General features: G+C 65.1%; 47 protein-coding genes (2 of these 47 running past the window's edge). 24 read left to right on the top strand and 23 right to left on the bottom strand.

Annotated features, from left to right (window positions below; translation table 11 throughout):
* From PSQ39_RS05045 to rpmH, 6 genes are all read right to left on the bottom strand, one after another.
* A protein-coding gene (locus tag PSQ39_RS05045; RefSeq protein ID WP_273925578.1) for a Crp/Fnr family transcriptional regulator crosses the window boundary here: on the bottom strand, positions 1-344 show its 5' portion. The gene continues 148 nt to the left of window position 1, outside the view; the window shows 344 of its 492 coding nt (coding positions 1-344); its start codon is at positions 342-344; the stop codon falls past the left edge of the window.
* Between the two features lie 80 nt (positions 345-424).
* On the bottom strand, positions 425-1,837 hold the full coding sequence (gene mnmE / locus PSQ39_RS05040) for a tRNA uridine-5-carboxymethylaminomethyl(34) synthesis GTPase MnmE (protein WP_273925577.1): 1,413 nt from the start codon (positions 1,835-1,837) through the stop codon (positions 425-427).
* Between the two features lie 73 nt (positions 1,838-1,910).
* Positions 1,911-3,554 carry a membrane protein insertase YidC gene (gene yidC / locus PSQ39_RS05035; RefSeq protein WP_273925576.1) on the bottom strand — a complete coding sequence of 548 codons (1,644 nt, stop codon included), beginning with the start codon at positions 3,552-3,554 and terminating at the stop codon, positions 1,911-1,913.
* On the bottom strand, positions 3,551-3,835 hold the full coding sequence (gene yidD, locus PSQ39_RS05030) for a membrane protein insertion efficiency factor YidD (protein WP_273925575.1): 285 nt from the start codon (positions 3,833-3,835) through the stop codon (positions 3,551-3,553). Before yidD ends, yidC begins: the two co-directional genes overlap by 4 nt.
* Positions 3,832-4,380, bottom strand: a complete 549-nt coding sequence (locus tag PSQ39_RS05025) for a ribonuclease P protein component (protein WP_273925574.1) — start codon at positions 4,378-4,380, stop codon at positions 3,832-3,834. Before PSQ39_RS05025 ends, yidD begins: the two co-directional genes overlap by 4 nt.
* A gap of 35 nt (positions 4,381-4,415) precedes the next feature.
* Positions 4,416-4,550 (bottom strand): 50S ribosomal protein L34, encoded by a 135-nt coding sequence (gene rpmH, locus PSQ39_RS05020; RefSeq protein WP_006299042.1) that lies wholly within the window; start codon positions 4,548-4,550, stop codon positions 4,416-4,418.
* A 340-nt stretch (positions 4,551-4,890) separates the two neighbouring features.
* Between rpmH and dnaA the strand changes: the two genes are divergently transcribed.
* From dnaA to PSQ39_RS05000, 4 genes are all read left to right on the top strand, one after another.
* Positions 4,891-6,303 carry a chromosomal replication initiator protein DnaA gene (dnaA, locus tag PSQ39_RS05015; protein ID WP_273925573.1) on the top strand — a complete coding sequence of 471 codons (1,413 nt, stop codon included), beginning with the start codon at positions 4,891-4,893 and terminating at the stop codon, positions 6,301-6,303.
* 178 nt (positions 6,304-6,481) lie between these two features.
* Positions 6,482-7,588, top strand: a complete 1,107-nt coding sequence (gene dnaN, locus PSQ39_RS05010) for a DNA polymerase III subunit beta (protein WP_273925572.1) — start codon at positions 6,482-6,484, stop codon at positions 7,586-7,588.
* A gap of 112 nt (positions 7,589-7,700) precedes the next feature.
* Entirely contained in the window at positions 7,701-10,319 is a 2,619-nt protein-coding gene (gyrB, locus tag PSQ39_RS05005; RefSeq protein ID WP_273925571.1) for a DNA topoisomerase (ATP-hydrolyzing) subunit B, read from the top strand.
* Between the two features lie 266 nt (positions 10,320-10,585).
* Complete coding sequence (locus PSQ39_RS05000; RefSeq protein ID WP_273925570.1) at positions 10,586-11,065, top strand: GNAT family N-acetyltransferase; 480 nt, start codon at positions 10,586-10,588, stop codon at positions 11,063-11,065.
* 26 nt (positions 11,066-11,091) lie between these two features.
* Here the strand turns inward: PSQ39_RS05000 and PSQ39_RS04995 are convergent, their stop codons facing one another.
* A complete protein-coding gene (locus PSQ39_RS04995; protein WP_273925569.1) occupies positions 11,092-11,643 on the bottom strand; it encodes a DUF2867 domain-containing protein in 552 nt (183 codons plus the stop codon).
* 325 nt (positions 11,644-11,968) lie between these two features.
* Between PSQ39_RS04995 and PSQ39_RS04990 the strand changes: the two genes are divergently transcribed.
* Positions 11,969-13,270, top strand: coding sequence for an O-acetylhomoserine aminocarboxypropyltransferase/cysteine synthase family protein (locus tag PSQ39_RS04990; protein WP_273925568.1), 1,302 nt, complete (start codon positions 11,969-11,971; stop codon positions 13,268-13,270).
* Between the two features lie 76 nt (positions 13,271-13,346).
* On the opposite strand, the gene PSQ39_RS04985 is transcribed toward PSQ39_RS04990, so the two are convergent.
* The gene (locus PSQ39_RS04985; RefSeq protein WP_273925567.1) at positions 13,347-15,374 is read right to left on the bottom strand and encodes a UvrD-helicase domain-containing protein; all 2,028 of its coding nucleotides are present in this window, start codon (positions 15,372-15,374) and stop codon (positions 13,347-13,349) included.
* A gap of 112 nt (positions 15,375-15,486) precedes the next feature.
* Between PSQ39_RS04985 and PSQ39_RS04980 the strand changes: the two genes are divergently transcribed.
* From PSQ39_RS04980 to PSQ39_RS04955, 6 genes are all read left to right on the top strand, one after another.
* Complete coding sequence (locus tag PSQ39_RS04980) at positions 15,487-16,824, top strand: lytic murein transglycosylase (protein WP_273925566.1); 1,338 nt, start codon at positions 15,487-15,489, stop codon at positions 16,822-16,824.
* A 102-nt stretch (positions 16,825-16,926) separates the two neighbouring features.
* Complete coding sequence (locus PSQ39_RS04975; RefSeq protein WP_273925565.1) at positions 16,927-17,574, top strand: DNA-3-methyladenine glycosylase I; 648 nt, start codon at positions 16,927-16,929, stop codon at positions 17,572-17,574.
* Positions 17,571-18,281, top strand: coding sequence for an aspartate/glutamate racemase family protein (locus PSQ39_RS04970; protein WP_273925564.1), 711 nt, complete (start codon positions 17,571-17,573; stop codon positions 18,279-18,281). Before PSQ39_RS04975 ends, PSQ39_RS04970 begins: the two co-directional genes overlap by 4 nt.
* A gap of 11 nt (positions 18,282-18,292) precedes the next feature.
* Positions 18,293-19,177 (top strand): hypothetical protein, encoded by an 885-nt coding sequence (locus PSQ39_RS04965; protein ID WP_273925563.1) that lies wholly within the window; start codon positions 18,293-18,295, stop codon positions 19,175-19,177.
* A complete protein-coding gene (locus PSQ39_RS04960; protein ID WP_273925562.1) occupies positions 19,174-21,504 on the top strand; it encodes an ATP-dependent DNA helicase in 2,331 nt (776 codons plus the stop codon). The genes PSQ39_RS04965 and PSQ39_RS04960 overlap by 4 nt, the downstream gene beginning before the upstream one ends.
* A gap of 45 nt (positions 21,505-21,549) precedes the next feature.
* On the top strand, positions 21,550-21,942 hold the full coding sequence (locus PSQ39_RS04955; RefSeq protein ID WP_273925561.1) for a hypothetical protein: 393 nt from the start codon (positions 21,550-21,552) through the stop codon (positions 21,940-21,942).
* 30 nt (positions 21,943-21,972) lie between these two features.
* On the opposite strand, the gene PSQ39_RS04950 is transcribed toward PSQ39_RS04955, so the two are convergent.
* Entirely contained in the window at positions 21,973-23,355 is a 1,383-nt protein-coding gene (locus tag PSQ39_RS04950) for an MATE family efflux transporter (protein ID WP_273925560.1), read from the bottom strand.
* Between the two features lie 265 nt (positions 23,356-23,620).
* Between PSQ39_RS04950 and PSQ39_RS04945 the strand changes: the two genes are divergently transcribed.
* The 4 genes from PSQ39_RS04945 to PSQ39_RS04930 all read left to right on the top strand — a co-directional run bounded on the left by PSQ39_RS04945 (position 23,621) and on the right by PSQ39_RS04930 (position 27,359).
* The gene (locus tag PSQ39_RS04945) at positions 23,621-23,977 is read left to right on the top strand and encodes a zinc ribbon domain-containing protein YjdM (RefSeq protein ID WP_273925559.1); all 357 of its coding nucleotides are present in this window, start codon (positions 23,621-23,623) and stop codon (positions 23,975-23,977) included.
* A 36-nt stretch (positions 23,978-24,013) separates the two neighbouring features.
* Entirely contained in the window at positions 24,014-25,108 is a 1,095-nt protein-coding gene (locus PSQ39_RS04940; RefSeq protein ID WP_273925558.1) for a 3-deoxy-7-phosphoheptulonate synthase, read from the top strand.
* Between the two features lie 134 nt (positions 25,109-25,242).
* Entirely contained in the window at positions 25,243-26,721 is a 1,479-nt protein-coding gene (locus PSQ39_RS04935) for a sensor domain-containing diguanylate cyclase (protein WP_273925557.1), read from the top strand.
* A 17-nt stretch (positions 26,722-26,738) separates the two neighbouring features.
* Positions 26,739-27,359 carry a 3'-5' exonuclease gene (locus tag PSQ39_RS04930; protein WP_273925556.1) on the top strand — a complete coding sequence of 207 codons (621 nt, stop codon included), beginning with the start codon at positions 26,739-26,741 and terminating at the stop codon, positions 27,357-27,359.
* Positions 27,360-27,366: 7 nt separating this feature from the next.
* Here the strand turns inward: PSQ39_RS04930 and PSQ39_RS04925 are convergent, their stop codons facing one another.
* Both PSQ39_RS04925 and PSQ39_RS04920 read right to left on the bottom strand, forming a co-directional pair.
* Positions 27,367-28,344, bottom strand: coding sequence for a Bug family tripartite tricarboxylate transporter substrate binding protein (locus tag PSQ39_RS04925; protein WP_273925555.1), 978 nt, complete (start codon positions 28,342-28,344; stop codon positions 27,367-27,369).
* An 85-nt stretch (positions 28,345-28,429) separates the two neighbouring features.
* A complete protein-coding gene (locus PSQ39_RS04920; RefSeq protein ID WP_273925554.1) occupies positions 28,430-29,188 on the bottom strand; it encodes an SDR family NAD(P)-dependent oxidoreductase in 759 nt (252 codons plus the stop codon).
* Positions 29,189-29,283: 95 nt separating this feature from the next.
* On the opposite strand from PSQ39_RS04920, the gene PSQ39_RS04915 reads away from it, so the two are divergent.
* The 4 genes from PSQ39_RS04915 (at position 29,284) to PSQ39_RS04900 (ending at position 34,837) form a co-directional block, all read left to right on the top strand.
* A complete protein-coding gene (locus PSQ39_RS04915) occupies positions 29,284-30,243 on the top strand; it encodes a LysR family transcriptional regulator (protein WP_273925553.1) in 960 nt (319 codons plus the stop codon).
* A 282-nt stretch (positions 30,244-30,525) separates the two neighbouring features.
* On the top strand, positions 30,526-32,223 hold the full coding sequence (gene leuA / locus PSQ39_RS04910; protein ID WP_273925552.1) for a 2-isopropylmalate synthase: 1,698 nt from the start codon (positions 30,526-30,528) through the stop codon (positions 32,221-32,223).
* 174 nt (positions 32,224-32,397) lie between these two features.
* Positions 32,398-33,279, top strand: a complete 882-nt coding sequence (locus PSQ39_RS04905; protein ID WP_273925551.1) for an HDOD domain-containing protein — start codon at positions 32,398-32,400, stop codon at positions 33,277-33,279.
* Between the two features lie 214 nt (positions 33,280-33,493).
* Positions 33,494-34,837: an MATE family efflux transporter gene (locus PSQ39_RS04900; RefSeq protein WP_273925640.1), complete on the top strand. Its 1,344-nt coding sequence runs from the start codon at positions 33,494-33,496 to the stop codon at positions 34,835-34,837.
* A 146-nt stretch (positions 34,838-34,983) separates the two neighbouring features.
* On the opposite strand, the gene infA is transcribed toward PSQ39_RS04900, so the two are convergent.
* Positions 34,984-35,238, bottom strand: coding sequence for a translation initiation factor IF-1 (gene infA / locus PSQ39_RS04895; RefSeq protein WP_273925550.1), 255 nt, complete (start codon positions 35,236-35,238; stop codon positions 34,984-34,986).
* Positions 35,239-35,268: 30 nt separating this feature from the next.
* Entirely contained in the window at positions 35,269-35,517 is a 249-nt protein-coding gene (locus PSQ39_RS04890) for a hypothetical protein (RefSeq protein WP_273925549.1), read from the bottom strand.
* 620 nt (positions 35,518-36,137) lie between these two features.
* On the opposite strand from PSQ39_RS04890, the gene PSQ39_RS04885 reads away from it, so the two are divergent.
* Positions 36,138-40,976 (top strand): EAL domain-containing protein, encoded by a 4,839-nt coding sequence (locus PSQ39_RS04885; RefSeq protein WP_273925548.1) that lies wholly within the window; start codon positions 36,138-36,140, stop codon positions 40,974-40,976.
* A 55-nt stretch (positions 40,977-41,031) separates the two neighbouring features.
* On the opposite strand, the gene PSQ39_RS04880 is transcribed toward PSQ39_RS04885, so the two are convergent.
* Together PSQ39_RS04880 and PSQ39_RS04875 are read right to left on the bottom strand one after the other, a co-directional pair.
* Positions 41,032-43,632, bottom strand: coding sequence for a sensor domain-containing phosphodiesterase (locus PSQ39_RS04880; protein WP_273925547.1), 2,601 nt, complete (start codon positions 43,630-43,632; stop codon positions 41,032-41,034).
* 1,434 nt (positions 43,633-45,066) lie between these two features.
* Positions 45,067-45,594: a Spy/CpxP family protein refolding chaperone gene (locus PSQ39_RS04875; RefSeq protein ID WP_273925546.1), complete on the bottom strand. Its 528-nt coding sequence runs from the start codon at positions 45,592-45,594 to the stop codon at positions 45,067-45,069.
* A 248-nt stretch (positions 45,595-45,842) separates the two neighbouring features.
* Between PSQ39_RS04875 and PSQ39_RS04870 the strand changes: the two genes are divergently transcribed.
* Positions 45,843-46,820, top strand: coding sequence for a recombination-associated protein RdgC (locus PSQ39_RS04870; protein ID WP_273925545.1), 978 nt, complete (start codon positions 45,843-45,845; stop codon positions 46,818-46,820).
* Between the two features lie 60 nt (positions 46,821-46,880).
* Here the strand turns inward: PSQ39_RS04870 and PSQ39_RS04865 are convergent, their stop codons facing one another.
* A complete protein-coding gene (locus PSQ39_RS04865; RefSeq protein WP_273925544.1) occupies positions 46,881-47,777 on the bottom strand; it encodes a pirin family protein in 897 nt (298 codons plus the stop codon).
* Positions 47,778-47,893: 116 nt separating this feature from the next.
* Here PSQ39_RS04865 and PSQ39_RS04860 point away from each other — a divergent pair, with 116 nt between their 5' ends.
* Positions 47,894-49,141 carry a nucleoside recognition domain-containing protein gene (locus PSQ39_RS04860; RefSeq protein ID WP_273925543.1) on the top strand — a complete coding sequence of 416 codons (1,248 nt, stop codon included), beginning with the start codon at positions 47,894-47,896 and terminating at the stop codon, positions 49,139-49,141.
* A 21-nt stretch (positions 49,142-49,162) separates the two neighbouring features.
* Here the strand turns inward: PSQ39_RS04860 and PSQ39_RS04855 are convergent, their stop codons facing one another.
* From PSQ39_RS04855 to PSQ39_RS04845, 3 genes are all read right to left on the bottom strand, one after another.
* Positions 49,163-49,354 carry a YgaP family membrane protein gene (locus tag PSQ39_RS04855; RefSeq protein ID WP_273925542.1) on the bottom strand — a complete coding sequence of 64 codons (192 nt, stop codon included), beginning with the start codon at positions 49,352-49,354 and terminating at the stop codon, positions 49,163-49,165.
* 69 nt (positions 49,355-49,423) lie between these two features.
* Complete coding sequence (gene cueR, locus PSQ39_RS04850; RefSeq protein ID WP_273925541.1) at positions 49,424-49,906, bottom strand: Cu(I)-responsive transcriptional regulator; 483 nt, start codon at positions 49,904-49,906, stop codon at positions 49,424-49,426.
* The gene (locus PSQ39_RS04845) at positions 49,903-50,100 is read right to left on the bottom strand and encodes a heavy-metal-associated domain-containing protein (RefSeq protein WP_273925540.1); all 198 of its coding nucleotides are present in this window, start codon (positions 50,098-50,100) and stop codon (positions 49,903-49,905) included. The genes cueR and PSQ39_RS04845 overlap by 4 nt, the downstream gene beginning before the upstream one ends.
* Positions 50,101-50,309: 209 nt before the next feature.
* Between PSQ39_RS04845 and PSQ39_RS04840 the strand changes: the two genes are divergently transcribed.
* Both PSQ39_RS04840 and PSQ39_RS04835 read left to right on the top strand, forming a co-directional pair.
* Entirely contained in the window at positions 50,310-52,547 is a 2,238-nt protein-coding gene (locus PSQ39_RS04840; RefSeq protein WP_409241985.1) for a heavy metal translocating P-type ATPase, read from the top strand.
* Positions 52,548-52,680: 133 nt separating this feature from the next.
* Complete coding sequence (locus tag PSQ39_RS04835; protein WP_273925539.1) at positions 52,681-54,342, top strand: methyl-accepting chemotaxis protein; 1,662 nt, start codon at positions 52,681-52,683, stop codon at positions 54,340-54,342.
* A 78-nt stretch (positions 54,343-54,420) separates the two neighbouring features.
* Here PSQ39_RS04835 and PSQ39_RS04830 read toward each other — a convergent pair whose 3' ends face one another.
* The 4 genes in view from PSQ39_RS04830 to PSQ39_RS04815 are tightly spaced (at most 28 nt apart) and all read right to left on the bottom strand, a layout consistent with a single transcriptional unit that may run on beyond the window.
* Complete coding sequence (locus PSQ39_RS04830) at positions 54,421-55,662, bottom strand: beta-ketoacyl-[acyl-carrier-protein] synthase family protein (protein ID WP_273925538.1); 1,242 nt, start codon at positions 55,660-55,662, stop codon at positions 54,421-54,423.
* Positions 55,659-55,922 (bottom strand): acyl carrier protein, encoded by a 264-nt coding sequence (locus PSQ39_RS04825; RefSeq protein ID WP_273925537.1) that lies wholly within the window; start codon positions 55,920-55,922, stop codon positions 55,659-55,661. Before PSQ39_RS04825 ends, PSQ39_RS04830 begins: the two co-directional genes overlap by 4 nt.
* A 28-nt stretch (positions 55,923-55,950) precedes the next feature.
* Positions 55,951-56,802 carry an alpha/beta hydrolase gene (locus PSQ39_RS04820; protein WP_273925536.1) on the bottom strand — a complete coding sequence of 284 codons (852 nt, stop codon included), beginning with the start codon at positions 56,800-56,802 and terminating at the stop codon, positions 55,951-55,953.
* Positions 56,802-57,116: the final stretch of an efflux RND transporter permease subunit gene (locus PSQ39_RS04815; RefSeq protein ID WP_273925535.1), read on the bottom strand. The gene runs 2,763 nt beyond the window's last position; 315 of the gene's 3,078 nt are visible here — the last part of the coding sequence; its start codon lies off the right edge, out of view; the stop codon is at positions 56,802-56,804. Before PSQ39_RS04815 ends, PSQ39_RS04820 begins: the two co-directional genes overlap by 1 nt.

The raw sequence follows: 57,116 nt of genomic DNA, 5'->3' as shown, positions 1-57,116 counted from the left end.
GCGCTGGCCTGCACGGTGGCCGAGCGCGGCAGGTGCGAGAAAAAAGCGCCTTCGCCAACCACCGAACCAGCACCCACCAGGGCCAGCCGAAGTCGGCCTTTGTCGTCTTCCAGGTGCACGCTGAGGCCACCGCTTTCAATGAAATAGAGGGTTCGGTCCTGCACACCGCGGGCGAACAAGACCTGGCCACCGGGCAAGCGGTGTGGCAGCAAGTAACCCTGCAAAATGTCCCACTGCGCCGGATTCAAGGTCAGGTCCAGGCGCTCCTCGGCAGGCGCGTGGGCCATGGCCAATGCCAGGGCCTGCAGGCCGTTGGCGGGCGTGGACGACAGGGCGGTGTGCATGGTCACCGAACTTAACCGCGTTACAAATTAGGCACAAGCCACGCCATCGCCCATGAATGGAATGGGCACATTTGTTTCAATTACTTGCCAATGCAGAACTTGGAAAAAATCACGCCCAGCAGGTCGTCCGAGCTGAATTCGCCCGTGATTTCATTGAGCGCCTGTTGGGCCAGGCGCAACTCCTCGGCCAACAAGTCCAGCGATTGCGCCTGGGCCGCCAGGCAGCGGGCCGCCATGTCCAGATGGCCTTCGACCTGCTGCAGGGCCTGGACGTGGCGCTCCCGCGCGATATACAGGCCTTCCGGCGCCGATTGCCAGCCCGCCAATTGCAAGAGTTGTTGCCGAACGCTGTCCAACCCGAGGCCAGTTCGAGCCGACAAATGCAGGCCCGCATGGGCCGCCGCCTGATCGGGGCTGACCTGATCGAGCTTGTTCCAGACCTGCAGCACCGGCACGCGTGCCGCCAGGGTCTTGCTCAGCGTGGCCTCGATGGCCTGGTCGGCCGCCTGGTAGTCGGCCTGGTCGGCGCGGGTCAGGTCGTGCAAGAACAGCACGGCATCGGCACCGGCGATCTCGCCCCAGGCACGCTCGATGCCAATGCGCTCCACCTCGTCCTGGCTGTCGCGCAGGCCGGCGGTGTCGATGATGTGGATGGGCACGCCCTCGATTTGGATGGTCTGCTCGACCTTGTCGCGGGTGGTGCCGGCGATCGGGGTGACGATGGCCAATTCCGCCCCGGCCAAGGCATTGAGCAGCGACGACTTACCCGCATTGGGTTGGCCGGCAATCACGACCTTCACGCCCTCACGCAGCAAGGCTCCCTGGCGGGTGCGCTGCTGCACGCGCGCGAGTTGGGCTTGCAGGCGGTCGAGTTGGCCCTGGGCGTCGGCTTTTTGCAGGAAGTCGATTTCCTCCTCCGGGAAGTCCAAGGTAGCCTCGACCAGCATGCGCAGGTGGATCAGCGCGTCGCGCAGCAGGTGGATCTCTTTGGAGAACTCGCCTGAGAGCGAGCGCCCGGCGCTGCGGGCAGCCGCCTCGGTGCTGGCGTCGATCAGGTCGGCAATGGCCTCGGCCTGAGCTAAGTCGATTTTGTCGTTGAGGAAAGCCCGCTGGGTGAACTCGCCAGGCTGGGCCACGCGCAGCCCGCTCAGGCGCGGACGGCCGGTGTCGGGGTCGAGTTCGGCCGCCGCCTGCAGGCAGCGCGCCAGCAGCAGCTGCAACACCACAGTACCGCCGTGGGCCTGCAGCTCCAGCACGTCTTCGCCGGTGTAGGAGTTGGGGGCCGGAAAGTGCAGGGCCAGACCCTGGTCGATGGCCTGGCCTTGGGCGTCGCGCAAAGGCAGATAGGTGGCTTCGCGCGGGCGCAGTGCGCGCCCGCACAGGGCGGCCACCAGAGGCTTCACGTCAGGGCCACTGACGCGCACGATGCCCACCGCGCCGCGTCCGGGGGCGGTGGCGATGGCGACGATGGGGTCAGAGTTGCGGGCCAGCATGGGCAGAAACTTTCATCAAAAAAGGCCGGCCAACTTGCGCTGGACGGCCTGGGGAGTCAGGTCAACGAGGGACTCAGTTGACGCCGAGTCGCCGGTTGATCACCCACTGCTGGGCGATGGACAAGATGTTGTTGGTGATCCAGTACAGCACCAGACCGGAGGCGAACTGGAAGAACATGACACTGAACACCAGGGGCATGATCCACATCATCTTGGCCTGCATCGGGTCCGGCGGGGTCGGGTTGAGCCAGGTTTGCAGCAGCGAGGTGCCGGTCATGACCAGGGGCAGGATGTAGTACGGGTCTTTGGCCGACAGGTCGGTGATCCAACCGATCCAGGGGGCATTGCTCATTTCCACGCTGGACGACAGCACCGAGTACAGCGCAATGAAGACCGGGATCTGGATCAGGATGGGCAGGCAGCCGCCCATGGGGTTGACCTTCTCTTCGCGGTAGATGCGCATCATCTCCTGCTGCATCTGCTGCGGCTTGTCCTTCAGGCGCTCACGCATTTCGGTGATCTTCGGGTTGATGGCCTTCATGCGGGCCATGCTCGAATACGCCTTGGCGTTGAGCCAGTAGAAGGCAGCCTTGAGCAGCACCACCAGCGCCACGATGGACCAACCCCAGTTGCCGATGTAGCTGTGCAACTGGTCCAGCAACCAGTACAGCGGTTTGGCCAGGATGGTCAGCCAGCCGTAGTCCTTGACCAGCTCCAGGCCGGGGGTCAGGGCTTCCAGCTTCTTTTCTTCTTCCGGACCGGCGTAGAGGCGGGCCTCGATGCTTTGGCGTTCACCCGGGGCCAGGGTGTTGAGCGGCGTGATCATGCCCACCGAGTACAGGTTGTCCGACACCTTGCGCATGAACAGCTCGCGCTGGATGCCGTCGCCCAGCAGCCAGGCACTGGCGAAGTAATGCTGCACCATGGCCACAAAACCATTGCTGGCTTGCTTTTCGATGTCGACCTTGCCCTTGTCGATGTCCTTGAACTCGGCCTTCTGGTACTTCTGCGCGTCGGTGTAGACCGCAGGGCCCGTGAAGGTGGAGGAGAAGGGCACATCGCCTTCTTGCTTGTTGCCGTCGCGCACCAGTTGCAGGTACAGCTGCGGCGACACCGGGGCGGTGCCGGTGTTGACCACTTCGTGGCGCACGCCGATGTCGTAGGCGCCGCGGCGCAAGGTGAAGGACTTGATCAGCTTCACGCCGCCCAGGTCGCCAGATTCGAATCGAACCACCAGTTCGTTGTCGCCGTCCTTGAGTTCACGCGGACCAGGCAACAGGCTCATGGCCGTCTTGTGGTTGGGGAAGGTGCCCCCCAGCAGACCGGTTTGCGCCACATAGACGTGCTCCGGGTTTTCAGCCATCAGGGTGAAGTGGCGGCTCTTGTCGTTCAGGTCGACGTATTTGAGCAAGTCCACGCCCACCAGCGAAGCGCCTTCGGTGTCAAAGGTCAGCTGGAACACATCCGAGTTGACCTTGACGCGCTCACGCGGCGTCGGGGCAGGGGCGGCACCCGGCACGGCGCTGGCGCCCGCCGTGGCCGCTGGCAGGGCTGCGGCGCCTGTTGCTGGCTTGGCAGCCGCCGGCGCGGTGGCCGTGGCGGCCGGCCCAGGGAAGAACATGGCCTTGTTGCCGGTGTGGATCTGCCATTTGTCCCACAAGAGGACCATGGAGAACCCGAAGATCACCCACAAGATGGTGCGGCGAATGTCGTTCATGAAGACTTCTTTTGCGAAGAATGTTGGGAAGAGGGGGTGCACAAGGCGCTGAACAAGCGGGGCCGATCGGTCGGCACTGGATCAGCACCGCCCGCGCACCAGGGGTGGCAGCGTAACAGACGGTGGACGGTCAGGTAACTCCCGACGCCCGCGCCGTGTTGGTCCAGGGCTTGCAGCGCATAGGCCGAGCAGGTGGGTTCAAAGCGACAGGCCGAGCCCAGCCAGGGGCTGAGCAGCAATCGGTAGCCTTTGACCAGGCCCATCAACAGCGCGCGCATCATGCGGACTCCATGCCGGATTGGGCCGGGGTAGGTACAGCGGGCAGGGGGGCTGGCGCCCCCTTGGCGAGCGCTGGGGCTGAGGCCTTGGCCTGCGGTTTGGCCGGCTGGACACAGGCCTTGCGCAGCAGCTGGGTCAGCTCAGCCCGCACAGCCTGCTTGAGCACCTCGGACGTGGCACTGATGAACTGCTTGCGGTCAAAACCAGCCCGCAGGCGCACCACGTGGGCCGCGGGCAGCAGGCGGGGCTCGAACTCGCTGGCCAGTTGGTAAATCTGGCGCTTGATGGTATTGCGGGTCACGGCCCGTTTGGCCCAGCGCTTGGGCACCATGGCCCCGAGCCAGACCGTCGGATGTGAACCGGGAACGACAAAAAGAGCCTGACCTTCTCGCATCGGAGAAGCATCAGGCCCTTCAGGGGGCAGATCAGCGGCTGCGGGGGCAGCGGCCGTCAAAGCCAGGCGGTGCAAGGCGAAATGCGGCGTGCGAGACACCGTACCGCCCGCCATCGCGGCTTGGAACTGCGGGCGGGTTTTGAGCCTTTGCACGCGAGCAGCCCGGAATTCACCAGGCCAGGCTGAACTTAGACAGCCAGACGCTTGCGGCCCTTGGCGCGGCGTGCGTTGATCACAGCACGGCCACCACGGGTCTTCATGCGGACCAGGAAACCGTGGGTACGGGCGCGGCGGATTTTGGAAGGTTGGTAAGTGCGTTTCATGATGAATTCCTTGAGTGTTCAGTTCTGGCCATTCGTTCCTGCACAGCCGGTTCGGTCGGGTTGCCAAGGCTTTTCAGCCCCCGCAAAACCCCCTCACCAACGGCGCCCAAACCCGGGGCCTTGATCAAATCGCCCTGAACGCTTTCAGGGAAACCGATGATTATCGCAACATTTGATGTAATCCACAAGCCCAATCACAAACCAAGGCTTTTGACCAGCCCCGGCCCGGCAGCCCCCGGCGCGCGGGGTCATCGCCCGATCAGATTGTGGATAACTCTTTGACAAACTAGAATCACGGCCGCTGTCCGCAATTGACTATCCACAGAAATACAGACCAAGAATGACCGAGGGAAACCTGAACGGCGCCACTGAGAGCGACCTCCCCAACGCAGGACACAGCCTCTGGCAGGCATGCGTAGAACAACTGGCCCAAGAGCTGCCAGAGCAACAATTCAACACCTGGATCAAGCCCCTGGTGGCCCAGGCCCCGGACGACCTGTCCAAGATTATCATCTTCGTCGCCAACCGCTTCAAGCTCGACTGGATCCGTGCGCAATACGCCAGCCGCATCAGCCAAATGCTGGAGCGTTTGTATGGCCAAGCCGTGCCACTCGAGTTAGCGCTCACTCAGCGGGAACAGCCCGCCAGGGCTTTTGTTGCACCCAGCGCACCCGAGGCTGGCCAGGCCCCTGAACCGGCAGCGGCGGCCGAAGATGCCGCCGCCGGCGGCTTCAAGAACCGCCTCAATGCAGGTCTCACTTTTGACACCCTGGTGGAGGGCACGGCCAACCGCATGGCGCGCGCTGCCGCCATGCACGTGGCGGGCATGCCGGGCCACCTGTACAACCCCCTGTTCATCTATGGTGGCGTGGGCCTGGGCAAGACCCATTTGATGCACGCTGTGGGCAACCGCCTGCTGGCTGACAAGCCGGATTCGAAAGTTCTCTACATCCACGCCGAGCAATTCGTGTCGGATGTGGTTAAAGCCTACCAACGCAAGGCTTTTGACGAGTTCAAGGAGCGCTACCACTCGCTGGACCTGCTGCTCATCGATGACGTGCAGTTCTTTGCGAACAAGGACCGCACACAAGAAGAATTCTTCAACGCCTTTGAAGCGCTACTGGCCAAAAAGTCGCACATCGTGATGACCAGCGACACTTACCCCAAGGGCCTGGCCGACATCCATGAGCGCTTGGTGTCGCGTTTTGACTCCGGTCTGACCGTGGCCATCGAGCCGCCTGAGCTGGAAATGCGGGTCGCGATTCTGATCAACAAAGCGCGCGCTGAAGCCACTGAGATGCCCGAAGAAGTGGCGTTTTTCGTGGCCAAGAACGTGCGCTCGAACGTGCGCGAACTCGAAGGCGCGCTGCGCAAGATCCTGGCCTATTCGCGCTTCAACCAGAAGGAAATCTCCATCCAGCTGGCCCGCGAAGCCCTGCGCGACTTGCTGTCCATCCAGAACCGCCAGATCAGCGTCGAAAACATCCAGAAGACCGTGGCCGACTACTACAAGATCAAGGTCGCCGACATGTACAGCAAGAAGCGCCCGGCCAGCATTGCGCGGCCGCGCCAGATTGCCATGTACCTGGCCAAGGAGCTGACGCAAAAAAGCCTGCCGGAAATCGGCGAGTTGTTTGGCGGCCGCGACCACACCACCGTGCTGCACGCAGTGCGCAAAATTTCAGGCGAGCGCCAGCAACTGACCGAGCTGAACCAGCAGCTGCACGTGCTGGAGCAAACCCTCAAAGGCTGAAGCGCCCCAGACCAGGGGTGTGACGCCAGGCATACAAGTGCGGCGTCTGCATCAAAAGGCCTTGAAAAACAGAGAAAATGGCGTGTTCGCAGGGAGGCTGCAGGTCGGTACCACCGAACCCACCCAGCACCGCAACGTCGTCTGATGACACAGCAAAGAACTTGAACAAGAGGTTGACATGATCGTCCTGAAGGCAACACAAGACAAAGTCCTGTCGGTTCTGCAATCGGTGGCCGGCATCGTGGAACGGCGCCACACCTTGCCGATCCTGGCCAATGTGCTGATCCGCAAGACGGGTGGGTCCTTGCAACTGACCACCAGCGACCTGGAAATCCAGATCCGCACCACCGCCGAGCTGGACGGCGACGCTGGCAACTTCACCACCACAGTGGGCGCGCGCAAGCTGATCGACATCCTGCGCACCATGCCCGGCGACCAGACCGTGAGCCTGGAGTCCAGCCAAAACAAGCTGATCCTGAAGGGCGGCAAGAGCCGCTTCACGCTGCAAACCCTGCCGGCCGAAGACTTTCCGCTGGTGCAAGAGGCCGCCAACTTTGGCCCGGTGTTCAGCGTGCCGCAAAAGACCCTGAAGAGCCTGCTGGGCCAGGTGTCGTTTGCCATGGCCGTGCACGACATCCGCTACTACCTGAACGGCATTTTGTTCGTCGCCGAAGGCAAGACCCTGAGCCTGGTCGCCACCGACGGCCACCGCCTGGCCTTTGCCTCGGCCACGCTGGACGTCGAGGTGCCCAAGCAAGAAGTGATCTTGCCGCGCAAGACCGTGCTGGAACTGCAGCGCCTGCTGTCCGACGCCGAAGGCGGCATCGACATGCAGTTTGCCAACAACCAGGCCAAGTTCAGCTTTGATGGCATGGAGTTCGTCACCAAGCTGGTCGAGGGCAAGTTCCCCGACTACAACCGCGTGATCCCCAAAGGCCACCGCAACAGCCTGACGCTGGGCCGCACCACCTTGCTGGCCAGCCTGCAGCGCACCGCCATCCTGACCAGCGACAAGTTCAAGGGCGTGCGCCTGAACCTCGAGCCCGGCACGCTGCGCATCGCCTCGAGCAATGCCGAACAAGAAGAAGCCGTGGACGAACTCGACATCGACTACGGTGGCGACACCATCGAGATCGGCTTCAACGTCACCTACCTGATCGACGCCCTGGGCAACATGGACCAGGACATGGTGAAGGTGGAGCTGTCGGACTCCAACAGCTCGGCCTTGATGACCATCCCCGACAACGAGAGCTTCAAGTACGTGGTCATGCCCATGCGCATCTGAGCCTTCGGAGCCCCAGGCCTTGCGCACCACGCCACACCCTTGAACCCGACCCGCGTTGAACCCCGTTGTTCACCGCGGGTTTGGTTCATCAAGAGATTGAGAAAAACCGACCATGACCGAAGAAAACAAGCCGCTGTCCGACGCTGAACCCAGCGCCAACGAAGCCTTCAACGACCTGCCGCAAACCAAGATTGACACCAACCAGGCAGGCGCATCCGAAGGCTATGGCGAAGGCGCGATCCAGATCCTGGAAGGCCTGGAAGCGGTGCGCAAGCGCCCCGGCATGTACATCGGTGACACCAGCGACGGCACCGGTCTGCACCACCTGGTGTTCGAGGTGGTGGACAACTCCATCGACGAGGCCCTGGCCGGCCACTGCGATGACATCGTCGTCACCATCCACACCGACAACTCGATCAGCGTGACCGACAACGGCCGCGGCATCCCCACCGGCGTGAAGATGGACGACAAGCACGAGCCCAAGCGCAGTGCCGCCGAAATCGCCCTGACCGAGCTGCACGCCGGCGGCAAGTTCAACCAGAACAGCTACAAGGTGTCGGGCGGCTTGCACGGCGTGGGCGTGAGCTGCGTGAACGCGCTGTCCAAATGGCTGCGCCTGACCGTGCGCCGCGAAGGCAAGGTGCACCAGATCGAGTTCGCCAAGGGCTTTGTGCAAAACCGCTTGCTCGAGACCGTGGACGGCTTTGAAGTCTCGCCCATGAAAGTCACCGGCGCCACCGAAAAGCGCGGCACCGAAGTGCACTTCCTGCCCGACACCGAGATCTTTCAGCAGAACAACGACTTCCACTACGAAATCCTGTCCAAGCGCCTGCGCGAGCTGAGCTTCCTGAACAACGGCGTGCGCATCCGCCTGAAGGACGAGCGCAGCGGCAAAGAGGACGACTTCTCCGGCGCCGGTGGCGTGCGCGGCTTTGTTGAGTTCATCAACAAGGGCAAGCAGGTGCTGCACCCCAATGTGTTCTACGCCCATGGCGAGCGCCCGGCCGAAACCTATGGCGGCATTGCCGGCACCCACATCGGCGTCGAAGTGGCCATGCAGTGGAACAGCGGCTACAACGAAAGCGTGCTGTGCTTCACCAACAACATCCCGCAGCGGGATGGCGGCACCCACCTGACCGGCCTGCGCGCGGCCATGACCCGGGTCATCAACAAGTACATCGAAGAACAAGAACTGGCCAAGAAGGCCAAGGTCGAAGTCAGCGGTGACGACATGCGCGAAGGCCTGTGCTGCGTGCTGTCGGTCAAGGTGCCTGAGCCCAAGTTCAGCAGCCAGACCAAGGACAAGCTGGTCTCCAGCGAAGTGCGCGCGCCGGTGGAAGACATCGTCAGCAAGCTGCTGACCGACTACCTGCAAGAGCGCCCGAACGACGCCAAGATCATCTGCGGCAAGATCATCGAAGCCGCCCGGGCCCGCGAAGCCGCGCGCAAGGCGCGTGAGATGACGCGCCGCAAGGGCGTGCTCGACGGCATGGGCCTGCCCGGCAAGCTGGCCGACTGCCAGGAAAAAGACCCCGCGATGTGCGAAATCTACATCGTCGAGGGTGACTCCGCCGGCGGCTCGGCCAAGCAAGGCCGCGACCGCAAATTCCAGGCCATCCTGCCGCTGCGCGGCAAGATCCTGAACGTCGAAAAAGCCCGCTACGAAAAGCTGCTGACCAGCAACGAAATCCTGACCCTGATCACCGCGCTGGGCACTGGCATCGGCAAGGCCGGTGGCAACAGCGGTGGCGACGACTTCAACGTCGCCAAGCTGCGCTACCACCGCATCATCATCATGACCGACGCCGACGTCGACGGCGCCCACATCCGTACCCTGCTGCTGACCTTCTTCTACCGCCAGATGCCTGAGCTGGTCGAGCGTGGCCACATCTACATCGCCCAGCCGCCGCTCTACAAGGTCAAGGCCGGCAAGGAAGAGCTGTACCTGAAGGACGGCCCCGCGCTCGACGGCTTCTTGCTGCGCATCGCGCTCAAGGACGCCAGCATCACCACCGGTGGCCCCAACTCGCAAACCCTGCAAGGCGAAACCCTGGCCGAGCTGGCGCGCAAGCACCAGATCGCCGAGAACGTGATCGCCCGCCTGAGCAACTTCATGGACGCCGAGGCCCTGCGCGCCATTGCCGACGGCGTGGCCCTGAACCTGGACAGCGTGGCCGAAGCCGAAGCCAGTGCAGTGCGCCTGCAAGCCAAGCTGCGCGAGCTGACCACCACCGGCGTGCCCGCCGAAGTGGCTGGCGAATTTGACGTGCGCACCGACAAGCCGGTGCTGCGCATCAGCCGCCGCCACCACGGCAACGTCAAGAGCAGCGTGCTGACGCAAGACTTTGTGCACGGCGCCGACTACGCCGCCCTGGCCGAAGCCGCCGAAACCTTCAAGGGCCTGCTCAACGACGGCGCCAAAGCCGTGCGCGGCGAGGGCGAACGCCAGAAGGAAGAGAAGGTGGGTGACTTCCGCCAGGCCATGAAGTGGCTGATCTCCGAAGCCGAACGCACCACCAGCCGCCAGCGCTACAAGGGTCTGGGCGAGATGAACCCCGAGCAGCTGTGGGAAACCACCATGGACCCCAACGTGCGCCGCCTGCTGCGCGTGCAGATCGACGACGCCATCGAAGCCGACCGCGTGTTCACCATGCTGATGGGCGACGAGGTGGAACCGCGCCGTGACTTCATTGAGACGAACGCGCTGAGGGCGGGGAATATTGATGTGTGATGGGGTGACTTGAGCCTGAGTCCACGCTCTCTGGGCATTGGACCAGGGTCACTCCCCGGTGCGAACTGAAGGTCTGAAGCGCGACAGGCTTGCAATCAGCCGCCTCCGTGCTCGTCCAGTGATCAAACCTCCCGGTTGAACCGGGCGGTTTTGTTTTGAAGGGCGGCATCCCGTCAAGCGAACCCTCCAGACATTCACTTGGCACATCGCGTGCTCCGGTCGGTCAAGGGGGTCCGCGCAGAATGCCGGCCAAAACGAGAAACATCATGGCCATTCGCAAATTCAAGCTGGGCGACGAAGCTGCGCTGTTCCGGGTGTTCTTCACCGCTGTCCACCAAGTCGCGTCGCGTGACTACTCAGCAGAGCAGGTAGCGGCCTGGGCGCCTGCCGATTTTGACCTGTCGAGCTGGGCCCTTCACCTGCGGAGGACCCAGCCCTTCGTCGCGGTTCTGGACGGCCAAATCGTAGGCTATGCCGATCTTCAAGCAGACGGTGAGATCGACCATTTCTACGTTTCAGGCACTCACCCACGACAAGGCATTGGCGCGCAACTGATGGCACATCTGCACAAACAAGCAGGGTTTGCAGGACTGCCCGAGCTGAGATCCTGCGTCAGCAAAACAGCGGAACCCTTTTTTGTGCGCCATGGCTTTGAATGTGTCGAACGCCGCTTTCCAGAACGTCGTGGGGTGGTGCTGGAAAACACCCTGATGCGCAAAAAGCTCAGGTCTGACGCTGACGCTTGAGGCGCCTGCGGCTTGTGCACACCCACTCAGCCCCCCACCGCCCCCTTCACCCGCCCCAACAAACGCCGGCGGATCAGCCCACTCGCTGGCCGGATCAGCCACCAATACAGCTGAAACCGGCGCTGACTCGCGGCGTCGCCACAGCAGACGCGGGTGCGGGTGGTCAGGCGGGTGCCGGGGCCTTCGGGCTCGGTGCTGAAGTTCATCACCAGCTTGGCCAGGCCCTGCACATCCAAGGCGGCAAAGGCCTCGGCGTCGGCCAACTCGACCAGACCAAAGTCCGACTGCCAGAAGCGCCCCGCCAGACCAAACGCAATCTCGCGGTCGCCGTCGCGGCCCAGGGGCGTGAAATTGGCCAAACCAAAGGCCGGGCGGTGTTGCAGGGTCGAAGGCAGACCCAAACGCCCAGCCAGCCGGTTGGGCCACTCGCGCAGCGCGATCAGGCCGCGCGCCACCGGGTCGTCCACCACCTCGGGGCGGTTCACCGCGTCCAACACCCGCGCCGGTGGGGCAGGGATGTAGAGGCTGTGTTCCTCACCAAACTGGTAGCGGGGCAGGTAACGGTTCATCAAGTTCATGGCGGGCCTGGTGGAGCGCAGCAGGGCAAACAAACAAGCAAGCGAACGAGCAAGCAAATCAGCCAAGCCGCAAGACATCGGCAGTCCAAACCGGCCCAACAAGCGCCTCGGTCGCAGACTGCTCAGCACCCCAAGCCTAGCACCCAACGGCCTGCGGGCCATGCATAAGCAAGTTGCGTTTGCGCATAGGCCGTGCCATGGATCAGTGGTTCAATTTGCACGGGGTCGCTTGTCCCTGATGCAACCCAAGGTCCGCTGGCGGGCTGGCATCATCACCTCTTCAAACCAACCATAAATCGATTCAAAACCAAAGGAGCCTTGTCACATGTCCGCAGCAGACAACTGGAAGTTCGAAACCCTGTCCGTCCATGCGGGCTACTCGCCCGACCCGACCACCAAGGCGGTGGCGGTGCCCATCTACCAGACGGCGGCCTACGCTTTTGACAGCGCCCAGCACGGCGCTGACCTGTTTGACCTGAAGGTGGCAGGCAACATCTACACCCGCATCATGAACCCGACCACCGACGTGCTGGAAAAGCGCGTCGCGGCCCTGGAGGGCGGCATTGGCGCGCTGGCCGTGGCCTCGGGCCAGGCGGCGGTGACCTACGCGATCCAGACCATTGCCGAAGCGGGCGACAACATCGTGGCCTCAACCGCGCTGTATGGCGGCACCTACAACCTGTTTGCCCACACACTGCCGCAGTACGGCATCACCACGCGCTTTGCCGACCACCGCGACCCGAGCAGCTTTGACGCGCTGATCGACGCCAAGACCAAGGCGGTGTTTGTGGAGTCGCTGGGCAACCCGCAAGGCAATGTGACCGACATCGCGCGCATCGCCGAAATCGCCCACCGCCATGGTGTGCCGCTGATCGTGGACAACACCGTCGCCACGCCCTACCTGCTGCGCCCGTTTGAGCATGGCGCCGACATCGTGGTGCACTCGCTGACCAAGTACCTGGGTGGCCACGGCACCAGCATTGGCGGCGCCATCGTCGACTCGGGCAAGTTCCCCTGGGCCCAACACAAGGAGCGCTTCAAGCGCCTCAACGAGCCCGATGTCAGCTACCACGGCGTGGTCTACACCGAGGCCCTGGGCGCCGCGGCCTACATTGGCCGCGCCCGCGTGGTGCCGCTGCGCAACATGGGCGCGGCGCTGTCGCCATTCAATGCCTTCCTGATCCTGCAAGGCATCGAGACCCTGGCCCTGCGCATGGACCGCATCAACGACAACACGCTGAAGGTGGCGCAGTTCCTCGAGAAGCACCCCAAGGTGGGCTGGGTCAACTACGCCGGCCTGCCCGGCAACGCCGACCACGCGCTGGCGCAGAAGTACCTGGGCGGCAAGGCCTCGGGTCTGCTGACCTTTGGCGTCAAGGCCAGCAGCGGCGGGGGCCGCGAAGCCGGGGCGCGCTTCCTGGATGCGCTGCAGCTGTTCACGCGCCTGGTCAACATTGGCGACGCCAAGTCGCTGGCCACGCACCCGGCCTCGACCACCCACCGCCAGCTGTCGCCCGAAGAGCTGAAGAAGTCTGGCGTGGGCGAAGACACGGTGCGCCTGTGCGTGGGCATCGAGCACGCCGACGACCTGCTGGCCGACCTGGCCCAGGCGCTGGACCAGGTGTGATCGGTGGGCCTGGCACCGGCCTCACGGCCTGCCAGGCCTGCGCCTCAAGCTCGCGCGGCCCCAGCGTGCGGGGCCGTCAAACCGGCCCCGGGCTGACGGGCCGCGCGGCGCTCTCAAGCACCCAGAGCGCGGCGCGCGCGCGCGTCATGGCCACGTAGAGCCGATTGCGCTCCAGGTAGGCCTCCTGGTGCGAGGAGGGGCCCGGAAAACGCCCGCGCTCCACAAAAGGCACCGCCACAAAAGTGAACTCGCGCCCCTTGCAGGCATTGATGCTCAACAGCCGCAGGCTGACCAGCTCACGCGCCTGGTGCAGGGCAATGCTTTGCGTGGCGATCAGGGTCAATCGGCCCAAGAATTCGGCGACCGGGATGTGGCGTGCCAGCCGGGCCAGGCTGTCCAGGCTGTCCTGGCAGGCCCGGCGCTCCTGGGCGGTGATGGGGGCCTCGTCCACCAGGCGGCGCAGCAAAGGGTGGCGGCACAGGGCACCGGCATCGTCCAGCACCTGCGGCGGCAGTGCCAGCAAGTCAGTCCACAGCGCGCTGGGGTGGGCAGCGTTGGGGTCCAGGCTGCCCAGCTCCAGGTAGCGGCGCAGGCGGGCCGGGTCACCATGCAGGCTGAGGGCCAGGGACTGGCTTTCACGCGCGCCGGGCAGGTCGGTCCAGCCGGCTTCATCGAACTGGCCCTGGGCCAGCACATCGGGGTCGGCCGCGTCGGCGCGGGCGCTGCTGCGGCCCAGGTGCAATCGGCCCTCGACCGCCGCCGCCACCATGCCGGGGGTCAGCAGCGGCGTGGACTGGGCCTCGGGGCCCAGCAGCACCCACATCCAGACCAGGGCCAGCGCCAGCTCTTTGCGCAGGTAAAACGGGCTCAGGTCCTGGCAGCTGTAGTGCACGCCTTCATGGCCAAACACCCACTCCAGCAAGATGCTGTCCTGCGGGTTGCGCAGCACCACGTTGAGCGCGCTGTGCTGGCCCTTGGCGCCCTGCACGTCGCGCCAGCCTTGCACGATCTGACGGTGCAGCTCGACCAGCTGCTGAGCGCAGTGCTCGTCGTTGTCGTAGTGCAGGCGCACAAAGGCGTCCGAGCGCTCGGCCGTGTGGCCAAAGGCCAAACCGAACAAGGGGTTGAGCGCGGCGCAGATCTCGGCGCCAAAGCGGCGCGTGGTGTTGATCTGCAGCACCTCGGTGTCCTCGGGCAGGCAGCTCTTGATGCGCGCCAGCGACTCGCCAAACACCGAGAAAGCGCCCTCATGGATGTGCTGGTTGAAGTCGCCCGCGCCGACAAACACGCCATTGTCGCTTTGCACCAATTTGCGCAGCACCAGCAAGGCGGCTTCATCGAGGTCGTGCAGCTCGTCAAACAGCACGGCGGCGTAACGGCTTTGCAGCCACTCAAAGGGCTGGTCCCAGTCCAGCAGGCTGAGCTGGCGGCACAACTCGAAGCTGCAGTCGCCATCGGCATAAAACTGGGGCTCGTGGTTCATGCCCACGCGCATGCGCTCATAGCGGCGGTACAGGCGGTACAGCTCGGGGTCGAGGTCCTGGTCTTCGCAAAACCCGACCAGGCCCAGACCCGAGTCTTCGAACTGCTGATCCAGCAAGCGCTTCTTGGCCAGGGCTTCAAACGCCAGGAATGCGTCGATGTCCACCTCGCGGCCCAGCCAGGCGCTGAACTGGCCATCGGCCCCGGGTTGGCGTTCCTGGCGCAGCGCCTGCTGCGCCTGCAAAATCAAAAAACGCCGGCGCAGCGGGTCTTTGAGGCGGTGCACCGGGTCGCCCTGGTCTTTGAGCACCTGCTCGCTGAGCTGCTCCACCGTCAGCACCTCCAGTTGCTGCGGCGACAGGCCACTTTGCAACTGGCTCATGCGGTCGCGGATGGCCGTCACCCCGGCGCGCGAATAAGCCAGCATCAGCACGCGCGCATCCGGCCCCAGGCCCTTGAGCAGGCTGCAGGCCTTCATGCACAGCGTGGTGGTCTTGCCCGTGCCCGCCAGGGCCTGCACCAGCTTGGCCCGGGCCGGGGACTTGAGCACCTGCCACTGTTCCCCCGTGGGGTGGATGGAGGTGGCCGACCAGGGCAGGGCAGGGGAGAAAGAGGCATTCATGGGGCGCAGGCCAATCGGGGAAGCAAGGCCTCCATTGTCGCCAGCTTGGGGTCTGGCAGGGGCCAATGCGGGAGCGGCCACCTCACCCGTCCGGCGGGGTGAAAATCACGCCATGCACCCCTTTTCTGATATTGCTCGACGGCCCTGGCCGCATCAGCCATGGCGCCTGGCCTGGAGCGCGCTGCTCTGCGCCACGCTCGCCGCCTGCGGCAGTGCCCCCCAGGCACCGCTGGCCCCCACGCCCAGCCCCGTGGCCCCCACTGCGCCCGCCCCCCAAGCAGCACCCAACGCACCGCTCACCAACGACAGCACCGCGAGCATGCAGCAGCAGGCCTTGATGCGCTGGATCGAGGCCTTCAAGCCGCGTGCGCGCGCTGCCGGCATCAGCGAGGCCACGCTGCACACGGCCCTGGATGGCGTGCGCTACCGGCCCCAGGTGGTCGAACTGGACCGCGCGCAGCCCGAGTTCAACCGCACGGTGTGGGACTACCTGGACCGCGCCGTGTCGCCACTGCGCATCCAGCAAGGCCGCGCCAAACTGCGCCAGCTGCAAGCCGAGGCCCAGGCCGCCGAAGCGCGCTACGGTGTGCCCGCCACCACCTTGTTCGCGATCTGGGGGATGGAGAGCAACTACGGCAGCCACTACGGCAACCTGCCCACCATCGATGCCTTGGCCACGCTGGGCCTGGAAGGGCGGCGCGAAGCCTGGGCACGCGAGCAGTTGATCGCCGCGTTGAAGATCCTGCAAAACGGCGACATCGCCCGCGACCGCATGATCGGCTCCTGGGCCGGCGCCATGGGCCAAACGCAGTTCCTGCCCTCGGTCTTCCTGGCCCACGCCGTGGACGCGGATGGCGACGGCCACCGCGACATCTGGGGCAGCATGCCGGACGTGCTGGCCTCGACCGCCAACTTTGTGGCGCACTCGGGCTGGAAGCCGGGCCAGGCCTGGGGCGCCGAAGTGCGCCTGCCCCCGGGCTTCGACCCGGGCCAGCGCGAGGCCGAGTTCCGCCAAAGCAGCGCCCAATGGGTGGCCGAAGGCGTGCAAAGCATGGACAGCCAGGGCCTGCCCGACCTGGGCGAGGACGCGGCCCTGTTCCTGCCCGCCGGCCTGCGCGGCCCGGCCTTCCTGGTGGGGAACAACTTCCGCACCCTCCTGCGCTACAACAACTCCACCCATTACGCGCTCGCCGTGTGCCTGCTGGCCCAGCGCCTGGGCCAAGGCCCGGGCGTGCAAGCGGCCTGGCCGCGCGACCTGATGGCCTTGTCGCGCAGCCAACTGCGCGAGCTGCAGACCCGGCTCAACGCCCTGGGTTTTGCCAGCGGCCAGCCCGACGGCCTGATGGGCCCGGCCACGCGCGAAGGCATCCGCCGCTACCAGCGCAGCCTGGGCCTGCCCGCCGACGGTTACCCCGAGCTGGGCCTGCTGGAGCGCCTGCAAGCCCGCTGAGGCCCGTGCCGGTCGCCCCGCGCGGCCCGTCGACCGGGGCTGTCCCGGGCTGGACAAGCCCCGGCCGGCCGTCGTATAAACTGTATTTATTTACAGTTCATCATGCTTGCCTCTTCCCCCGTCCCCGCCGGCCTTTTCAGCGACGAGCACGGCGCCTGGCGCTGCCTCTGGTGCCGGGCCACACCCGAGTACCAGCGCTACCACGACGAGGAGTGGGGCCGGCCGGTACACGATGACCGCCGCCTGTTCGAAAAGATTTGCCTCGAAGGCTTTCAGGCCGGCCTGAGCTGGCTCACCATCCTCAACAAGCGCGAGGCATTTCGCGCTGCCTTTGCACAGTTCGACATCGACGCCGTGGCGCGTTTTGACGAAGCCGACGTGCAGCGACTGCTGCTCAACGCCGGCATCGTGCGCCACCGAGGCAAGATCGTTTCGACCCTGAACAACGCGCGCTGCGCCCAGGCCTTGCGCGAGGAGTTCGGCTCGCTGGCAGCCTACTTCTGGCGCTTCGAGCCCCCCGCCCACCAGCGCCCGCCCGAGATCACCCACGCCAGCCTGCAAGGCCTGACCACCTCGCCCGAATCGGTGGCCTTGTCCAAAGACCTGCGCCGACGCGGCTGGAGCTTTGTCGGACCCACCACCATGTACGCCTTCATGCAGGCCATGGGCCTGGTCAACGACCACCTGCAAGGCTGCCATGTGCGTGAGCCCGCGCTGAGCCAGCGCAGCAGCCAGCCCAGCGCCGCATGAGCGCGCCGCTGCACATCGGCATCGTCGGCTGCTCGGCCGAAGGCGCGGCCCTGTGCTACCGCACGGTGTGCGAAGAGGGCGCACGCTGGCTGGGCCCGCACGGCCACCCCGAGGTGTCGCTTCACACACCCTCACTGCGGCACTATGTGGACTGCCTGGAGCGCCAGGACCTCGCCGGTGTGGCCGCGCTCATGCTCGACTCCGCCCACAAGCTGGCCGCGGCCGGCGCCGACTTCCTGATCTGCCCCGACAACACCATCCACCAGGCCTTTGAGCAGGTGCGACCTCACTCCCCCAGGCCCTGGCTGCACATCGCCGAGGTGGTGGCCGAGGCTGCCCGCGCCCGCGGCTTTCGCCGCCTGGGCCTGATGGGCACGCGCTGGCTGCTCGACAGCGAGGTCTACCCGCAGGCCTTGGCTGCCCAAGGCCTGGACTGTGTGCGGCCCGCGCCCGAAGTGCGCGCAGCCATGGGCCAACTGATCATGGACGAGCTGGTGCGCGGGGTGCTCAAAGCGGCCACCGTGCAGCGCTTTCAAGCCTGGGTGCAGGACTTTCAGCAGCAGGGCTGCGACGCCGTGGTGCTGGGCTGCACCGAGATTCCGCTGATCCTCAACGACGGCAACTCGGCCCTGCCCACGCTGGACTCCACCCGCTTGCTGGCCCGCGCCGCCCTGTGCCGCGCCCTGGGGCCCGAGCCCGGCGCCTGAGGGGGCCATGCATGGCATTCAAGCTCAGCCGCTTTCACCGCACCCGCTTGATGGGCATCTGGCGCTCGGCCGGCTGGCCCTGCAAGGACGGGCTGGAAATCGACCTGCTGGCCGCTGGCCTGGTGCAGCTGCACACCAGCGCCGAAGGGCATGAAACCCTCAAGCTCACCGACGCTGGCATCCAGGAACTGGCCGAGGCCCGGCAACGCAGCCAGCGCGCCCTGAGCGCCCACGACCGCCTGGCCCAGCGCTTTGCCGAGCAGCTGCTGGGCAGTGGCCGCATCGTGTGGCGCGAGCTGGCGCTGCGCGCGGCCCTCGAAGCGCCCAGCCAGGCGCCGGAGGCCACCAGCGCCGCCACCACCGAGGTCTTGGCCTCCTCGTCAGCGCCTGCTGCCGAGGAGGCGGCGCCCCTGGCCCGGCTGTGGAGCGACCAAGAACTGCCCCTGGCCCCGGCGCCCGCCCCGCACACCTGGCGCATGGCGCGGCCGGACCTGTTTTCGGTGCGCAACACCTCGGTCGCGCGTTACCTGCAGCCCATGGTGCACGAGATCAAGTTCAGCCGCGCCGACCTGCTGTCCGACCTGCGCCACGCCGCCAAGCGCGAGGCCTACGAATGGCTGTGCGAGGCCTGCTACTACGTGTTCCCGGCGGGCGTGGCCAAGGCCAACGAGATCCCTGAGCACCTGGGCATCTGGCTGCTGCACGGCCCGGTGGAAAGCGGCGAATTCGAGCTGCTGCGCCCGGCCCGCCACCAGCCCTGCACGCTGCCGTTTGCGGTGTGGATGGCCTTGTCCAAAGCCAGCCCGGTGCGCAGCGAAGCCGAGCGCAGCCAGGCCCGGCTCGGCGATGGTGGCGAGGACACCAGCGAAGCCAACGCCCCTGAGGGCCTTGAGTGACCGCCGCCGCGCCGGCCCCCGAGGCAGCGCCTGAGCCGGCCGTCTACACCGTGGCAGTGCGCGAGCTGTGTGAATTCACCGCCAAACACGGCGACCTGGACCTGCGCTTCACCCCCTCGCCCAGCGCCCAGGAGGGCGTAGCGGGCCACGGCACCGTGGTGGCACGGCGCGGCGCCGGCTACCAGGCCGAAGTCAGCCTCAGTGGGGATTACCAAGGCCGCCTGCGCGTGCGCGGCCGGGCCGACGGGCTGGACCCCAGCGCACCCCGGCTGGAAGAAATCAAAACCCACAAAGGCCCGCTGGAGCGGCAAAACCCCGCCCAACGCACGCTGCACTGGGCCCAGGCCCTGGTCTACGGCTGGCTGTACTGCCAGCAAGCGGGCTTGAGCGAACTGGAGCTGGCCCTGGTGTACTTCGAGGTCGGCTCGCAACAAGAAACGGTCTTCACGCGCCGCCTCAGCGCGGCCGAACTGCAAGCGCATTTCGACACCCAATGCGCCCGCTTCCTGGCCTGGGCCGAACAACAACTGGCGCACCGCCAAACACGTGATGCGGCTTTGACGGCCCTGCGTTTCCCATTCGCCGACTTCCGCACCGGCCAGCGCCCTTTGGCCGAGGCCGTGTACCGGGGCGCGCAGGCCGGCCTGTGCCTGCTGGCCCAGGCGCCCACGGGCATCGGCAAGACCTTGGGCACGCTGTTCCCCCTGCTCAAAGCGGCCCCGGTCCAGGCCCTGGACAAGGTGTTCTTCCTGGCGGCCAAAACCTCGGGCCGGCAACTGGCCCTGCACGCGCTGGACCAACTCGCCCCCCGGCAAGCCCTGCCGCTGCGCGTGCTGGAGCTGGTGGCCCGCGACAAAGCCTGCGAGTACCCCGACCGCGCCTGCCACGGTGAATCCTGCCCCCTGGCCCAGGGCTTTTACGACCGCCTGCCCGCCGCCCGCCAAGACGCCTTGACCGGCCCCGCACCCCAGGCCCACGGCCCCTGGCGACTGGACCAGGCCCAGGTGCGTACCGTGGCCCTGCGCCACCAGGTCTGCCCCTACTACCTGAGCCAGGAACTGGCGCGCTGGGTCGACCTGGTGGTGGGCGACTACAACTACTACTTCGACGCCAGTGCCCTGCTGTGGGGCCTGAGCCAGGCCAACCATTGGCGCGTCGCCTTGCTGGTGGACGAGGCGCACAACCTGGTCGAGCGCGCGCGCCACATGTACAGCGCCGAGTTGCTGCCCGAGGCCCTGGCCCAGGCGCGCCGGGGCAGCACTGCGCAGCGTTTTGCACCCGTCAAAAAAGCCCTGGCCCAGTTGCGCCGCCAGTGGCTGGCGCTGGACAAGGCCCAGCCCCAGGCCTACGCCGTCTACCCCCAAGTGCCCGACAAGCTGCTCAAGGCGCTGCAGCAATGCAGCCAAACCCTGGGCACGCACCAGGCCGAGCACCCCACCGAGTTCGACCCCGCACTGCGCCAGTTCTACTTCGACGTGCTGCAAGCCTGTCGCCTGGCCGAGTCGCTGGACACCCACTCGCTGTTCGACGCCAGCCAGCCCAGCCCGCCCGAGCCCGGGCGCTCGCGCCTGTGCCTGCGCAACCTGGTGCCCGCGCCCTTTTTGGCGCCCCGCTGGGCCGGCGCGCACAGCAGCACCTTGTTCTCGGCCACGCTGCAGCCACCGCACTACCACGCGCAGCTGCTGGGCCTGCCCGAGGCGCACCGCACGCTGGAGGTCGAGTCGCCCTTCGAAGCGGCCCAACTGCAGGTGCACACCGCGCGCCACCTGTCCACCCGCTACGCCGACCGCGCGGCCTCGCTGGCACCGCTGGTGGCCTTGATGGCGGCCCAGTACCAGGCCCAGCCCGGCAATTACCTGGCGTTTTTCAGCAGCTACGACTACCTGCAGCAGGTGGCCGAGCTGATGGCCCAAACCCACCCCGAGTTGCCCTGCTGGAGCCAGTCGCGCCGCATGCAGGAGGCCGAGCAACAGGCTTTTTTAGCGCGCTTCACCGACGCCAGCCAGGGCATTGGTTTTGCCGTGCTGGGCGGGGCCTTTGCCGAGGGCATCGACCTGCCTGGGCGGCGCTTGATTGGGGCTTTTGTCGCCACCTTGGGCCTGCCCCAGGTCAACCCCGTCAACGAGCAAATACGCCAACGCCTGCAGGTCTTGTTTGGCGCCGGCTACGACTACACCTACCTCTACCCCGGCTTGCAAAAAGTCGTGCAGGCAGCGGGGCGCGTGATCCGCGGCCCGGGCGACCAAGGCGTGGTGCACCTGATGGACGACCGCTTTGCCCGCCCCGAAGTACGCCAGTGGCTGCCGCGCTGGTGGGCACTGGATTGACGACTGACAACGCAAGCTCGGGCCCCTGCGGCACACTGGCACCCCATGGAACTCCTGTTGGAATTGCTGCTTGAGCTGTTCGGTGAGGTCGCCTGGCAGGTGCTGGCCGAGCTCCTGGCCGAATGGGGCCTGCACCTGAACCGCGAGCGCCACGCGCGGCGCGCCCTGCACCCGCTGCTCAGCCTGCTGGGCTACGCGGTGCTGGGCCTGGCCGCCGGGGCACTGAGCCTGTGGTTGCTGCCCCAGGCCCTGCTGCCCAGCCCCGGCTGGCGCGTGGCCAACCTGCTGCTGTCGCCACTGCTGAGCGGTGCGGTGCTGACCCTGATCGCCCACTGGCGCCGACCCGGTGACCCCGAGGTCTTGTTGCGCACCCGCTTCATGCAAGGCCTGCTGTTCGCCCTGGCCATGGCCGCCGTGCGTTTTGCCGCCACGGCTTGAACCCGGGGGCTAGGCTGAGTTGGCGCGGCCTCAGACCAGCCGTCGGATCGGGCGGCGCCGCCAGACCAGGCGGTAGTAGGTGCCTTGCAGCACCAGCATGGCGATGAAGGCCACCGGGTAGGCCAGCCACACGCCCTCGATGCCGATCTGCCGGCTGGCCAGCACGGCCACCGGCACCTCCACACCCAGGATGCAGAAGATTGAAATCAAGGTCGGCACCAGCACCGAGCCACTGGCACGCATCACGCCCGACAGCACACTGGCCATGCCAAACACCACGCTGCTCCACAGCATGATGTGCAGCAGGCTCTGGGCCAACTCCAGCACCGGCGCGCTGGTGATGAAAAAGCCAATCACCGGGCGCGAGAACAGGTAGGCCACCGCCACCAGAGAGCCCGTCAGCACCAGGTTCATCAGCAGGCCGGTGCGCGCGATGGCGCCCAGGCGCTCGCTGCGGCCCGCACCAATTGCCTGAGCCCCCAGGATGGAGGCGGTGATGGCGATCGAGATGGCCGGGAACTGCACATAGGCCACGATCTGGTTCACCGCGCCATAAGCCGCCGTGGCGTCCGAACCAAAACCGTTGACCAGGGACAGCAGGGCCAGCTCCGCCAGCGAGATGACGATCATCTGCAAGCCCGTGGGCACGCCAATGCGCAGCACCGTGGCCAGCAGCTGGGGCTGGATGCGCAGGTGGCGCAGCAGCTCGGCGTCCGGTGCCAGCGGGTGCAGGCGGCGGCGCAAATGCCAGCCCAGCCACAGCAGCGCGCAGGCGGTGGACAGCACCGAGGCCAGCGCCCCGCTGGCCACGCCCATCTTGGGCAGGCCCAGCCAGCCCAGGATGAAGGCCGGCGTGAACACCAGGCCCAGCACGGTGGACAGCAGCAGCGCGCGCAGCGGCGTCACGGTGTCGCTGACGCCGCGCAACATGGCGGTGGACAGCAAAAACAAAAACATCAGCGGCATGTTCAGCAGCACGATGCGCGCGTAACTCGTGGCCTCGTCCAGGATGTTGGCCGGCGTGCCCAGGGCCTGCATCAGCGCCCCCGTGAAGCTGCCGCCCAGCAGCGCCACCACCAAGCCCAGCGACAAGGCCACACACAGCGCTGTGCCGGCAATCGCCTTGACCCGGCTGGGCTCACGCGCGCCCCAGGCCTGACCAATCAGCACCGAGGAGCCCGCCCCCAGGCCGATGATGAAGGACACGCAGAAAAACGCCACCGGAAAGAAACCCGACACCGCCGCCATGGCCTGCACGCCCAGGATCTGGCCGATGTAGATGTTGTTGATGGTGCCCGACAGGGCCTGCAAGATGTTGCTGATCAACATCGGCCCCAGAAAGCCCAAGAAAACCCGCCACAAGGGCCGCGTGTCAGGCGGCGCAGCGCTGGCGGCGGCGGCCGTCGTGCTCATGCGCGCCCCCTGCATGGGGCCATGGGGAAGTCTGGCGCGGAATCCGCTGTGTGCATGGGAGCTGTCCTTGGCGAGGGCCAAAATCAAAAACTCTAACAGGGCCGGGCCGCGCGTCGGCCCGCTGCGCACAGAGTCCCTTGGCACCAGCACCGGCTGACCCAGCGCGCGACCCACGGCTCCTGAGGCGGGCCCAGGCACTGTCCCAAGTCAAGCCCGCCTGGGGCGGGGCTCTTACACTGTCGGGCTGATTTTTGGAACACGCCCCATGAGCCTCACGCCCCCCGCCTGCCCGCAATGCGGTCTCGACAACACCTACGCCGATGGCGAGCAATTCATTTGCCCGGACTGCGCCCATGAGTGGCCCGCCCAGGCCGAGGCCAGCGAAGACGATGCGCCCGCCGGCGACGGCATCATTCGCGACGCCAATGGCCAGCCCCTGGCCGACGGCGACGCCGTGCTGCTGATCAAGGACTTGAAGGTCAAGGGCTCGTCCACCGTGCTCAAGAAGGGCACCAAGGTCAAAAGCATCCGACTGGTGCACGACAACGGCGACCACGATGTGGACTGCAAGACCGACCTGGGCAACTTCATGCTCAAGTCCGTGTTCCTGAAAAAAGCCTGAGTCCCGCGACCCGCCCCCACGACAAGAGCCCGCCCCATGAGCCCCACCGCCCAAAGCACCCACGACACCACCCGCATTGACGACACCCGCATCCGTGCAGTGCGCCCGCTGATCACGCCCGCCCTGCTGCAGGAATGGCTGCCCGCGCCCGAGGCCGCGCAAGCCCTGGTGGAGAACAGCCGCGCCGCCATCTCCCGCGTGCTGCACGGCACGGACGACCGGCTGGTGGTGGTGGTGGGGCCGTGTTCCATCCACGACCACGCCCAGGCCATGGACTACGCGCGCCAACTGAAGGCCCAAGCCGACGCGCTGAGCGAAGACCTGCTGGTGGTGATGCGCGTGTACTTTGAAAAGCCGCGCACCACGGTCGGCTGGAAGGGCTACATCAACGACCCGCACCTGGACGGCAGCTTTGCCATCAACGAAGGCCTGGAGCTGGCGCGCAAGCTGCTGCTCGACGTGCTGGCCCTGGGCCTGCCCGTGGGCACCGAGTTCCTGGACTTGCTGAGCCCGCAGTTCATCAGCGACCTGGTGAGCTGGGGCGCCATCGGCGCGCGCACCACCGAAAGCCAAAGCCACCGCCAACTGGTCAGTGGCCTGAGCTGCCCGGTGGGGCTGAAGAACGGCACCGACGGCGGCGTCAAGGTCGCGGCCGATGCCATCCAGGCCGCGCAAGCGCCCCATGCCTTCATGGGCATGACCAAGATGGGCCAGGCCGCCATCTTCGAGACCCGCGGCAACGACGACTGCCACGTCATCCTGCGCGGTGGCAAGCAGCCCAACTACAGCGCCGCCGACGTCAACGCAGCCTGCGCCCTGCTCAAGGCCGCCGGCCTGCGCGAGCAGCTGATGGTGGACGTGTCGCACGCCAACAGCAGCAAACAGCACCGCAAGCAAATCGAGGTCGCGGCCGATGTGGCGCAGCAAATCGCGGCAGGCGACACGCGCATCACCGGCCTCATGATCGAAAGCCACCTGCAAGAAGGCCGCCAGGACATCGTGCCGGGCCAGGCGCTGCAGCCCGGTGTCTCGGTCACCGATGCCTGCATCAGCTTCGAGCAAACCGTGCCCGTGCTGCAAGGCCTGGCCGCCGCCGTGCGTCAGCGCCGCCAGGCGCGCGCCACGGCTTGAGCATCCCCCCGTGGCGCCCGCGCAAATGCACTGAAGCCACCGGGGTCTGCCTCGCCTGGCTTCACGGGACTCCACTAAACTGAAGCCCTCAGTCACCCTGCGCCTGGCCTTGACGGCCGGCGCCCGCGAGCGCCATGACGACGACCCTGCCCACCGACTTCGAACACATTTTTGAACTGGCTCCGGTCTCCTTGTGGCTGGAGGACTTCAGCGCGCTCAAGCGCTTCTTCGAGCGCTTGCGCGCCGAAGGTGTGACCGACCTCAAGACCCACCTCATCCACCGGCCAGCGCTGGTGGCCGAGGGCACGGCCTGCATCCGCGTGCTGCGGGTCAACGCCCAGACCCTGAAGCTGTTCGCGGCGCGCGACCCCGCCCACCTGTTGGACAACCTGGGCCAGGTGTTCCGCGACGACATGTTGGAGCAGGTGGTCGAGGAATGGACCCAGCTCTGGGAAGGCCAGCTCGAGTTCAGCAACCAAACCGTCAACTACACCCTCGATGGGCGGCGCCTGGACGTGCTGGTGCGCGCGCGCATCCTCCAAGGGCACGAAGGCGACTGGGGCCGCGTGATGGTCTCGCTGGAAGACGTGACCGACAGCCAAAGCAACCTGAGCCGCCTGGCCCACAGCGAGCGGTACGCGCGCGACCTGTTCGAGCACTCGCCGGTGTCGCTGTGGGTGGAGGACTTCAGCGCCGTCAAGCGCCTGCTCGACGAGGCGCGCGAGCAGGGCATCCGCGACTTCCCCACCTTCATCCGTGTGCACCCCGAGTTTGTGACCCGCTGCATGCAGGAGATCCGCGTCATCGATGTGAACCGGCTCACGCTGGACATGTTTGGCGCCCGCGACAAGCAGCACCTGCTCAACAGCCTGGACCAGCTGTTCCGCGACGAAATGGTGGAGTCTTTTTCCGACCAACTGATCGACCTCTGGCAGGGCAAGCTGGAGCAGCAACGCGAGGTCAGCAACTACTCGCTCAGCGGCGACAAGTTGCACATCCACATGCAGTTCTCGGTGCTGCAAGGGCACGAGGCCGATTGGGATCTGGTGCTGGTCTCCCTGGTCGACATCACGGCGCGCAAAAAGGCCGAGGCCTACCTGGAGTACCTGGGCAAGCACGATGTGCTGACCCGCTTGCGCAACCGCGCCTACTACGCCGATGAGCTCAACCGCCTGGCCCGGCGCGGGCCCTGGCCGGTGAGCGTGCTGGTGATCGACCTCAATGGCCTGAAAAGCGTCAACGACGAAGAAGGCCATGCCGCCGGCGACGCGCTGCTGCGCCGCGCCGGTGAGGTGTTGGCCAAGGCCGTGGACAGTCCAGCCTGCGCAGCGCGCATCGGTGGGGATGAATTTGCCGTGCTGCTGCCCGCCACCGACGCTCGCGCAGCCATGGCCATGCGCGAGCGCATCCTGTCGCTGCTGGAGCTGAACAACCAGTTCTACACCGGCCGGCCACTCACCCTGTCCATGGGCATCGCGACCTGCCAGCAAGGCGAGTCGCTGGACGTTGCGGTGTCGCGCGCCGACCAGGCCATGTACGCTGAAAAAGCCCGCTACTACCAGCAACAAGATGCTGACCGCCGCCTGAACAGCGACGGATCCCCTGCCCCCTGACACCCCAGACTGCCGCCATGACCCGCCTCGCCGTGATCGACTTTGAAACCACGGGCATTTCGCCCGAACAGGGCGCGCGCGCCACGGAAGTGGCCATCGTGCTGCTGGAGCAGGGCCGGGTGGTGGACCGCTTTCAAAGCCTGATGAACGCCGGGGTGCGCATCCCGTCCTTCATCACCCAGCTGACCGGCATCAGCAACGCCATGGTGGCCGAGGCCCCGCCCGCCGAGCAGGTGATGCGCGAGGCCAGTCGCTTTGTCGGCACGCTGCCCATGGTGGCGCACAACGCCGCCTTTGACCGCAAGTTCTGGGTCGCGGAATTGGCCCGCGCCGGACTGGACGCGCCTCAGACCTATGCCTGCACCGTGCTGCTGTCGCGGCGCCTGTTTCCGCACGCACCCAGCCACAAGCTGGGCTCCTTGATCGACCATTTGGGCCTGCCTCGCGCCGGCCGCGCCCACCGGGCGCTGGCCGACGCCGAGATGGCCGCCAGCCTGCTGGCGCGCATGCAGGACGAGCTGCGCCGCCAGTGGCAGCTGGACGCCAGCCCCGCCTTGCTGATGGCCTTGCAGCGCTGCAGCAAGGCCGCCGTGCCGGGCTGGCTCAAGCAACAGGCGCGGCCCGCCGCGCTGGCTTGAGGCCCACTCACGCCTTGTTGATGTTGAGCTTGGGCACCAGGTCTTTGTAGAACACGCGGTCCTTGTCGATGGCGGCCTGGAAGGTGGCTGCATCGGCGTAGGCCCAGCCCAGGTTGGCCTTGGTCAGGGCCTCGCGGAACACCGCGTCGTCGGCAGCCTTGCGCGCCACATCGGTCCACAGCTCCAGGATGTCCGGCGGCAGGTTCTTGGGCGCCGCCAGGCCGCGCCACACCTGCACGGACAGGTCGATGCCGCGTTCCTTGAGCGTGGGCACCTTGTCGAACAAACCGGGTACGCGCTGGTCGGCCATCACCGCCAGGGTGCGCAGCTTGCCGGCCGCCACATGCTGGGCCACCTCGCCAGGACTGACGGTGATGGCGTCCACATGCCCACCCAGCAAAGCCACGGCCGCTGGCGCCGCCCCCAGAAAAGGCACATGGTTGAAGGGCGCGCCCGTCTTCTCGGCAAAGGCGGCCGCGGCCATGTGCCAGATCGAACCCACCCCTGCATTGCCGATGGAGATCGGGTCTTTGCGTTTGCGCGCATCGGCCAGGAATTCATCCACGCTTTGCCAGGGCGCATCGGCGCGCACGGTGATGGCCGAGGGGTCGGCGTTCAGGCGGGCAATGGGGCGCAAATCGGAGGCGGTGTACTTGGTGATGCCCAGGTTGGGGATGATGGTCAGCTCACAAATGATGATGCCGAGCTTGTAGCCATCGGGCTTGGCATTGATCACCTCGGCTGTGCCGATGGCGCCGCTGGCACCGGGCTTGTTGTTGACCACCACGGGCTGCTGGGGAAGGTACTTCTTGACGGCTTCCGCGAAGGCGCGGCCCACCAAATCAGTGCCTCCACCGGCCGCCACGGGCACGATCAGCTCGATCGGGCGTGTGGGGTAATCGGTGGCGGCACGGGCCAGGCCGAAAGGGGCAGCAAAAGCCAGGGCAGTGCTGCTGGCGATGAAATGACGGCGTTGCATGGACATGCTTGTCTCCAGTTATTCTTGATTCGTCCAGGCCAGCGGCGGATGGCCACGCCGGCCAGGCAGGGCGGGGCAGGGCAGCCCGGCCTCAGTAGGTGGCCCGGCCGCCCGACAGGTCGAACACAGCACCGGTGGTGAAGGAGTTCTCGGACGACAGCAACCAGGCCACCATGGCCGCGATTTCATCGACCTCAACAAAGCGCCCGCGTGGGATCTTGGACAGCATGTAGTCGATGTGCTGCTGCGACATCTGCTCGAAGATGCGGGTCTTGGCGGCGGCCGGGGTGATGGCGTTGACGGCCACGTTGTGCTGCGCCGTCTCCTTGCCCAGGCTCTTGGTCAGCGCAATCACGCCGGCCTTGGAAGCGCTGTAGGCGGCGGCATTGGGGTTGCCTTCCTTGCCTGCGATGGAGGCAATGTTCACGATGCGCCCGTAGTTGCGCGCCACCATGCCGGCCACCACCGAGCGGTTCACGTTGAACGAGCCGTTGAGGTTGACGTTGACCACGCGCTGCCACTCGGCGGGGTCGTAATCAGCCACTGGCGCATTGGCGCCAGCGATGCCGGCGCTGTGCACCAGCATGGCGATGGGGCCGCTGTCGGCCTCGGTGCGGGCCACGGCGGCCTGCACCTGGGCCAGGTCGGTGATGTCCACCGTCAGACCCAGCACCGGGGCCTGGCCTGGGTGGCTCAGGCTGGCCTGGGCAGCGGCCAGGGCTTGCGGATCGGCATCCCACAGCGCCACGCGGGCGCCACCGGCCAGCAGGCGGGAGGCAATGGCGTAACCAATGCCTTGGGCGCCGCCGGTCACGACCGCGGTGCGGCCTTCGTAGTCGTACTGAATCATGGTCTTGTCTCCTTGTGCTGGCGGATTCTGGAAGAGCACCCGCTTGCTGCATAGTGAGAGCTTTTGATCTGGCAATAACTGTTTGGAATCGCCCCATGGTCCCCAGCCTTTCTTCGATCACCTCGCGCCTGCGCTTTCGCCAACTGACCCTGCTGGTGGCGCTGGACGAATGGGGCTCCCTGCACCGCGCTGCCGACCAGTTGGGCATGACCCAGCCAGGCCTGAGCAAGGCGCTGCGCGAGATCGAGTCCACGTTTGGTGCCGAGCTGTTCCAACGTTCGCCCCAAGGCGTGCAGGCCAATGAGTTGGGACGCTGCATCCTGCGGTATGCGCGCGTGATTGCCTCCGACCTGGGCCACCTGCGCGAAGAGATCGATGGCGTGTTGCGTGGCAGCGGCGGGCGGGTCGCTGTGGGCACCATCACCGGGGCGCTGCACTCGGTGCTGATTGGGGCTCTGGCCCAGCTGCGGCAGACCCAACCGGCCCTGTCGATCGAGGTGCGCGAGGGCATCAGCAGCGAGCTGTTGAGCCAGCTCAACGAAGGGCGGCTGGACCTGGCCATCTGCCGCACCACGGTGTCCAGCCAGGCCGATCAATTCGACTACGAAGCGCTGGAAGGCGAGCAAGTGGCCCTGGCCGTGGGCGCGCAGCACGCGCTGGCCCGAGCCAAGCGCGTGAACCTGGCCCAGTTGGCCCGGTGCCGCTGGATCCTGTACCCAGGCAACATGCCGCTGCGCACCTTGGTCGAGCGCGAATTCCGCGAGGCCGGCCTGGCACTGCCGCCGTACCCGATTGAAACGGCCTCCTCGCTGGCCACCATGCTGATGCTCAAGCAAGACCCGCAGTTGGTGGCCGTGATGGCCGAAGGCACGATGGCCTTTTGTGAAGAGCACGGCATTGCCAAGCGCCTGCCCCTGGCCATGCGCGCACGCCACGAGGGCTATGGCATCGTCACACGGCGTGGTGCCCGGCTCTCCCCCGCGGCCGCGCTGCTGGCGCAATGCCTGCGCGAAGCCGCATCCGCGTCCGGTGATGAGGCGCCGCTATCGCCCTGATAGGGAAGGTCCCAACAGCCAACGCGCCGGCCTGTGTTACAGTTTTCTCCATGCAACGCCAGCCAACCCTGACTCTAAAGCTAAGCCTAGTGCTCGGCCGGGGTCTGCTCGCGTTCGTGTCTTGAGCTTCGCGCTCATCGCTCTGACTTCCCCCTGACCCCGGCCCACGAACCAGCCTTTGCGACGCGCAAAGGGCTGCAGGGGATGTCTTTGTTTTTCCGTTTTTGACCTTGGCGGCCCAGCCCGGAGACCCCGGCGCCGCCCCTGTTCGTGGAGCCCCCAATGATTGCCAATCCCGCCACCAAGTACGCCCCGTTTGCCCCGATCGCCCTCGCCGATCGCCAGTGGCCTTCGCGCACCATCACCCAAGCCCCGATCTGGTTGTCCACCGACTTGCGCGATGGCAACCAGGCCTTGTTCGAGCCCATGAACGCCGAACGCAAGATGAGCTTGTTCATGGAGTTGGTGCGCATCGGCTTCAAGCAGATCGAGGTTGGTTTTCCAGCCGCCTCGCAGACCGACTTCTACTTTGTGCGCCGTCTCATCGAAGAGAACTTGATCCCCGAGGACGTGACCATCATGGTCATGACCCAGTCGCGTGAAGACTTGATCGCCCGCACGGTCGAGGCTGTCCAAGGCGCGCCGCGCGCCATCGTCCATCTCTACAACGCCACCGCGCCGGCCTGGCGCCGCATTGTGTTTGGCATGAGCGTGCCGCAGGTGATGGACTTGATTGGCCACCATGTGGGCTACCTCAAGCGCCTCACCGACGCCCAACCCGGCACGCGCTGGACCTTGCAGTACTCGCCTGAGACCTTCAGCGCCACCGAGCTGGACGTGTCTTTGCAGGCCTGCCACACCGCCATTGAAGCTTGGGGTGCCGGCCCGGGCCGCGAGGTCATCATCAACCTCCCCACCACGGTGGAAAACGCCACCGCCAATGTGTTTGCCGACCAGATCGAGTGGATGCACCGCCACCTGGCGCCACGCCAACACATCGTGCTCTCGGTGCACCCGCACAACGACCGTGGCACCGGCGTGGCTGCGGCCGAGTTCGCCATGATGGCGGGCGCGGACCGCGTGGAAGGCTGCTTGTTTGGCAACGGTGAGCGCTGTGGCAATGTGGACATCGTGACCTTGGCGCTCAACTTGTACACCCAAGGTGTGCACCCGCAGCTCGACTTCTCGGACATCACGGCCGTGGCGCGTGTGGCCGAAGAATGCACCTCGATTCCCGTGCATCCGCGCCACCCCTACGCGGGTGACCTGGTGTTCACGGCGTTCTCGGGCTCGCACCAGGACGCCATCAAAAAAGGCTTTGCCGCACAGGACCCGAAAGGCCAATGGGAAGTGCCCTATTTGCCCATCGACCCCGCCGACCTGGGCCGCACTTACGACAGCGTGATCCGCGTCAACAGCCAGTCGGGCAAAGGCGGCATCGCCTTCTTGCTCGAGCGCGAACGCGGCGTGGTCATGCCGCGCCGCATGCAGGTCGAGTTCAGCGCGGTGGTGCAGCGCCAGACCGATGCCAGCGAAACCGAAATCAATGGTGCAGAGATCTGGAGCCTGTTCCAGCAAACCTATTTGCGCGGCACCTCGGGCCGGGGCGACGCGATCCAGTACCACAGCCACAAGCTCGACGAGAGCGGGCAAGGCATTGAGCTCGAACTCAGCATCGGCGGTCAACGCCAACAGGTGCGCGGCCATGGCAACGGTCCGATTGCTGCGACGGTCGATGCGTTGGGCTTGCCCATGCGCGTGGACAGCTATGAAGAACGCGCCACCGGCAGCGGGGCCGACGCCCAAGCCCTGGCCATTGTGGAAGCCGCACTCGAAGGCGTCACGGGCGCAGGATTTGGCGTGGGCATGAGCCACAACATCGTGACCGCGTCCATCCAGGCCGTGATCAGCGTGGCCAACCGTTTGCAGGCGCGGCGCACTCCACAGGCCAGCGAAGCTGCCGCAGATATCAACGCTTGAGCGTCCATTGAGCTGCAACAGGCAGGCACAGCCTGCCTGCCCCTGTCCACCGGCCAGTCCAAGCGGTGTCGCACCCAAACGGTCGCACCGCCTCAGGAATCTGCCGGGTCTCACCCAGACCCAGCCACGCAAAAGTCGCACAATGGCTTCAGCGTCAATCCCCGGAACTGAACGATGGACACCCCCGCCCCTTCCGACAGCCCCCAGCCTGTCACCCCGGCCTTTCTGAACTGGCCGCTGCGCGACCTGCGCGCCTGGGTGCGTCACCTGCTGCGCGCCGAGGTCCCCGTGCTGGCCAGCACGGCGCAGGCGCTTGAGGCCTTGCGGGCGCGCGAGGACGACATCGGTCCGGCCGACCTGAGCCCCGTGCTGCGCGCCGACCCGCTGATGACGGTCAAATTCTTCGCGCATGTGGCCACCTTGCGTCGCAACGACGACGCCACAGAAACCGAGAGCATCACCAGCGCCCTGGTGATGACGGGCATCACGCCGTTTTTCACCCACTTCGGCCCGCAGCCCACGGTGGAAGAACGGCTGCGCGACCACCCCGCCGCGCTGGAGGCGGTGCAGGAGATCCTGCAACGCAGTGAACGAGCCGCCCATTTCGCCATGGCTTTTGCCGTGCACCGCAGCGACACCGATGTGGACGTCATCCATGAAGCGGCTTTTTTGCATGACTTTGCCGAGTTGCTGGTCTGGTGCCATGCCCCGGCACTGATGCTGAAAATTCGCCAGGCCCAGGCTGGTGACCCAGCCTTGCGCAGCGCCGTGGCCCAGCGCAGTGTGCTCAACATCGAGCTCGATGACCTGCGCCAGACCCTGCTGCGGCTGTGGCACCTGCCGCGCTTGCTGATCCGCATCAGTGACGGCAAGCACGCCGATCACCCCAGTGTGCAAAACGTGGTGCTGGCCTCGCGCCTGGCGCGCCACACCATGAAAAGTTGGGACAACCCCGCGCTGGCCAGCGATGTCGAAGCGCTGTCGCGTTTGCTCAATGCCTCGCCGCGTGTGACGCTGGCTTTCTTGCACAAGGTCGACGGCAGCGCCACAGCTTGAGCAGACACTGGGCCGTCGCCCAGAGCACCGCCCAGCCAGGTCCAAGCAAGCCCGCGCTGACGCGCCCGCGTCAGCAGAAAATGCCTTGGCGTCCCATAATCAATGCATATACATCCATTGCCATCCGCTTGACGGCTGGCCTGAGGCCACCATGCAAGCCCATCCCAATGCCCATCCGCCAGCGCCTGCCAAGCCCAGCGCTGTGCCTCCCGCCATGGACCCTCGCACCCGGCTTTTGCTTGAAGGCCCGATCGCCAGCACCTTGCTGCGCATGGCCGGTCCCAATGTGGTGGTGATGGTGGCGCAGGCCGCCGCCGGCTTGATCGAGACTTGGTTCATTGGCAAGCTGGGCACGGATGCGTTGGCGGGCATGGCTTTGGTGTTCCCCGTGGTGATGTTGATGCAGATGATGTCGGCCGGGGCCATGGGCGGTGGCATTGCCTCGGCCATCGCGCGCGCACTGGGCGCGCGCCGGCGCGATGACGCGCACGCGTTGGTCTTCCACGCCCTGGTGCTGTCGGGCTTGTTTGGCCTGGCTTTCACCTTGGCCGCTTGGTTGGGCGGACCTTGGCTGTATGCCCACATGGGCGGGCAGGGGGGTTCGCTGGAGGCTGCGCTGACCTATTCGAACTGGGTGTTTTCGGGGTCTTTACTGGTCTGGCTGTTCAACTCGCTGGCGTCGGTGATTCGGGGCACAGGCAACATGGGCTTGCCGGCCAAGGTGATCAGCGTCGGCACGTTGGCGCTGCTGCCGGTGTCTCCACTGCTGATTTTTGGTTGGGGTCCGATCCCAGCCATGGGGATTGCGGGCGGCGGACTGGCCCTGCTGCTGTATTACGCGGGCGGCTCGGTGGCGCTGGGCCTGTGGCTGCTGTCTTCGCGCAGCCTGCTGCGCCCTCGTTGGGCCGATGCGGTGCTGCGCCGTCCTTTGTTCATGGACATTTTGCGTGTGGGCTTGGCTGGCGCGGTGTCCACCGTGGCCACCAATGTGGCCATTGCCGTGGCCACCGGTCTGGCGGGGCATTTTGGCCCGGCGGCCATTGCCGGCTACGGCACGGCCTCGCGTCTGGAATACCTGCTGGTGCCACTGGTGTTTGGCTTTGGAGGGCCGCTGGTGGCCATGGTGGGCACGGCCGTGGGCGCGGGTCGGCGCGAACGCGCACTGCGCGCCACCTGGATCGGTGCCGGCATGGCGGTGCTGCTGAGCGAAGCGATTGGCCTGGCGGCGGCGGCCTTTCCCCTGGCTTGGCTGTCGCTGTTTGACAGCGACCCGGCCATGCTGGCGGTGGGCGCCCAGTACCTGCGCACGGTGGGCCCGGTCTACGGCCTGTTCGGCCTGGGGCTGATTTTGTACTTTGCCTCACAAGGTGCGGGCAAGTTGCTGTGGCCGGTCTTGGGCAACATCGCGCGGCTGGTGGTGGCGGCGCTGGGCGGCTGGCTGGCGCTGCGCCTGGGCTGGGGCCTGGGGGGCGTGTTCGCCGCACAGGCTTTGGCCCTGGTCATTTATGGTGGGCTCAACGCGGCGGCGATCGCGCGCGGCGTCTGGTTCCGCGACTGAGGTGCCGCCAAATCCTGGGCCGCACGGATGAGGCCTGGTCCACTGCGGGCGGGCGCCAGTCAAAAAGGCCTGGCTTCAGCCGTCAAGCGACTCAAGCACAGACCTTTGGGGGCCAAGGCCCAAAAAGCGCGGGAGGCTGAAACGCCTTAACGCGGACGGCGCGGGGCCATCGGGCCGCGGCCTTCGATGTGGCGGAACTTGATGCGGCCCTTGCTCAGGTCATAGGGCGACAGTTCCAGAGACACCTTGTCGCCAGCCAAGATGCGGATGTGGTTCTTGCGCATCTTGCCAGCCGAGTAGGCAATCAGTTCGTGGCCGTTTTCAAGCGTCACGCGGAAACGGGTGTCCGGCAACACTTCATTGACGACACCCATCATTTCAATCAGGTCTTCCTTGGCCATGGTGGTCTTCCTTTTGGGTCTTTATGGGGTTCAGAGGGTGCGCGCGAGACCGCGAACCCATTGGATGCCCTGCTCGATGGCGTAGCACGAAGCAGCGGCACGGGTGGAAAATTCTGGAATGAAGCGCATCACCCGGTCGGTGCTGGCGCTGCCGCGGCCACTGGCGATGGACACCAGGGACGCGTATTGGCCGCCTTCCAGTTCACGGGGGCAGGCGGCAATTCGGTACTTGCCCATCAAGATGGGCGCGTTGGGTAGCAAAGTCGAAGTCTGAATCATCAAAGGGTTGTTGGACCGGAAGCTCTATCAGCCCCGCAGTCGCGGACAAAAATACTGGCAGCCCCAAGTGCCTAGGGAGCCCGTCCTGAACAACCTGAGATTCCGGCCATGAAGACTCGGGACCCGGGAACGCGCCAAAAGCAGTGGCAACGTCAACAGAAGGGGAAAAGCCACTTGCGCTGTGACATGAGCAGGCTGGCACGCCACAAGCAGGGCTGGACTGACGGCCACTCTGCCAGGGGCATTTGCGTCTCATGGCGACAAGCACCAACGCGGTCAGTCGCCAGGGGCGATCCGGCAATGTACCACAGTCGCCCGAGAAGCCCAAGTGGCGACGGGCGCCAAGGCGGTTGCGCACCACAGTCCAGGCGGCTGCGTCGCAAAAAGGCCTTATTCGCAAAAAACCGTATTGACCCTGCTCAGACGATCTGAAACCATTTGTCACATTTGCCCGGCGTCTTTTGCAACCGGGTCTGTGATGGCTTGATTGATGTCCCGGCTCCACCCTTGCTCTCTCTTCAATGACTGGGATGTTTTGTGCCCCAAACGCTCGCCGCTTTGTCGGCTGGACCTGAGTTCAACCATCGGCCCGCCTGTGACGCCCTGCGTTGGCTTACACCATGATCGATAAAGCCCCGGGCAGCCCGCCAACCTCGGCTTTTGGCTTGCTCGACACCGATACCCGCCCTTATTTCGAACGCTTGTTGCGTTTGGCCAGCAGCCTGTGCGAGACGCCCATGGCCCAACTGGCCTTGCTGGAAGGGGCTCAGTTGTGCACCAAAGCGCAGTTGAATTGGCCGCTGGAAGGTGGCACCTTGGGCCCGCAACTGAGCCAAGACCTGCTGGAACAGCACACCGAACCCGACCTGTCACAAGACCCCGTCTGGGCACAGCACCCTTGGGTGAGACCGGTGGACGGCTTGCGCTTCTTGGCCAGCACGCCCTTGCTCAACGCCAATGGTCAATGCCTGGGCGTGCTCATGGTGGGCGATCGGCAAGTGCGCCAGGTATCGGCCCAGGGCCTGGAATCCCTGGAAGCCTTGGCCGCCCAAGCTTTGTTGCTGTTGGAGTTTGGTCGGCAGCAAAGCCGGCTTTTGGATGCCGAGGCCCAAAGTGAACAGGCTTTGCAACGGCAAAACCTGCAGGCCGAAGCCCGTCGCATCGCCGGGCAGGTCGCTCAGGTGGGGGGCTGGATCTTGCGCCTGCCCGACCAGCAATTTGCCTGGACCAGCGAAGTGGCCCTGATCCACGGCCTGGACCCACAAGCCCAGGTCAGCCCAGCCCAAGCCTTTGCCGCCTATTCGCCTGAGGACCAACCGCGCCTGAGCGCGGCCTACCAGGATTGCGTTCGACTGGGGCAGCGCTTTGATTTGGAGTTGCAATTGCGGCGGCCAGACCAGCAGCAACTGTGGGTGCGCGTGATCGGCGAAGCCGTGCGCGATGAACAGGGCCAGGTGGTGGCGGTGCAGGGGGCGCTGGAAAACATCGATGAACGCAAGCGCAACGAAGAAGCCCTGCGCGAAAGCGAGGAGCGCTTCCGCCTGGCCGCCCGAGCCACGGCCGATGCGGTGTGGGACTGGAACATCGACACCGACGCCATGTGGTGGAGCGACAGCCTGTCCTCCTTGTTCGGGATCGACTTGCAGAGCCTGGAAAGCGACAGCCGCTCCTGGACCAGCCGCATTCACCCGGACGACAGTGCACGGGTGCTCGACAGTTTGCAAAGACTGCTGACCAGCACGGGCACCCAATGGAGTGAGGAATACCGATTCCGGCGCGCCGATGGCAGCCATGCCCCGGTGTTGGACCGCGGCTTCTTGATCCGTGATCCGCGCGGCCTGCCCCGGCGCATGGTCGGTGGGCTGAAAGACCTGACCGAACAACGCCGTGCCCGAGACGAGGCCCAGCGCGACCTGCAGACCCGCATGAGCATCGTGCGCATCCAGCAGGAAATCGCCACGGCCGACCTCAACCTGGAAGGCGTTTTGGCCTTGATGGCCGAGCGTGCACGCGAGCTGACCCATGCTGACGGCAGCTCGGTCGAGCTGTTGGAAAAGCACGAAACCGTGTGCCGTGCGGCCTCGGGCATCCTGCACCTGCGTGTGGGCAACCGGCTGGGCCTGCAGGACACCTTGTCGGGCTTGGTGCTGCGGCAAAACTTGACAGTGCGCTGCCACGACACCGAGCAGGACCCGCGCGTCAATGTGAATGTCAGCCGCCACCTCGGGGTGCGCTCGGTGATTGTGGCGCCCTTGTTGAGCGATGACCAGGCGATTGGTGTGATGCGGGTGGTCTCCGCCACGCCGAACGCCTTCACCTTGCACGACGAAACCAACCTGCAAATCCTGGTGGCCACCCTGGGTGGGGTCATTCAACGCCACCGCCTGGGTGCCCAGCTGCAGGCCTCGGAAGCCCAGTACCGCTTGTTGTTTGACCTCAATCCGCAACCGATGTGGGTGCATGACGTGCCGAACTTGCGCATGTTGGCCGCCAACAAGGCCATGCTCGAGCACTACGGCTATGACGCCGAGCGGCTGCGTCAAATGAAGGCCTCGGATTTTTGGGTCGACGAAGACAACGACTCACACCAGTCCAAGCTGGCTTCCATCGTCCTGGGTGAAATGCAGCGCGATGCGCGGCGCCGCCACCTGCGCCAGGATGGTTCGCAAATCGATGTGGAAGTCACTGCCAACACCATCACCTTCAATGGCCAACCGGCCCGCCTGGTGATTGCCAGCGATGTGACCGAACGCTTGCGCACCGAACGCGACCTCTTGCGCGTCAGCCGGGCCCAGCGTTTGCTCAGTGCCTGCAATGAGGCCCTGGTGCGGGCCAACACTGAAATCGGCTTGCTGCAGGACGTGGCCCGCATCACCGTCGAAATTGGTGGCTACCACATGACCTGGATCGGCTACATCGAAGACGATGACCCGGGCCGCTGGATCCGGCCTGTGGCTCGGCACGGCAAGGGCACGGCTTTTCTGGACCAGATCAAGGTGTCCTGGGCCGAAGACTCGCCCCAAGGCCAAGGCCCTGCCGGTTTGGCCTTGCGCGACGGCCGCATGGTGATCATTGCGGACTTGCGAACGGATGAGCGTTACGCCCCCTGGTTGGCCACCGCTTTGCCCTATGGGCTGCGGGGCCTGGTGTGTTTGCCACTGCACATCGGCCCTCGGCGCTTTGGTTTGTTTTCGCTGTACTCGTCCGAGGTTTTCCACATCAGCGATGACGAGGTGCAATTGCTGCAGGCGCTGGCCAAGGACTTGGCCTTTGGCATCAGCAACCTGCGCGCCCGCGAAGAACAAAACCGGCTGCAGCACGCGGTGCTCAAACTGGCCACGGCCGTCTCGGCCAGCACGGGCACCGAATTCTTCGAACAGCTGGTGCGCAACATGACCGACGCCTTGGGCGCCCAAGCCGGCTTCGTTCTCAGCCTGGAAGCCGGACAGCCCACCCAGGCCCGCTTGATTGCCGGGCAGGTCAGTGGTCGAGCCTGCTCAGGCGCCAAGTTGTCCTTGGCCGATACCCCTTTTGAAACCTTGCTGCGCGACGGCAACTGGCTGGTGCGCACCGACCTGCCGCCCTTGCCAGGACTGCCGCCAGTGGATGGGGCTCAATCCTTGGTGGGCCGCCGTCTGGACAATGCAGCCGGCGAGCCCATGGGTCTGGTCTGTGCATTGTTCACACGTGCGCTGACCCAAACCGGCTTCACGGTATCGGCCCTGCATATTTTTGCCTCGCGGGCGGCGGCAGAACTGGCTCGCCAAGCGGCGGACACCCAGATCCGCGACCAGGCTTCGCTGCTCGACCGGGCGCAGGATGCGATCTTGGTGCACCGCCTCAGCGGTGGCCTGGTGTACTGGAACCAGGGCGCTGAGCGACTGTACGGCTTTACGGCCCAAGAGGCCTTGGACCCCGTGCAGGGCGAGCGCATTGAACGCGAGTGCCTGCACTTCCAATTGGCCAATTCTCCTGTGCTGCAGGACGGCGAATGGACTGGGGAGATCGAACAGCACCGCAAAGACGGCAGTGCCTTGACTGTGGAAAGCCGCTGGACCCTGGTGCGCGACGCCTTCGGCCTGGCCGAGTCGATTCTGTCGATCAACACCGACGTCACGGCACGCAAGCACGCCGAGCAAGAAATCCAGCGCCTGGCCTTTTTTGACGCACTGACCGAGCTGCCCAATCGGCAACTGCTGATGGACCGCCTGCAGCATGCACTGGCCAGCAGCACCCGCACGGGCGCTGGCGGCGCGCTGCTGTTCATCGACCTGGACAACTTCAAAACCCTCAACGACACCTTGGGTCACGACCAAGGCGATGAGCTGTTGCGCCAAGTGGCTCAACGCCTGCTGATGTGTGTGCGCGAAACCGATACCGTGGCCCGCCTCGGCGGTGACGAGTTCGTGGTGATGCTGGAGAACCTGGGCAACGCCACCCCCGAGGTGGTCGAACACGCCAAGCGCATCGGCGACAAGGTGCTGGCCACCTTGGGCATGCCGTTCCTGCTGGCCGGCCATCAGCACGAAAGCAGTTGCAGCATCGGGGTGGCGCCGTTCATGGACGGGCACAAAGGCATCAGCGACCTGCTCAAGCAGGCCGACCTGGCCATGTACCAGGCCAAAACCGCGGGGCGCAACACCCTGCGCTTCTTTGACCCGGTGATGCAGGCCGAAGTCAGCGCGCGCGCCGCGCTGGAGGCGGCGCTGCGCCAAGCCCTGGCGCGCGGCGAGTTTTTGCTGCACTACCAGCCGCAAACCGAACAGGGCCAGCAAGTCAGTGGGGTGGAAGCCCTGGTGCGCTGGCGCCACCCGGTGCATGGCATGGTGTCCCCAGCCGACTTCATCCCCTTGGCCGAAGACACCGGGCTGATCATTCCCCTGGGTCGCTGGGTGCTGGACACGGCCTGCAACCTGCTGGCGAGTTGGGCCCGCTTCCCCAGCCACGCCCATTTGAGCGTGGCGGTCAACGTCAGCTCACGGCAGTTCAAACACCCGGACTTTGTGGAAGATGTGGTCAGCGCCCTCCAACAAAGTGGCGCCCGACCCGATCGGCTCAAGCTGGAGCTCACCGAAAGCCTCTTGGTGGACGACATGGAAAGCATCATCGAGCGCATGGGCGTGCTCAAGGCGCTGGGCGTGGGCTTTTCGCTGGACGACTTTGGCACGGGCTACTCCAGCCTCAGCTACCTCAAGCGCCTGCCGCTGGACCAGCTCAAGATCGACCAGTCTTTTGTGCGCGACGTGCTGACCGACCCCAACGACGCCGCCATTGTGCGCACCATCATCACCCTGGGCCGCAGCCTGGGGCTGGCGGTGATTGCCGAAGGTGTTGAGTCATCGGCGCAACAAGATTTTTTGGCCAGCCACGACTGCCATGCCTTCCAGGGCTATGCATTTGGCAAACCCATGGCCGCGGCAGAACTGCAAACCTTCTTGCACCAGCACAGCGTGCATTGAGCGCGGGCCCCGTGGGGCCCATCTGATGCGCGCGCACTGAAACCGCCAGGCCGGTTCAGTGTGGCGCAAGCGCCAGCTCGGCCAGCCAGTGGTCCACCGCTTGGGGGCGGGAAAACAGAAAGCCCTGCAAACCTTCGCAGCCGTTGGCAAACAAAAAATCCACCTGGCGCTGGTCTTCCACGCCCTCGGCGATCACCTGCAGGCGAAATTGGCGCGCCATCAGGAGCACCGAGCGCACGATGGCGACATCGCCTTCGTCGTCCGGAACACCGTTGATGAAACTCCGATCGATCTTGATCTCGTGGATGGGCAGGCGCTTGAGGTACCCCAGGCTCGAAAACCCCGTGCCAAAGTCGTCGATGGAAAAGCGAATGCCCAGCGCAATCAGCTCATTCATCTGCACCAGCACGGAATCGGACCGCTCCACCAGCAAGCCTTCGGTGATCTCAAATATCAAACGATCGGCCCGGGCGCCTGTGCGCTGCAACAGGGCGCGCACGCGATCGACAAAGTCCAGTTGGCGAAACTGACGCGGGCTGACATTGACGGACAGCGAAACATCACAAGCCAAGCGCTCCAGCGCCAGCAAGGTCTGCATGGCTTGTTCCAGCACCCATTCGCCCAAAGGCACGATCAGGCCCGAGGTCTCCGCCACCGGAATGAAGTCGGCCGGCGACACCGGACCGCGCTCCGGGTGGGTCCAACGCATCAGCAGTTCGGCACCAATGACCGCACGGGCATTGTTGTACTGGGGCTGCACATGGACCGAAAGCTGTCCCAGGGCCAGCGCTGTCTTGAGGTCTTCCTCGATCAGGAACAGTTTTTCAATTTCGGTCTGCATGCCTGGCTCAAAGGCCGCGACCCGGTTCGCCCCGGTCGATTTGGCATGGTTCATGGCCGCATCGGCCTCCCGCAACAGCCCTTCCGCGTCCACCACCACGCCAGGGGCTGGAAACACCGTCACCCCGACGCTGGCGGTGATGCTGAAATTGTGTTCACCCAAAGGCAAGGGTTGCAGCAAGGACACCCGCAGCTGCTCGGCCATGGACAAAGCATGTTGCAAAGGCACCAGCTTGGCCACCACGCGGGCACTGGCGCGGTCTTCAGGGGCCAGGTGGGGCAGGAAGACCACAAACTCATCGGCCGCCAAGCGCGCCAGCAAAGCCTGCGGCGGCAAGCCTTCCGACAAACGCCGCGCCACGCTGGAAAGCAAAGCATCGCCCGTGCTGTGACCCCGTGCATGGTTGAGCCGCTTGAAACCATCCAGATCGACGTGAAACAGCGCTCCAGACAGGGGTTTGGGGCCTGTTTGCAAGTAAGCCGCCAACTTGACCAGCAGCTGTGCCCGGTTGGGCAGGCCTGTCAGGAGGTCAAAGTAAGCGCGTCGGTAATTGTCTTCGTCGGCCTTTTTGCGCTCGGTGATGTCCGTGTGCGTTCCGATCATGCGGGTGGGGTGGCCTGCACTGTCACGCGCCACCACCAGGCCACGGCTCAAGGTCCATTTCCAATGACCATCCCGGCACAGTGAGCGGTGCTCACTGCGGTAGAACGGCGTGTGGCCTCGCACATGCTGTTGCAGTGCCAGGTGAACGGCCACGCGGTCTTCGGGGTGGACACGCTCCGAGCCATCGGGATCGCGCAGCAAGTCGTCGTCGGTGTAGCCGTACAGCGCGCGGTATTGGGGCGAAAAATAGCAGTGCTGCCGCTCGATGTTCCAGTCCCAAACGCCCACAGCAGAGCCTTCGAGCGCGAACTTCCAGCGGGTCTCCGCCTCGCGCAAATCCTGCTCGGCACGGCGCCGGTCGGACACATTGATGAAAAAACCATGCCAAAGCACAGCCCCACCAGGCTCGGGCAAGGGTTGGGAATGCCCTAAAAACCACTCGCATCGGCCATCTGGCAACACACAGCGGAACTCCAGCGACCAGGGCGACATTTGATCACGCGAAGCCACCACCGATTGCCGCATCAGCTCGCGGTCTTCCGGGTGCAGGGCAGCCAGAAAGCTGTCTGCACTTTGCTGCAACACGGCCGGGTCCAAGCCAAAGATATCGACAAAGGCCTGGCTGGCAAAGGGAAACGAGGTTTGCCCTTGTGGATCGAGCCGAAATTGGTAGATGGCGGCGGGCACAGAGGCCGCCAATTGCTTGATCTGGTGCTGGCGGCGGCGCAATTCCAGCAAGGTGATCACTTGCTGGGCCAGTTGCTGAAGCAAATCAAGCTCCAGTTCCGTCCAATCGCGGGACTGCTGGTCCAACACACACAGGCTGCCCAGGACAAACCCTTCTTCATTGATCAGCGGCACACCGGCATAGGCCCGCACCTGGGGACTGGCCAGCACCCAAGGGTGGGTCGCCAATCGCGGATCTTGTGTGGCGTCCCGCACGCTCAAGCGTTGGCCTGAGCTCAACAAATGTTGGCAAAAGCTCTGCTGCAACGGCACTTCGTCTTCCACCAAACCCAAGCGAGCCTTGAACCATTGGCGGTCTTTGCCCATGAACCCAATGAAAACCAGCGGTGTGCCCAGCAAGGTGCTGGCCAAAGCGGCCAGGTTGTCAAACGCGGTCTCAGGGCCTGAGTCCAGGATTTGGTAGCTGTGCAGGGTGTTCAGCCGGGCCAGCTCGGCCTGGTGATTTTCAGGACTGGGCGGATTCATGGCTGCTCGTCACCGTTCGGACGCAGAGGGGCCCAGCAGTTGTTCGAAACTCGAACAAAACAGCTTGCAAGGACGGGATGACAGACCGCAGACATGGACAGAGAACGCAAAAGCCCCAAAAACAAAAAACAAAACACAAATCACAACGCAGACCAGGTCAAGACGCCGTCGACAGGCCGTGATTCTGGCGACAAAAGCGCGCCCAAAGGAACAAAACGAACACTTTTTGCAATGAAACCGCGTATCAATCACTTTTATCGTTTGAAACCTCCGTATTCATCAAAGAAGGGCCCGGCAACTTGTTCCTGTCTTCTTCTTTGTATTCAATATATTGAAATAGTAGTAGTAGTAAGGGTCGACTTGCGCTGTGGATAAGTTCATATTTTTCATAAAAATCAGTAACTTAGCTCCACGTGAAGTCTGTGTGTAGAACACTCTCAAGCGTTCTTCAGAGCAGACAACAACTCCGCGCTTTTCAGCTTGTCTGTGGACAAGCTGGTACTTGTGCCAGATTTATCCCCAAACTTGTTCCTCATTTGGCGCCAAAACGCGGCTTGGCGGTCTTGGTGCTGAAAACAACAAGAATGCGCTTGTTTTTTGGAGGGGGATGCCTTGAATGGCGCTGGGAGGCGCTTTTGGCGGCGCGCCAAGGGCTGAAACCTGGCTTTTGACAGCTTTTGCAAGCCCACTTTGTGGAATTTCGGCCTCGGAGAGGCTGGTGACTGCGCGTTGAGCGGGTGGAGAGCCTTTCCAGCGACCCCAAGGCGGTTTGTTTGAGTGGGTGATCCCCATGGTGCGCGGCTGTTGCGCCGGCCTCAGAGCGCTGAAACGGCCGCCAACGCAGGGCATGTGCCCAGAATCGATTTTGAAGCGTCTCGTTGAACAGCGCGTGCGGGTTCGGACGGTGGATCAGGACTCGAACCGTTTTTGGTTTTGCGCTACTTGGCGCCTCAAAACCGATGTTCCGTGCCAGACCTGGCCTCCGTCCCGAAACGTCGATTTTGACGCCCCTGTTTTTGTCGTTGCGCCGTCGCTTTTCAAGCCAGCCGAACCTGTTCCAGCCGATGCCGAAGGCGAGGCGTTAGACGCTTCTGACTTCTTCTTTGTATTCAATATATAGAGATAGTAGTAATAGTAAGGCCCCTCCTATTCTGTGGATAAGTCGATTTATTCCTTAAAAATCATAGACTTAAGTGACTTTCAAGTCTGTGGGCCCAAGCCCGGGAGCTTTTCAGTCGGGCGGGGACAACTTCACTTGATGCCAGGCTTCTGTGGACAAGTAGGCACTTGTTCTTCAGCTATCCCCAGGGTTTTCCGCCTCGATTTTTCAAAAAATTTTCGCATTGCGAAATAAAAAAACCCCCGGCGCCGGGAGGCGACGGGGGTTTTTTGGGGGGCTGGATCAGCTGTTTTAGGCTGTGTGTCCTACTCAGTTCAAGGTTGGCGCGCAGGGCGCTGTTCGTCCCGCTCTGGCGGGTGGTGTGGGTGCCGTGGCGGACCCATGGTTTGAAGGGTTTCGGCGTCAAAGGTTTTTTGCTGCTCAGGGCTCAGTGCGGCATAGAGCGCCTTGGTGGCTTGAGCCCGCTTCGCCTGGTGTTGGGCTTTGGCTTGCTGATGCGATTCCATCTGGGCGATGCGCTCAGGGGTGGTGAGCTTGGCCCACTCGGCCGGGTCGGGTCGCTTGGGCACGCTGGCGGGCGGCTGGGCGGCATCGGTGAAGGCTTTCCAGGCCGGCTCCTGGGCGGCGGTGATTTTGAGTTTGGCCTTCAGCTCTGCCGAGCGCTTGGCGAAATGGGCTTGCATTTGGGCCGGGTCCGGCGCGGCCATGCGGTGTTCATGGTGTGCGGGCTTGGCTGGGCCTGAGCCTTCTGGCGCTGCGGTGGGCGCGGTTTGGGCCCAGGAGGCCCAGCTCAGGGTGGCCAGCAAGGCCGCGCTCAGGCCAAGGCGTGTGGTGTTTTTCATGGTCTTCCTTTCAATTCGGGGCGCCTGGGGCTGCACCCTCTGAAAGCTCAGTGTGGCCAAGCCCTGTTGCGTCGCCATGAGCCCTGGGTGAGGGTTTGTAAAGAAGGAGGGGGCTTTTTTGCAGCGCGTCACGGCCTGCTGAGCGGTGCAGAAACCCCGAGCCAGCTCCGGCTGGCCTCACAATGACGGCTGCGTGGACTTGCCTTGGCGAGCCATGCGCTGATGTTTGTCTGACTCAAGGGTGTTCCGTGTTCAAGAATTTGATTGTTTACCGCCTCGGTGAGGGCTGGACGGCTTCGCTGGAGCAGGTCGAAGCGGCGCTCGACAAAGCCCGTTACGTGGAATGCGGCGCCAGCCAGGAAAAATCCACCGGCTGGATCGAGCCCCGTGGTGAGGCCCATGGCCCCCTGGTGGAATCCGTGGGGGGACAGTGGATTTTGAAGTTCATGATCGAAGTGAAGGCGGTCCCTGGCTCGGTGCTCAACCGCAAGGCCAAGGAACGTGCGACCCAGATCGAGCAGACCACCGGCCGCAAACCCGGCAAAAAAGAGATCAAGGAAATCAAGGAAGAGGTCAAGCACACCCTCTTGCCCATGGCTTTTTCCAAGCAAGGCTCGGTGTTGGTCTGGATCGACCCGAACGCCCGCTTGATGCTGATCGACGCTTCCAGCCAAGGTCGGGCTGATGAGGTGGTGACCGCACTGGTCAAGGAACTGGAAGGTTTTGCCGTCGCCTTGGTCGACACCCAGATCAGTCCCGTGGCCGCGATGGCCGACTGGCTGACGACGCAGGAGCCGCCGGCGGGCTTCAACATCGATCAAGAATGCGAATTGAAGGCCTCTGATGAGTCCAAAGCCGTGGTGCGCTACGCCCGCCACCCCCTGGACAACGACGAAGTCAAGCAACACATTGCCCAGGGCAAATTGCCGACCAAGCTGGCGCTGACTTGGGACGACCGGGTGAGCTTCATGCTCACCGAGGGCATGCAGGTCAAGAAAGTGTCTTTTCAGGACGTGGTGTTTGAAGGCAAGTCGGCCGATGACGGCGGCTTTGACGCCGATGTGGCGATTGCCACCGGCGAGTTGGTCCAACTCTTGCCCGATTTGATCCTGGCCTTGGGCGGCGAGGCGGTGCGACCCAGCCTCGCCCCCATGGGCGAAGCCCCTGCGGCGGCATCGGTGGCGCCCGCGCTCGGTGCTGACGACGACGAAGGCCCGCCGTTCTGAGCCCAACCCGGCGCAGCCGGGTTTTTAAAAAAACGCTGGCGCTTAGGCGCCAGCGCGGTTTCAGGCCATCAAACCGGCCTGGAAGTCGCGGATCGCCTGAAACACTTCTTCTTGGGTGTTCATCACAAACGGCCCGTATTGCGCAATACCTTCGCGCAAGGGGCGACCCGCGATCAGCAGCACGCGGGCCGCTGCGGTGTTGCTGGCCGGTGCAGTGAGTGCCACGCCGTCGTGGCCCTGACCCGTGGCCAATTCAGTGTTGCGCAGGATGGCCATGTGCTGCGGCGGTACCGTTTGACCTTGGACGTCGACAGATTCACGGAAGGGGTAGACAAACGCGTTGTGCTCGCTGGGCAGGGCCTGCTCGAAGCGGCTGCCTGGTGGCAGGCTCAGGTCCAGGTAGAGCGGCTGGGTGAGGTCGCGCTGCATGGCGCCAGCCACGCCGTGGCTGTGGCCGGCGATGACGCGCACGCGCACCCCTTCGGGCGTCTCGAATTCCGGGATCTCGTCACTTTGGATGTCGCGGTAGCCCGGCGCGCACAGCTTGTCCTGACTGGGCAGGTTGAGCCAGAGCTGAAAGCCTTCCATCAAGCCCTCTTCTTGCTCGGGCAGCTCGCTGTGGATCAGGCCGCGCCCGGCGGTCATCCACTGCACGCCGCCGTTTTGCAGCAGGCCTTCGTGGCCGGCACTGTCACGGTGGCGCATGCGCCCGACGATCATGTAGGTGACGGTTTCGAAGCCCCGGTGCGGGTGGTTGGGAAAGCCAGCGATGTAGTCATCGGGCTGGTCGCTGGCAAAGTGGTCCAGCATCAGATAGGGGTCCAGCCGGCGCTGCAGGTCTTGGGTCAGGACACGGCTGAGTTTGACGCCAGCACCGTCTTGGGTGGCCTGGCCTTTGACCAGTCGTTCCAGGGTGCGCGGGTGTTGCAAAGCGGGTGAGGGGGTGGATGGGGTCATGACAGGCAGTTGGGGGAGGGCGGACTGAAAACAAGATGATTTCACAGCCTGGCCAACCTGGCCTGGCGCCAGCTGAAAGTCCCAGCCTTGCCGGGTCTGCCGGGTAAAGTGCCCGCATGGCCATGAATATCGTGTGGGTGGGTTTGTTTTTGTCGGCGTTCGTCGCGGCGCTGTGGCGTTGGGTCGGGGGTGAAGCAGGGGTGTTTCCGAACCTGCTGACGGCTTTGTTTGAGGCAGCCCGATCGGGCTTTGAGCTGTCGCTGGGTCTGGCTGGGGTGATGACGCTGTGGCTGGGCTTGCTGCGGGTGGGCGAACGCGCGGGCTTGATCGACAGCCTGGCGCGCCTGGCCAGCCCGGTGCTCCGGCAACTGTTTCCCAGCGTGCCCCACGGCCACCCGGCCCAAGCCGCGGTGACTTTGAACCTGTCGGCCAATTTACTGGGCTTGGACAACGCGGCCACGCCCTTGGGCTTGCAGGCCATGCGCGATTTGCAGGCCATCAACCCCGAGCCCGATCGGGCCAGCGACGCCCAGATCATGTTCGTGGTGCTCAACACGGCGGGCCTGACCTTGATTCCCAGCTCTGTGATCGCCATTCGGCAGAGCGTGGCCCTGCGGCAAGGGCTGACGAACTTCAACGCCGCCGACATTTTTCTGCCCACCTTGCTGGTCACCCTGGCCTCGTTGTTGGCAGGTTTGCTGGCCGTGGCCGTGGCGCAGCGACTGCCACTGTGGCGGCTGCGGTTTTGGGGGCCGGTCCTGGCTTTGCTGGGCTTGCTCGGCACGGCGGTTGGGGGCCTGGCCCAGCTGCCCCCAGCCTTGGCGGCCCAGTGGATGGGCAGTGTGGGCGCTTTTGTGATCGTGGCCGTGGTGCTGTTGTTTTTGCTGGTCGGCTGTTGGCGCCGGGTGTCGGTGTACGACGCCTTCATCGAAGGGGCCCGGGAAGGCTTTGGGGTCGCGGTGCAGATCGTGCCTTACCTGGTGGCCATGCTGGTGGCGGTGGCGGCCTTTCGCAGCGCGGGTTGCATGGACGCGCTGATGGGCGGGCTGGCCTGGGCTGTGGCGGGGCTGGGCCTGGATACCGCGTTCTTGCCCGCGCTGCCGGTGGGCCTGATGAAGATTCTGTCCGGTGCCGGGGCGCGCGGCTTGATGATTGACGTGTTGCAGGTGCACGGCGTGGACTCGTTTGTCGGGCGCCTGGCCGCCATCATCCAGGGCTCCACCGAGACCACGTTCTATGTGTTGGCGGTGTACTTCGGCAGCGTGGGCGTGCGCCAGACCCGGCACGCGCTGAGCTGTGCCTTGGTGGCCGATGCGGTCGGCCTGGTGGCAGCCATTGGTTTGGCGTATGCCTTGTGGCGCTGAGTTCGCTTGGTGCCAGCGGACTTACTTCTTCAGCGCACAGGTGTTGAAGCCCAACAGTTGGTAAGGCGGGCACCAGCCGATGATCCCAGTGGCCAGGGGCACCAAGCCCAGCCAGCCCCACCATCCCACCGTGTCAGTGGCGGCCAGGCCCAACAGCACCAGGCCGACGAGGATGCGCAGCACGCGGTCAATGCCGCCAACGTTGTGGATCATGAAAAACTCCTTCAGGGTGGTTGATGCCTGAATTGGATACCCCTTGGGGTATTTGGAGCATGATTTGAATCAAGCCTGCCCTGGCTTTGGTGGGCGGTGGCAACCGCTGCTGCTGCCGGCCAGGTCGTCCAGGATGGGGCAGTCTGGGCGGTCGTCGCCTGCACAGTGCTGCAACAGGTCTTGCAAAGAGCGCTGCATGGCTTGCATGGCGGCGATGCGTCGGCTGAGTTCATCCACATGGTGTTGGGCGATGCGCTTGACGCTGGCGCTGGTGCGCTGGTCTTGCCCCCAGAGGCTGAGCAGCTCAGCGATTTCCGCCATCGAGAAACCCAGGGCGCGCCCGCGCTGGATGAAGCGCAGGCGGTGCACATCGGTGTCGCTGTAGAGGCGGTAGCCTCCCTCTGTGCGCACCAACTGGCCCAGCAGGCCCAAGGTTTCATAGTGCCGCACCATCTTGGCCGACAGGCCTGCCTGGCGCGCAGCTTCGCCGATCTGCCAGCGGGGACGGGGCTCGGTGGGCTCGTTGGACTGGGCCGGCACGGGCGTCTTCATGGGGCGACGGTGTAGCCTTCGTCGGCGATGACCCGGGCCAGTTCAGCCCGAGGCTGCTCGCTTTGCACCGTGACTTGGTCTGCGCTGCGGTCGATGTGCACCTGGGCTTGCGGATCGAGTTGTTGAACAGCGCGGGTGATGGCGCGTTCGCAGTGGCCGCAGCTCATGCCTTGAACCTGAAATTGCTGTTGCATGAAAAGACTCCTGAATGAGACGGGATGAGACGAAAGGAGAGGGGCTGAGGTGACATGACGGGCTGCATCACCCCATGGCCTGCATGATGAACCTTGCCACCGTGGCAAGGTCAAGACCTGTTGCGCTGCCCTTGACGGACCTCAAGCTTCGCCTGAAGCCCTGTGATTTTGCTTGACCCTCCCATGGGGACAAGGTTTAGGCTCCCGACATGACTTCCCCCACCCGCACTTCCACCCCGCCAGCCGATGCGGCGCCAGCACGGCCTTCGAGCACCTTGGACCTCGGCATCGAAGGCATGACCTGCGCCTCGTGCGTGACCCGCGTGGAACGCGCCCTGCGCAAAGTCCCGGGTGTCGAGCAAGCGGCCGTGAACCTGGCGACCGAGTCAGCGCGCGTGGTGTTCCAGCCGGCGGCTCAGACCGAGGCCCTGCTGCGCCGCGCCGTGCGCGATGCGGGTTATGAGCCGCGCGCCCCCGGGGCGCCGGTGTTTGAGGCGGTGTCGCCCTGGGTTGGCTTTGCGCCGGTGGCTTTGGGCCTGGCCTTGTGCCTGCCCCTGGTGCTGCCCATGCTGGGTGACCTGGCGGGCCAGCACTGGATGCTGCCGGCGCTGTGGCAGTGGCTGCTGGCCACGCCCGTGCAGCTGGGTTTGGGGGCCCGTTTTTACAAGGCGGGCTGGCATGGCCTGAAGTCGGGCTCGGGCAACATGGATTTGCTGGTGGCCCTGGGCACCAGCGCGGGCTATGGCCTTTCGCTGTGGTTGTGGTGGAGCACCCCGGCCGGTCAGATGCCGCATTTGTATTTCGAGGCCTCGGCGGTGGTCGTGACCCTGGTGCTGCTGGGCAAGTGGCTGGAAGCCCGCGCCAAGCGCCAGACCACGTCGGCGATCCGGGCCTTGCACGGCCTGCGCCCCGATGTCGCGCACTGGGTGGGGCCGGATGGTGAGGTCGATGTGCCCCTGGCCGAGGTCTTGCCCGGTGACCGCTTGGTGGTCCGACCTGGCGAGCGCTTTCCCGTCGACGGCCTGCTGTCCGAAGGGCAGACCCAGGTGGATGAATCGATGCTCACCGGAGAGCCTTTGCCCGTGTCCAAAGCCCCAGGTGCGGCTTTGACTGGCGGCTCCATCAATGGTGAAGGCCGGGTGCTGATGCAGGTGACCGCGGTGGGTGGGGAAACGGTGTTGTCCCACATCATCGCCTTGGTGCAGGACGCCCAGGCGGCCAAGCCACCGATCCAGCGATTGGCCGACCAGGTGTCGGCGGTGTTCGTGCCCGTGGTGCTGGTCCTGGCGTTGCTGACTTTGCTGGGCTGGTTGTTCACAGGTCACGGCTGGGAACCCGCGCTGATCCATTCGGTGGCCGTGCTGGTCATTGCCTGCCCCTGCGCCCTGGGCTTGGCCACGCCCGCGGCCATCATGGCGGGCACCGGGGTGGCGGCACGCCAGGGCATTTTGATCAAGGACGCGCAAGCGCTGGAGTTGGCGCGCCAAGTCGACACCGTGGTGTTCGACAAGACCGGCACCCTGACCGTGGGTCAGCCTCGCCTGGTGAGTTTGGAGGTGGTGGACGGCGGCGACCCAGCCGCCTGGTTGGCCGTGGCGGCCAGTCTGCAAAGCGGCAGTGAGCACCCCCTGGCGCACGCGGTGCTGGCGCAGGCAAAACAAGAGGCTTTGTCCCTGAGCCCGGTCAGTGCTTTGCAAGCGACGGCAGGTCGCGGTTTGACCGGCCAGATCGCTGGCCAGACCTGGCGTCTGGGCAGCCTGAGCTGGGCCCAGGCATTGGGGGTGGACACCACGGCCGGTGCCGCGGCGCTGGCGCGCTCGCAAGCCCAAGGCGCCACCGTGTCGGTGCTGATGCGGCAGGACGGGGACGCCGGGCCCTGGCTTGGCGCAGCCCTGCTGGGCTTTGCCGACGAGCCCAAGCCGGAGGCGGCCGCAGCCTTGAGCCGCTTGCGTGCGCAGGGCCTGCGCCTGTTGATGCTCTCTGGGGACAACCGCGCTGCGGCCGAGGCCATGGGCGTGCGCCTGGGCCTGGCCGCCAGCGAAGTGATGGCCGAGGTGCTGCCGGGCGACAAGGCCGCCTGCATCCAGCGACTGAAAGCCGAAGGCGCTTGCGTGTTGATGGTGGGGGACGGGGTGAACGACGCGCCCGCCCTGGCCGCTGCCGATGTGGGCATGGCCATGGGCACGGGCACCGATGTGGCCATGCACGCCGCCGGCATCACCTTGATGCGGGGGGACGTGGCCCTGGTGGCCGACGCCTTGGACATTTCGCGCCGCACCGTGGCCAAGATTCGGCAAAACCTGTTCTGGGCTTTTGCCTACAACGTGGCGGGTCTGCCCCTGGCCGCCTTGGGGTTTCTCAGCCCGGTGGTGGCCGGCGCGGCCATGGCGCTCAGCTCGGTCAGCGTGATGGGCAACGCCTTGCTTCTCAAACGGTGGCGGCGCTGAGGGTAATGCGCCTTGTGCGAAGGGCATTCCTCCCGTAAAAGTCTGGCAAACTGACCTTTTGTACTTGTTGGCTGACCGCTGACTTTGCCAAGAGGCCCCTTTGGGACCGACGGATGGCAACTGGAGACCCCTCATGAATCTGTTTGCAATGATGCGTATGTTCACCATCCGTTTCCGCATGATCGGTGCGATCGCGGTGGTGCTCAGTTTGTTGGGCTTGCTGGGGGGGGCGGGGATGCTGGGCATGTTCCGCATCCAGAGCATGAGTGAAGACTTCATGACCCACTCGTACGCCGCCATGGGCAGCCTGACCGAATTGCGCGCTGAGTTGGCCCAGGTCCGCCGCTTCGAGAAGGACATGATCATCCAGTACGAAAAGCCTGAGGCCGTGAAGCAATTGCGCGCCAAATGGCTGGAGGCGATTGGCCGCTCCGAGCAGGTGTTGAAGCGCATCGCCGCAGCGGAGGCCGTGAGCGACAAGACGGTGCTGGACACCATTGCCCAAAAACTGGGCACTTACCGGGATCAGTTTTCTTCGGTGGCCAACCAACTCGAGAACAGTGGCTACGAATCTGCGACCACCGCCAACCGCATGAGCGGGCGCGCTGTGAGCCAGTTTGAAGAGGGCGAAAAAGCCCTCGCCATGTTGGAGAAAAGCCTGACCGACCAAGTCAACGACGCGGTGGCCGACCAGGCCCGCGTGTCCAAGCAAACCCAGTTGCTGTTTGTTGCTGCCGTAGTGATCACGGTGGTGGTGGTGGTGCCGCTGACCCTGTTGAACATGCAGTCCATTTGCCGTCCGCTCGAAGTGGCGCGCCATGCCGCGCAAGCCATTGCGGGGGGGGACCTGTCACGCCGCATCGACTACGAAGGCAAGGACGAGGTGTCGGATTTGCTGCATGCCTTGTCGGACATGCAGGCCGGACTGGGGGCCATGGTGTCGCAGGTGCGTGACGCCAGCGAAAACATCGCCACGGCCAGCCACGAAATTGCCTCGGGCAACACCGACCTGTCGGGCCGCACCGAGCAGACCGCGTCCAATGTGCAGGTCACGGTGTCGTCCATCAATGACCTGACGGGCAATGTGCAGCAAACCGCCTCGTCGGCCCAGTTGGCCAACCAGCTCGCGGCCTCGGCCTCTGGGGCGGCCGTGCGTGGCGGCACGGTGGTGCGCCAAGCGGTGTCCAGCATGCACCAGATCTCGGCCTCGAGCCGCAAGATCAACGACATCATCGGTTTGATCGACAGCATTGCTTTCCAGACCAACATCCTGGCCTTGAACGCAGCGGTGGAAGCCGCCCGTGCTGGCGAGCAAGGCCGTGGCTTTGCCGTGGTGGCCAGCGAGGTGCGTGGCCTGGCCCAGCGTTCTGCCCAGGCGGCCAGCGAAATCAAGGGCCTGATCCAGAACAGCGTCACGGCCGTGGACGGCGGTGTGAAGCTGGTGGAGGACGCAGGCTCGGCCATGGACGAGATCGTGGGCGGCGTGCAACGCGTGACCGACATCATTGGCGAGATCACCGCGGCGGCCTCGGAGCAGTCCAACGGCATTGGCAATGTGAATCAGTCGGTCGCCCAGATCGACCAGATGACCCAACAAAATGCGGCCCTGGTGGAACAGTCCGCCGCCGCGGCCGAGTCCCTGCGTGAACAGGCCGACCGCCTGGCCAGCGTGGTGCGTCAGTTCCGCCTGAGCGAGCGCCACAGCGCGGACCATGCCACGGCCACCGCCACCGCCACCGCCACCGCCTATTTGGGCCGTGGCAGCCGCGCGCCTTCGGGGCTGTTGGGCATGTGAGCTTTGTGTGTCCCCGGGCTGGCGCCTGGGGCCCTCGGGAAACTTGAAAAAGCCGCTCTGCCCAGAGCGGCTTTTTTTTCAAGCGAGGCTGGCAATCAACACGGCGTTGGTGCCGCCAAAGGCGAATGAGTTCGACATCACATGGCGCAGGCCGGACACCGAGCGTGCCTCGCCCTGGATCAGGTCCAGCGCAAAGCCGGCCCCCGGGGTCAACAGGTGGGCGGTTGGCGGCAGCAGGCCACTGTCCAAGGCCTGCAGGGCCACCACCAGTTCCACTGCGCCGCCCGCCCCCAGCAAGTGGCCGTGGATGGCTTTGGTGGAGCTGACAGGCACGCCTTGTGGGCCAAACACGGCGGCCACCGAGTCAGCCTCGGCCTGGTCGCCAGCCACGGTGGCGGTACCGTGCGCGTTCAGGTAGCCAATGTCGCTGGCTTGCAGGCCGGCGTCACGCAGGGCTGCACGCATGGCCCGGGCCTGACCTTCGGCATCGGGTTGGCTGATGTGCCGGCTGTCACAGTTGGTGGCGTAGCCCGTGAGCTGCAATCGGTGCTGTGCGCCCCGTGCCTGGGCATGGGCTTGGGACTCCAGCACCAGGGCCGCTGCGCCTTCGCCCATGGCAAAGCCTTGGCGGTCCGCCGAAAAGGGTCGGCAGGCCGAGCCGGCGCCAACACCTTCGGGGCCGGTCGGTGCCAGCACGCGCATGGCCTGCCAACTGGCCAGCACACCGGGGCTGAGCATGGATTCATGACCCCCGACCACGGCCACGTCCAGCCAGCCGCCGCGCAGGGCACGCATGGCTTCGCCGATGGCCACCGCCGAGGACGCGCAGGCGCAGGCATAGGTCAGGGTGGCGCCTTGGATGCCCAGTTGCAGGCTGATCTCAGCCACCGCTGCATTCGGCATGGTGCTCAGCACCGTGGTGGGGCGGATGCGTTTTTGCTGGCCGTACAGGGTTTGGCACGTGCTGTCGAAGCTGTGTGCGCCGGCCATGCCACTGCCCCAGAACAGGCCCACATGTTCGGCGTCCAGCGCTTGGCGGTCCAGGCCACTGGCGGCAAAGGCCTGGGCCGTGACCGCCAGCGCCATGGCCGTGCCCCGGTCGGCTGGGATGCGCGATGGGGTGCGGACCAGGCTGTCGTTGAAATCGCAGCGCGCCAGCGGCAGCCAGGCCGGGTCGATGCCGGGCAGGTCCAGCGGCCAGGCGGTGACGGCAGAACGGGCCTGGCGCACGGCCTGGCCCAGCGCGTCCAGCGTCTGACCCAAGGGGGTCAGCAGGCCGATGCCGGCCACGCCCACAGGGTCGAAGGAGGGCTTGTTCACGGCTGAGTGGCCTGACTGGCCAGGTGCTCGCGGATCACCTCGGCGAGGTGGCTCAAGGTGATGCCGCCTTGGCGGGGGTCCAGGCGCTCTTCGGGGATGCGCAGGTTGAACGCATCTTCGATGGCGAAGACGAATTCCATCAGGGTCAGGGAATCCAGGCCCAGGTCTTCCAGGGCGGCGTCGGGTCGGATCAGTGCCGCATCCAGGTGAAACTTGTCGACGAGGATCTGGGCAATGGTCTGGTCAATATCGGGGGTCATGGGCGGGCCAAAAGGGCCAAGGGTGGCGTCACCCAGCTGGCAAGAGAGAACGAACGAAATCCACGGTTTCCTTCACCACCAACTGACGGTCGTTGTCGATGCTGATCATGTGGTAACTGTTGCGAACTGTAACTGTTTTGAGACAAATGGACGCAGATGACAAACCTCGCGCCAGCAGCCCCAGGTTTTTGAGGCTGGCCACTTCGTCCTCTTCCGCGTGCAAGGCCAACACCTGAGGGCAGCGCACTTGAGCGAGGCGCTGACGCACATGGCGGATCAACCGGTCGTGTTCACGCAGGTAGCCCACGTCCAGCGTGGCGCTGCCGGCGCGTGAGACTTGCCGGCTTTGCAGCTCGCGCTCGATCCAGGCGCGGATGCGCTCGTTCTTCACGCCATAGGGCGCTTGTTCGCGGTATCGCCACCAACGTCCGATGGGCGTGTACAGCGCCAGCGGCAGTAAAAAATGCCAGGGCGGAATGGCCCAGCCGTCGTAGCGCAAGGTGGTGGACATCAGCACCAGGCCATCGACCGGGTGGGCGGGGTCCAAGGCCGAGGCCAGGGCCAAACCCGAACCCGCTGAGATGCCCACCAGCACCACGCGTGGGTGCCGGCGCCGCAGATCGGCGATGCATCGGTGCACCGCCGCCACCCAGTCCTCAAAAGGACGGGCGGCGGCGTGGGGCTGGTCTGCCGCAAAGGAATAGCCCTCGATGCGCAGCGGCACCACTTCACACCCCAGCTGGCGCAGCGGGCCGTTGACGCTCAGCAACTCATCCGGGGTGCTGCACAGACCATGCAACAAGACCACCGCCATCGGTTTTCCCTGTGGCGTGGCCGTGTCGCTGGGGCGCCAGGTCGGCGCCTCATGCAAAGAAACCATCAGTTCTTGGACTCGTTGAGCTTGGAGCGCGAGAACCAGGACACGTACAGGGACGGCAGCACCACCAGGGTCAGCAGCGTGGCCGTGACCAGGCCACCGATCACCACGATGGCCAGCGGGCGCTGGGTCTCGGAGCCGATCTCGCGCGACAGCGCCATGGGCAGCAGGCCCAGGGCGGCCAGCATGGCCGTCATCAGCACGGTGCGCAGGCGCTGCATGGAGCCCAGGCGGGCTGCTTCATACACCGTGTGACCGGCTTTGCGCAGCTGCTGGAACACCGACAGCATCACCACCCCGTTGAGCACGGCCTGGCC

The organism is Curvibacter microcysteis (assembly GCF_028649455.1).
GTDB classification, from domain to species: domain Bacteria; phylum Pseudomonadota; class Gammaproteobacteria; order Burkholderiales; family Burkholderiaceae_C; genus Curvibacter; species Curvibacter microcysteis.
The sequence above is the reverse complement of the archived record's forward strand: the minus strand, read 5'-3'. Positions and strand labels throughout refer to the sequence as shown.

What these genes read in the sequence shown, in the direction of transcription:
- infA (WP_273925550.1), bottom strand. Translation starts at nt 35,238, where the DNA reads ATGGCCAAGGAAGACCTGATTGAAATGATGGGTGTCGTCAATGAAGTG.
- PSQ39_RS04875 (WP_273925546.1), bottom strand. Translation starts at nt 45,594, where the DNA reads ATGAAAAACACCACACGCCTTGGCCTGAGCGCGGCCTTGCTGGCCACC.
- PSQ39_RS04935 (WP_273925557.1), top strand. Translation starts at nt 25,243, where the DNA reads ATGACGACGACCCTGCCCACCGACTTCGAACACATTTTTGAACTGGCT.
- PSQ39_RS04905 (WP_273925551.1), top strand. Translation starts at nt 32,398, where the DNA reads ATGGACACCCCCGCCCCTTCCGACAGCCCCCAGCCTGTCACCCCGGCC.
- yidC (WP_273925576.1), bottom strand. Translation starts at nt 3,554, where the DNA reads ATGAACGACATTCGCCGCACCATCTTGTGGGTGATCTTCGGGTTCTCC.
- PSQ39_RS04945 (WP_273925559.1), top strand. Translation starts at nt 23,621, where the DNA reads ATGAGCCTCACGCCCCCCGCCTGCCCGCAATGCGGTCTCGACAACACC.
- PSQ39_RS04985 (WP_273925567.1), bottom strand. Translation starts at nt 15,374, where the DNA reads ATGAATGCCTCTTTCTCCCCTGCCCTGCCCTGGTCGGCCACCTCCATC.
- rpmH (WP_006299042.1), bottom strand. Translation starts at nt 4,550, where the DNA reads ATGAAACGCACTTACCAACCTTCCAAAATCCGCCGCGCCCGTACCCAC.
- PSQ39_RS04915 (WP_273925553.1), top strand. Translation starts at nt 29,284, where the DNA reads ATGGTCCCCAGCCTTTCTTCGATCACCTCGCGCCTGCGCTTTCGCCAA.
- PSQ39_RS04900 (WP_273925640.1), top strand. Translation starts at nt 33,494, where the DNA reads ATGGACCCTCGCACCCGGCTTTTGCTTGAAGGCCCGATCGCCAGCACC.
- PSQ39_RS04955 (WP_273925561.1), top strand. Translation starts at nt 21,550, where the DNA reads ATGGAACTCCTGTTGGAATTGCTGCTTGAGCTGTTCGGTGAGGTCGCC.
- PSQ39_RS04865 (WP_273925544.1), bottom strand. Translation starts at nt 47,777, where the DNA reads ATGACCCCATCCACCCCCTCACCCGCTTTGCAACACCCGCGCACCCTG.
- gyrB (WP_273925571.1), top strand. Translation starts at nt 7,701, where the DNA reads ATGACCGAAGAAAACAAGCCGCTGTCCGACGCTGAACCCAGCGCCAAC.
- cueR (WP_273925541.1), bottom strand. Translation starts at nt 49,906, where the DNA reads ATGAAGACGCCCGTGCCGGCCCAGTCCAACGAGCCCACCGAGCCCCGT.
- PSQ39_RS04925 (WP_273925555.1), bottom strand. Translation starts at nt 28,344, where the DNA reads ATGTCCATGCAACGCCGTCATTTCATCGCCAGCAGCACTGCCCTGGCT.
- PSQ39_RS04890 (WP_273925549.1), bottom strand. Translation starts at nt 35,517, where the DNA reads ATGATTCAGACTTCGACTTTGCTACCCAACGCGCCCATCTTGATGGGC.
- PSQ39_RS04845 (WP_273925540.1), bottom strand. Translation starts at nt 50,100, where the DNA reads ATGCAACAGCAATTTCAGGTTCAAGGCATGAGCTGCGGCCACTGCGAA.
- yidD (WP_273925575.1), bottom strand. Translation starts at nt 3,835, where the DNA reads ATGATGCGCGCGCTGTTGATGGGCCTGGTCAAAGGCTACCGATTGCTG.
- PSQ39_RS04980 (WP_273925566.1), top strand. Translation starts at nt 15,487, where the DNA reads ATGCACCCCTTTTCTGATATTGCTCGACGGCCCTGGCCGCATCAGCCA.
- leuA (WP_273925552.1), top strand. Translation starts at nt 30,526, where the DNA reads ATGATTGCCAATCCCGCCACCAAGTACGCCCCGTTTGCCCCGATCGCC.
- PSQ39_RS05000 (WP_273925570.1), top strand. Translation starts at nt 10,586, where the DNA reads ATGGCCATTCGCAAATTCAAGCTGGGCGACGAAGCTGCGCTGTTCCGG.
- mnmE (WP_273925577.1), bottom strand. Translation starts at nt 1,837, where the DNA reads ATGCTGGCCCGCAACTCTGACCCCATCGTCGCCATCGCCACCGCCCCC.
- PSQ39_RS04965 (WP_273925563.1), top strand. Translation starts at nt 18,293, where the DNA reads ATGGCATTCAAGCTCAGCCGCTTTCACCGCACCCGCTTGATGGGCATC.
- PSQ39_RS04995 (WP_273925569.1), bottom strand. Translation starts at nt 11,643, where the DNA reads ATGAACTTGATGAACCGTTACCTGCCCCGCTACCAGTTTGGTGAGGAA.
- PSQ39_RS04885 (WP_273925548.1), top strand. Translation starts at nt 36,138, where the DNA reads ATGATCGATAAAGCCCCGGGCAGCCCGCCAACCTCGGCTTTTGGCTTG.
- PSQ39_RS04860 (WP_273925543.1), top strand. Translation starts at nt 47,894, where the DNA reads ATGGCCATGAATATCGTGTGGGTGGGTTTGTTTTTGTCGGCGTTCGTC.
- PSQ39_RS04840 (WP_409241985.1), top strand. Translation starts at nt 50,310, where the DNA reads ATGACTTCCCCCACCCGCACTTCCACCCCGCCAGCCGATGCGGCGCCA.
- PSQ39_RS04920 (WP_273925554.1), bottom strand. Translation starts at nt 29,188, where the DNA reads ATGATTCAGTACGACTACGAAGGCCGCACCGCGGTCGTGACCGGCGGC.
- PSQ39_RS04940 (WP_273925558.1), top strand. Translation starts at nt 24,014, where the DNA reads ATGAGCCCCACCGCCCAAAGCACCCACGACACCACCCGCATTGACGAC.
- dnaA (WP_273925573.1), top strand. Translation starts at nt 4,891, where the DNA reads ATGACCGAGGGAAACCTGAACGGCGCCACTGAGAGCGACCTCCCCAAC.
- PSQ39_RS04820 (WP_273925536.1), bottom strand. Translation starts at nt 56,802, where the DNA reads ATGGTTTCTTTGCATGAGGCGCCGACCTGGCGCCCCAGCGACACGGCC.
- PSQ39_RS04975 (WP_273925565.1), top strand. Translation starts at nt 16,927, where the DNA reads ATGCTTGCCTCTTCCCCCGTCCCCGCCGGCCTTTTCAGCGACGAGCAC.
- dnaN (WP_273925572.1), top strand. Translation starts at nt 6,482, where the DNA reads ATGATCGTCCTGAAGGCAACACAAGACAAAGTCCTGTCGGTTCTGCAA.
- PSQ39_RS04855 (WP_273925542.1), bottom strand. Translation starts at nt 49,354, where the DNA reads ATGATCCACAACGTTGGCGGCATTGACCGCGTGCTGCGCATCCTCGTC.
- PSQ39_RS04825 (WP_273925537.1), bottom strand. Translation starts at nt 55,922, where the DNA reads ATGACCCCCGATATTGACCAGACCATTGCCCAGATCCTCGTCGACAAG.
- PSQ39_RS04970 (WP_273925564.1), top strand. Translation starts at nt 17,571, where the DNA reads ATGAGCGCGCCGCTGCACATCGGCATCGTCGGCTGCTCGGCCGAAGGC.
- PSQ39_RS04835 (WP_273925539.1), top strand. Translation starts at nt 52,681, where the DNA reads ATGAATCTGTTTGCAATGATGCGTATGTTCACCATCCGTTTCCGCATG.
- PSQ39_RS04990 (WP_273925568.1), top strand. Translation starts at nt 11,969, where the DNA reads ATGTCCGCAGCAGACAACTGGAAGTTCGAAACCCTGTCCGTCCATGCG.
- PSQ39_RS04880 (WP_273925547.1), bottom strand. Translation starts at nt 43,632, where the DNA reads ATGAATCCGCCCAGTCCTGAAAATCACCAGGCCGAGCTGGCCCGGCTG.
- PSQ39_RS04950 (WP_273925560.1), bottom strand. Translation starts at nt 23,355, where the DNA reads ATGAGCACGACGGCCGCCGCCGCCAGCGCTGCGCCGCCTGACACGCGG.
- PSQ39_RS04930 (WP_273925556.1), top strand. Translation starts at nt 26,739, where the DNA reads ATGACCCGCCTCGCCGTGATCGACTTTGAAACCACGGGCATTTCGCCC.